Consider the following 56,959-nt stretch of genomic DNA (forward strand, 5'->3'; position numbering starts at 1 on the left):
ACCCTGATCAGCCATCGCTCCCAACACTGGGGCTAATAGCGCGATCACCAATCCTGAGGCTGCATTGGCGATACCAAGCCAGAAGGTGCTCTCATTAACGCTCAGATCACTGGCCCAGTACTGTTTGAAGAAAACAGGGAAAAACCCGGCCATCACTGTCGTGGTATATGCAGAGTTGGCCCAGTCGTAGAGCGCCCAGGAGTAGATGACTTTGCGGTTGCCTTTACCCATCTCTGCAATTTAGCATCCAATCAGCCGCTTTGGCGAGGAGGAATAGATGCGAGCCATTATTCAGCGCGTTAGCGGAGCAAGTCTTGTCACCGGTGAGCAATCCCCATGCGCTATTGGTCGGGGTATTGTTGCACTGGTCGGCATTGAGAAGGGAGATAGTGCAGCTTCGGTTAAACGCATGGCTGAACGGCTCACCGGCTACCGGATTTTCCCCGATTCTCAAGGACGCATGAATTTGAGTCTTTCTGATATCAATGGGGAGATTCTGCTGGTACCGAATTTCACTGTGGCTGCCGACACCAAAAAAGGGACCCGGGCAGGCTTTTCAACTGCAGCTGAACCTGTTGAGGGTAAAAGGCTTTTTCTGGCACTGGCTGAACGGCTCTCAAAATACCCGTTACGACTGAAAACAGGCCTCTTCGGCGCAGATATGCAGATCACACTGAGCAATGATGGCCCTGTCACCTTTATACTGGAGAGTTAAAGCCATATCACAGTCGATATTGGACAAAACAGAGCGATCATGAAACACTCATTGCCATCTGAATAACTCATGGGGAAGGAGTGAAATCATGTCTGACGATTTTTCCAAAAAGCCGGAATTTGATGAGCAAGCCGAGCATCGCTCTGACGAAGAAGCATTGAATGATACCACCGACGGTGAACTTCTCGGTGACCTGCTTGATGAGATTACCGAGCCTGATGAGAGCGCTGAGATAGAGCCTGTTATTGCTCCGGTGGATGAAGATGCTGTCGAAATCGAAGAGAAACCCTATGCATCAGACGATGGCCCTGAAGAGGAGCAGAAGAGCAGTATACTGCTGATCGGCATCATCGTTGCAGTACTGGTCGGTGGCATCGCCTACTTCACCACAAAATCTGATAGCCCTGAGCAGCAACCGGCAGTCACTGCCAGCAACCAGACAGCCAGCCCGGCTGCAACTGCGCAGCATAAACCGGCAACTCCCGATACCAAAAAAGCACTCTCTACTGCCAAGAAAGAGATGAAAAAAGAGGTTGAAAAAACTGTCGCCAGCTCCAAAAAAGCGGCAGTGGCTGAAAAACCGCTAGCCCTGAAACCACTGCTGAGTGAACCGGCAGCTATTGATGCAGCCGAAAAAGCAGCATCTGCTGTTTCTACTGCCCCTTCCGATATGGCCGCAACCTCTGTTGATACGGCAGCACTCTCATCTGCTGTTGCAGTTACGCTTGAAGTTGACCCTGTCACCCGCAAGGTAATTTCACCCACAGAGGGAAGAACCACCTTTGCCTGGGCAGTGAATCTCATATCACTCTCAACCCATGCCGCCGCTGATCGACTTATCACAAAACTCAAGGCCAACGGCACTGAAACCGAGCTGGTACAGATTAATATTGGTGAGAGCACTTTTTACCGTGTTCGCGTGCCTAACTTTTCCAGTGTAGAAGAGGCCGATACTGCACACGCGAAATTCAATGAAGACCCCATGTATAAAGGTTCATGGGTTAGCCGCTACCGTAAATAGAAGAGGATCTGCTCTATTGGCTTAATCGCCCAGTCTCTCTGGTCGATTAAGCTGTAGACTGAATTTGGCCTCCGCCCTAGCCTGCACGCATGTCCGATGCCTTCTCAAAAGATGATAAATTAAGCCTCGATGCCACACTGGAAGGTGCGGTACGCAGTTTGACCAGCAATTACCCCGACATCTCCGGCACACATCTGGATATCGGCAGCGGCACCGGCAACCTGATTCGCCGCATCCGTCAGGAGTATGATGTACAAAGCTGCGCCTGTGACTATACCGATGAGTTTATGGAGCTTGATGGTGTAACAGTTAATGTCGTTGATCTTAATGACGGGAAACTGCCCTATGCTGACCAGCAGTTTGATCTGGTCACCTTCACCGAAGTAGCCGAACATCTGGAAAATTATCGGGCTATTATCAGGGAAATTCATCGGGTCCTCAAACCGGGTGGCGTTGTCGTGATAACCACCCCCAATGTCCTGAACATGAAATCACGCATGCGTTTTCTCATCACCGGATTCTGGAGCATGTTCGGCCCACTGCATGTTGGCGAAACATCAATTGAGAGTGCCGGTGGCCATATTACCCCCATCCCCTACCCCTATCTGGCGCATGCGTTGATGGATTCGGGATTTGATCTGCCAGCTTTCTCAACCGACAAAATACAGTTTCACTCGCTCTACTGGTTTATCCTCTTCTATCTGCCCATCCAACTGCTTGCAGCCCTGTCATGGAAAAAAGAGCGCAATAAGTACCGCACACTGGATAAGCATAACGAACCGATCATCAAGCAGATCAACAGCACAGAGATGCTGCTTGGCCGTTGTATCGTGGTTTCGGCCCGCAAGCCGGATCCTGAGTGTTGCCAATAAACAGTAAAAACATAGCTCTTATCGCCGGCCCTGCAGTTGCAACGGCTTGCCTTATTCTGGTTGATATCCCAGGACATCCTACAGCGCCTGCCATGCTCGCCGTTGCCCTCTGGATGGCGATCTGGTGGATCACAGAGTGTGTACCACTGGGAGTCACCGCGCTACTGCCGCTCGTCGCCTTCCCGCTGCTCGGTATCGCAACAGGCTCAGAGACAGCACCCCGTTATTTCAACAGCATCATCTTTCTTTTTATCGGCGGTTTCCTGATCGCACAGGCGATGGAGAACTCCGGCCTGCACAAACGCATCGCCCTGAATATGTTGAGCCGACTGCATGCCAGCCCCCTGCAACTGGCCATGGGCTTTGCTGCAGCCACGGCCTTTCTCTCGATGTGGATCTCCAATACAGCTACCGCCATGCTGATGGTGACCATCGCCCTGCCACTACTTAAAAAACTACTGGAGGAGCATGATGCTGAGGAGGTAGGGCCGATGGCAGCCACCTTCCTGCTGATTATCGCCTACTCGGCCAACATCGGTGGCATGGGCACACCGGTCGGCTCACCACCCAATCTGGTCTTCCTTGAAAATATGCGCGTCAGCCTGCCTGATTCCGTCCCCTCATTCCTTGAGTGGATGATGATCGGTATTCCTATGGTGCTCGTCGGGCTGCTTGTTCTGTTTGTCGTACTCGGGCCTCAACTTGCGAAACTCCCGTGGAACAGATCCGATGGCAGCCAGCTGAAGCAGGCCCTGCAGGCACTGGGCAAAGCACGCCGGGAGGAGAAGTTTGTCGCCTGGGTACTGACCATTACCGCATTGCTCTGGATAACCAGATCCGGCATCCGGAGTGAAGGGCTGGATATTCCCGGCTGGTCCTCTCTGCTCCCCTACAAAGGGGTCGATGACGGTACTGTTGCTATCTTTATGGCTTCACTGCTATTCCTGTTGCGCGGTGAGGATGGGCGTCCTCTCCTCGGCCGCGAATCGTTTCCAAAACTACCCTGGGACATTGTACTGCTCTTTGGCGGCGGCTTCGCACTGGCCCACGGCATGCAGCAATCAGGCCTCTCATTCTGGATCGGCGGACAACTCGAGTTTCTCAGAAGTGTACCACTGCCACTGATGATGCTGGCCGTTGCCGTGGTGATTATCTTCCTGACTGAAATCACCAGCAATACTGCAACCACGCAGGTGATGTTACCGATTCTGGCTGCTGTCAGCCTTGCCAATGGACTGGATGCCATGTCGGTGATGCTGGTTGCAACCATCGGCGCCTCCTGCGCCTTTATGCTGCCGGTTGCCACACCACCCAATGCTATTGTTTTCGGTTCTGGTATGGTGCCGATGCATGCCATGGTCAAGGCTGGCATACGCCTGAATCTGATCATGATTATTGTTGTTACAACACTCATTTATCTGTTGCGTCCACTACTTCCAGCCATCTGATTTATTGATCAGCCTGATCAAATTTTATTGATTTACCAATCGATTCATTCGACTCAATAATTCGCCTGCGGCCTTACAAAACCGCCTTGATTTTCAGTGACATCATGTCAGGAGAGCAACACATATGGGTCATCACGCATTTGATTACTCAATCTGGGAGAAGGATCAAGTTCCACCCAAGCAGGATAAAATTAAACATAGCCATCGCATTGAACTAAAGCAGCTGGAGAAGAAGCGCCGCGATTATGATGACTGGGAAGAGTGGGACGATTAATCACCCCTGCCGGTGATTGAATCCCGACTCTGATCTTGCCATTTTAAGCCAAAAAAGAGCCTCTCTGATTACCTCAGAGGGGCTCTTTTATTATTGACGACTCTGGCTTATCGGCTGGCTAGTCGAGATTTAATCTCATCTTTGGTCGGAATGGCAACCTGAGAGAGCACCACATTGATATCAAAGTCGTGATTTCTATCCCATATCTCAGCAATGGCATCACCGCAGGAGATAAGCAGACGTTCATTCTCCAGATCATTACAGGCAAATTCGATAAGTGAATTCAGAGCCTTCTCGGAGTCGAAATGGCCGAGATAGACGGCAGCACTATTGCGGAGCTCCACTGCCTCTTCGCGATTGAGCAGTACTGCCAGTAGAAATTCAGCACGTTCGTGTTCGTCTTTGAACTCTTCACCCATGCATCACCTCCGAAGCCCCTGAAACAAGATCTAATAACGGCCCCTACTATTCAATCTAAAACAGCGTTGCCAAGGGGTAATTATTGCCTTAGCCCGGAGCCGATTTAGGGGGTTAATATCGTTCACCACCTGAAGAGCAGGAGAGTAACCACCCCACAAATAAGGATTTTTCCTACTTCCAGCTGGTATAACATCAGACTTGAAGAGGACCTTACATAACTGAAACAAACACAGTTCCGACAATATGATAAGAATCCTTTATATTAAAAACATTACCATTCGATGCTCAGCCCCTCTCGGGACAGTGCAATCTCCGGCACTTCAACGCTGAGACTGTTGCGGCTCTCCTTAAACAGAGCCTCAAGGGCATCATCGCTACGGGTCGGTTCGTGATGCGTTAGAAACAGCTGCTGCACTTCTGCCTTCTCAGCCATCTTCATGCAGGAGTGATAGGTGCCATGCCCCCACCCCTTCTTGGCCGGGTACTCAGCTTCGCTATAGGAGGCGTCGGCAATCAGCACATCCACACCACGTATCTGATCCATAAAGTGGGACTCTTTCTGATCGAGTAGCGACTGGTACATCTCAAACTCATCATCTTCCTGATCATAGATATTATAGGGGTTCTCATGGTCGCCGGTAAAAAAGAGTGATTTGCCACGGCAATCGATGCGATAACCAAAATTCACCACCGGATGATTCAGCAGCACCGGGGTGATAGTAACCTCACCAATGTTCACCTTCTCACCCTCTCTGAGTGAGACGTAATCGATTTTGGCATTGAGCTCGCATTCACGAATGGGAAAAAAACGGTACTGCAGCTGAACACTGAGAATCTCTTCAATGCTGTTCTGGGTGATCGGGTCGTAGGCACCATAAATCGTGGCACGATTATTCGGTACAAACAGCGGAATAAAGAAGGGAAGACCCTGGATATGATCCCAATGCGAATGGGTATTAAAAATATGGGCATGCAGCGGGAAATCACCGAACAGCGTATGTGAGAGTGGGAAGATGCCGGTTCCGGCATCGAGAATAATCAGCTGTCCATCATCGGTTCTGATCTCGATACAGGTGGTATTGCCACCATAACGCACCGTTTTCGGCCCCGGTGAAGGGATTGAGCCGCGTACGCCCCAGAATGTCAGCTTCATGAGCGAACCATATTAAGTAGTTTATCAACCTCTTCCTGCAGGCCATCCATCTGCGCCACCACATCTTCGAGGTTACAGTGCAAGCGGTTATGCATCACCTCTGAAAAATCACCCACATAGGGATCACCGTTATCACCCAGATGCATCGCTTTGACAACGGAACTGGCAGCAGCCACCGATAGCGCCAGATTGGATGAGCCCTCACTACAATTCACCTGCGTTCTGATGCAGTCCACCAGCGGCTCCGGCAGCTGCCAGCTTTCAGCCAGCATCGCACCCACCTCGGCACTGGAAACACCCAGTCGCTCCATCTCCACCAGTGCAAGCGGCAGATTTTTCTCTTTGGCTTCGGTAATAATCTTGCCGTAGGTGACGGGTTCAAACTGGATAAATACGGCTTTACCGAAATCGTGCAACAGACCGGCAACAAAATGATCAGAAGCATCGCGAATATTGAGTTGATTCCTGGCCAACCACTGGGCTACTGACGCTGTAGCCAGCGAGTGAGTCAAAAATTTTGACATACTAAGCTCAGGAATACTCTTCCTCGGCATCGTCTCGAGCGTAGCGATACTGACAGCCAGATTTTTAATCGTGTTCAGTCCGAGATAAACCAGCGCATGCTGAACCGATGAAACATGCCTCGACAAGGCAAAAAAGGCTGAATTTACCATCTTTAGAATCTTCATGGTCATCACCGGATCACGCTCAATCACCTTGACCAGATCTTTGGGCGAACAGTTGATATCACGGGTAATGGACATCACCTGATGCACGCTCTCAGGAAAGGCGGGCATGGAGTCCACCATATTGGTTAAACGCTGCTTCAGCTCTTCGCTGCTATCTATTTCTGTCATGCAGCCATACGAGCAAGAATAGTGCCGTATTGGCCGTCAGTTTTGTGTAATAAGGAGAGAGCAGCCAGACTTGCAAAAGTTTGACATTAACTTAACGTAGCACAAGGGCGTCGAAGCTGTCATTCCAGCTCTTTTGACAGTATCGATCAGGTGGGAGGAGTTCTGCATGAGTGATGATAAAAAACTACATCATAGGGAGCTCGACCCCTTTGCCGGTGAGTATGAGCCTGAGCCCTTTTTTGATGAGACTCCTGATGAGACCCCTGTTGCAGATGAACCCCTCATGCAAGCCGATGAAACCCCGACTCTTGAACCTGAAAACAGCGTAGACCCGATTGATGAGGAGCCTCTGTTTCCGGACGAATCACCGGAAGATTTCTCAGAAACTGGTGAGACCACTACCGACACCCCTATCTATTCGGCCCCACCAGAGCAGAAAAGCGGTATCAATATTGGCATGGTAGCAGCAGTGATTCTTGTTGCCGTTGCCGCCATTGGCTATCTCACGATTGCCGATAACGGCGAAAAACCAGTTCAGACGGCTCAGGTAAAAGAAGCACAACCTGCTGCGGTTGAGACTGCTGCGGTTGAGACTGCTGCGGTTGGGACTGCTGCGGTTGGGACTGCAAAGGTTGAGACTGCAAAGGTTGAGACTGCAAAGGTTGAAGCTGCAAAGGTTGAGGCTGCAAAGGTTGAGGCTACGAAGGTAGAGGCTGCAAAGGTAGAGACTGCAAAGATAGAGACTGCAAAGGTTGAAGCTGCGAAAGTTATAATGGAAAAAGAGACATCAAAGAATACAGCAGCGCCTTCAGCTACGCTGCCAGCAACAGATTCAGGCAATTGGATCATCTATCTTGCTTCGGTCCGCTCGGAAAAATCAGCGCAGCAGCTGGTAGCCCGAATCAAGGCCTCTAACATTGAGACCAAGGCAGTGCGGGCAAATGTTAAAGGTAAAATATTTCATCGCATTCAACTCCATCGCACCTTAAATAGAGAAGATGCGGAAGTAACACGTAGCTTCCTGGCCAAAAAACTGGGGTTAAAAGGGGCCTGGATTGAAGAGAAACAGCTCTGAAACAGCCCGAATTTAAAACCCGTAACATTGACACAAGCCCGCCCTCTTCCTAACGTCCCGTCACTTTTAGAAACAGACCCACAATAAGGATTATTCATGTCAATCACTACCCAGTCACAAAATGATTTCGAGCAGGCCTGCAAGCTGCTACCCGGCGGTGTTAATTCACCGGTTCGCGCTTTCAAATCGGTCGGCGGCACACCACGCTTTTTTGCCAAAGCCAGTGGAGCCTATGTCTGGGATGTTGATAACAATAAATACATCGATTATGTCGGCTCATGGGGCCCGATGATTCTCGGCCACACCCACCCTGATGTCGTTAAGGGTGTACAGGAGACTGCTGCACTCGGCATGAGCTTTGGCGCACCATGCGAACTGGAGATTGATCTGGCTCAGCTGGTGATCGATATGGTACCCTCCATTGATGTCATCCGCTTTGTCAATTCAGGCTCAGAAGCGACCATGAGTGCATTGCGTCTGGCACGCGGTTTTACCGGCCGCGATAAGTTCATTAAGTTTGATGGTGGTTATCATGGCCATGCCGACGGCTTCCTGGTTAAAGCCGGCTCCGGCGCTGCCACCTTTGGTGAGCCTGACTCTGCCGGTGTGCCTGCCGATTACGCCAAACTGACACTGACTGCCCCGTTCAATGATATCGATGCGGTGAAAAAACTCTTCGCCGACAACAAGGGTGAGATCGCCTGCATCTTTGTTGAGCCTGTACCGGGCAATACCGGAGTGATGCTGCTTAATGATAACGGTTTTCTACAGCAACTGCGCGACATCTGTGATGCAGAGGGTGCGCTACTGATCTTTGATGAGGTGATGTGCGGTTTCCGTGTTGCTGCCGGTGGTGCACAGGAGCGCTTCGGCATCATGCCTGATCTGACATGCCTGGGTAAAATTATCGGTGGTGGTCTGCCGGTCGGCGCTTATGGTGGCCGCGAAGAGATCATGCGCAAGATCTCTCCTGATGGCCCTGTCTATCAGGCAGGCACACTATCGGGTAACCCACTGGCTATGCGTGCGGGCATTGAGACACTCTCTCGCCTGCGTGCACCGGGTTTCTACGAAGAGCTGGAACGCAAAACCACGCGTCTGGTGGAAGGGCTGCTGGAAGGTTGTAAGGCTGCCGGTGTTCCCGCTGTTGCCAATCAGGTCGGTGCGATGTTCACCGTCTTCTTCACTGAACTTGATGCTGTCACCTGTTGTTCTGATGTAAGTAACCACTGTGATCTGGCTTTCTTCGGCAAATTCTTCAACGCCATGCTCGATGAAGGCATCTATCTCGCCCCATCACAATACGAAGCGGCATTTATGAGTGCAGCACATACAGATGCTGATGTAGAGAACACCATCGCAGCTGCCGGCCGTGCTCTCGCGAAGCTGACCGCATGATTTTCTCACCGCAGAGGACGCAAAGGGTCGCAAAGGAAAAACTATCTCCAAATGGAATAGGCGCATGATAACCCTGTTGAACCAGATTAAATTTAATGAAGCGGGACTTGTTCCTGCTATCGCACAGGACGCGACAACCGGTCGTGTGTTGATGATGGCCTGGATGAATGAAGAGGCCGTTGAGCAGACAGTGGCAACCGGTTTTGCCCACTACTACTCCCGCTCTCGCAGCAAGCAGTGGAAAAAAGGTGAATCCTCCGGCCATATTCAGAAGGTGATCGACATGTTTCTCGACTGTGATGGTGATACAATGCTGCTGATCATTGAGCAGACCGGACCTGCCTGCCACACCAACCGCAAATCCTGCTTTTATAAAAAGCGGCAGGATGATGAATGGGTAACCAACGAGGAGCCCCTGAAATGAGTAACGATATTCTGAAAGAGCTGGCCGCTATTCTTGAAGCGCGCAAGTCCGAAGCACCCGATGCATCCTATGTGGCTTCACTCTACGCCAAGCCGGACAAGATGCTGGAGAAGATCGGCGAAGAGGCAGTTGAAACCATCATCGCCGCCAAGAACGATGACAGTGAACAGATCATCTATGAAACAGCCGATCTCTGGTTCCACTCCATGGTGATGCTGGCCCAGAAAGGCTTAAGCCCTGACGATGTTCTCAATGAACTCGCCCGCCGCTTCGGCGTTTCAGGGCACGAAGAGAAGGCATCGCGTAATAAGTAGAAACTGAGGTTCCAATGGCAGACGACAAATACCTTTCAACATCAGCACTAGCTAAAGTGATCGGAATTCCAGCGAAGGAACTGTTTGCAAAATTCCTCTCTGATAGCTTGATTGAAAAGATCGATGAGCAATGGAACCTTACTCCTCTAGGCATGAAAATTGGCGGTAAATATTTGGAAAGTAAAAAATTTGGCCGTTATATTGCCTGGCCAGAATCAATGTCCACAGCTCCAACGATTGAAAAACAAGCTGAGACACGATTGACAGCCAGAGCTCTTGGAACCAAGTATGATCTATCTGCCAACAAAATTAATTTCATTCTTTCGGAACTGGGCTGGATTCAGAAAAGTATCAAAGGTTGGAAGCTTACTCTACAGGGAGAGAAGCTTGGCGGAATTCAGGATGAAGACAGAAAATCAGGCATCCCTTTTGTTCGGTGGCCTGAGAACATTATAACCAACCGGGCTCTTCTCGGCTCAATTCAGGATGTGAAAGGTGAGGCTGAGCTATCAATTGCCAAACAAGTTGATTTCAGAGAAAAATTTGAAGCAAAACACCGTGCTACAGATGGTCACTTTGTACGTTCAAAGGCTGAGATGCTCATTGATAACTGGTTGTACATGGCAGAAATCGTCCATGCTTATGAACGCAAACTTCCTGTTGAAGAAAATGTATATTGTGACTTCTATATCCCTACTGGAAAGGTATATATCGAATACTGGGGTTATGAAAATGATTCAAAATATCTCAATCGTAAAAAAGAAAAAATTTCAATCTATGAAAAATATGGTTTCAATCTTATTGAACTGAACGACAAAGATGTGCAAAACTTGGATGATATTTTACCTCGTCTGCTTCTTAAATATGGCGTTCAAGCCTACTAACAGATGACAAACAAAGGGATAGAGTTAAAGATATATAGCTAAGGAGAAAACATGGACAACATCTGTTCTAAAACCATACCTCCGAGACCTTTAGCGCACTGGCTGCCCAATTGTGCCTGATTGTATGCCACTGAACATTTCACGATAGATTATGGAACCAATACTCCTCTCGATTCATTACAGTGACCCGCTCTGGATAGCTGCCGCTTTCCTCTGCGGACTGGTGATCAGTCGAGTGGGGCTACCTCCAATGGTCGGCTTCCTGGCAGCAGGTTTTTTGCTCAATGCTCTGGGGGTAGAGGGCGGCGATTTCCTCAATGTCATGGCCGATCTTGGCATCACCCTGCTGCTATTCTCCATTGGTCTCAAGCTTAAGATAAAATCGTTAGTCAGGCCCGAAGTTTGGGGGGTGGCTACACTGCACATGGGGCTGATTACGATGCTGGTCGCCACCATCATCGTGGTGCTCTCCTATACCAGCCTGCCGCTGATTTCCGGCGTTGATATGGGTACAGCCCTGCTCATCGGTTTCGCTGTCTCTTTCTCGAGTACCGTATTCGCAGTAAAAATCCTCGACGAACTGGGGGCAACCAATGCCAGACATGGGCAGATCGCAATTGGTCTGTTGGTGGTGCAGGACATCGCGGCAGTCCTGTTTATTGCCGCCTCAATGGGCAAATTACCTACGCCATGGGCTCTGGCGTTGATTGGACTGATTCCCCTGCGCTTCCTGATTTACAGGATACTCGACAAAGTCGGTCATGGTGAACTCCTGATTCTCTTCGGCATTGCTCTGGCACTGGTCGGCGCGGATATCTTTGAACTGGTCGGTATCAAGGCAGATGTCGGAGCGCTGGTATTCGGGATGCTGCTTGCCAACCACACCAAGGCCGGCGAGCTGTCAAAAGCCCTGCTGGGGCTGAAGGAGCTGTTTCTGGTCGGTTTCTTCCTCAGCGTCGGCATGACCAGCCTGCCGGGTTGGAATGAACTGCTTATTGCATTGCTTTTCATTTTGATCCTGCCATTGAAAACAGCGATCTATTACGGGCTCTTTAACCTGTTTCGGCTTAGATCCAGCACCTCACTTCGTGCCTCATTCAACCTCGCAAACTACAGTGAGTTCGGCCTGATCGTCGGCGCTATCGCCATCTCATCGGGATGGTTGCCAAAAGAGTGGCTGGCAGTTTTTGCCGTGATGATGTCGATCTCTTTTATCGTTTCAGCACCATTGGTGAATGTCCGGGACAAGTTATATCAGAGATGGCGTCCACGGCTCAAGCGATCCGAACGCTCCGAGCGCCTTGCCGGTGAAGAGAATCTGGAACTTGCGGGCATAAAGGTGGTGGTATTCGGCATGGGGCGGATGGGTATTGCCGCCTACAACGCATTAGAGGCGGACTACGCAGGCAGTCTGGTCGGCGTGGAAATTGATCAGGAGAAGGCTAACAAACACTCTACAGCGGGGAGAAATGTCGTCAGTGGTGATGCGACCAACCCCGATTTCTGGACACGTGCGCCCCAGTTGCTCGACGAACTGGAGTGGGTATTGCTCACCCTGCCGTCACAAAAAGCCAACATGGATGCAGCATTGCGACTTAAGGAGATGGGGTATCATGGGCGTATCGCAGCCACGACAAAATTCCGGGATGAGGAAGATGCTTTGAAGGCTATTGGTGTCGACCACACTTTCAACATCTATACAGAAGCTGGCTTGGGGTTCGCCAATGAACTACAGACTTTCGTGGGTAAATAGCCAGAGTCTGTTAGACAATTTCAGCTTGTACATTACACTACACCCTCATGCTAAAAGCGTTCAGAATTATCAGTTTTATTGAAGGGCTATCTCTGATCGCCCTGTTCTTTATCGCCATGCCTGCCAAACACCTGTTTGATATGGATATGGTGGCCATAGCCGGGCCTGTTCACGGCGTGCTCTGGCTGGCTTTTTTGCCCATGCTTGAGATGGTCAGCCGTAAAGAAGCATGGTCCAAATCGACATGGAACTATGCCCTGATTACCTCCGTGCTGCCTTTCGGCTGTTTTTTCCTTGAAAACAGATTCAGGAATAACTCACTTCAGCCAAACGGCACTGCATAAACGCCCCTCTCTTTATCAAAGCCTTAATCTGTTTCTTGCGTAAATTAGTCAAAACCAAACCCCGTATGTAGGATTACCATCCCACGTAGTGAATCTGTTGACTCACGCATGCTGCGTATGTCGAAACCATCGACAGAGCAGGTATTCATGTCATCGCTACGCGTTCGCTACCAGACCCTCGAATTTGACAATGTCGATATTCATCTGCGCACCCTGCGTGATAATCAGGAATTCTCTGATGATAAAGGTGAAGCTGAAGCGCTCGGCATCTCATCAGCCACATGGCCGCTGTTTGGTATCGTCTGGCCATCCGGTGAGGTGCTCGCCCATCTGATGGCTGACTTCGATATTAAGGGAAAACGCATACTTGAGGTTGGTTGCGGCATCGCCCTCTCCAGCCATGTGCTCAATCAAAGGGATGCCGATATTACTGCCACCGACTACCACCCGGAAGCAGGTGCATTCCTTCAGGAAAACACAGCGCTAAACAATGCCAATGACATCCCCTATGTACGTACTGGCTGGGCGGATGAAACGACTGACCTGGGTAAGTTTGATCTGATTATCGGCAGTGACATTCTCTATGAGCAGGAACATGCCGAGCTGCTCTCAGTATTCATAAACCAACATGCCAAAGAGCAGTGTGAAGTGATCATTGTAGATCAGGGACGCGGCCATCACGCCAGCTTCAGTAAAAAAATGGTGAAGCTCGGTTTTTCACATAGCCAGAGCAGACCTGAAAACACCGACTACCTGGCCAAATCCCTACCCAAAGGACAAGTGCTTCGCTACCGGCGTTAGTCGCCAGACTTCAATTCAACAGTCCCTGCTTAAGCCTCTGAACAGAGCGATATGGCCACCATTTAATGGTAATTCTTCCATCCAAATATCGGGCACTATTACAACGGAACAATTGACTTCGGTTGCTTCAGACTCATGCTTCGCCACCATCAAAGCCATTGGCTGAACCCACAGGAAATAACAAGTTATGAGCATAGAAACAGAACTGCAGGCACGTAGCGAATCCAAATGTGAATTATGCGGAGCAAGCGACAATCTGGGCGTTTATGAAGTGCCTCCGACTTACGATGGAAGTGCCGATCAGTGCGTGCTGATCTGTGGAACATGCAGTGGTCAGATCGATAATCCTGATACCGTTGATGCCAACCACTGGCGTTGCCTGAATGACAGCATGTGGAGTCAGGTGCCTGCGGTGCAGGTTGTAGCATGGCGTATGCTCACCCGCTTGCGTGGTGAAGGCTGGCCGCAGGATCTGCTGGATATGATGTATCTGGAAGATGAGACACGTGCCTGGGCAGAAGCCGGTAGCAGTGATGATGAAGAGAAGGTGATTCATCGCGACAGCAACGGTGCAGTGCTTGAAGCGGGTGACACCGTTACCCTGATCAAGGATCTGGATGTAAAAGGCTCATCGATCACCGCCAAGCGTGGTACTGCAGTACGCAATATCCGTCTGGTACAGGATAATGCCGAACAGATAGAAGGTCGTGTTGATGGTCAGTTGATCGTTATTCTCACCAAGTTCGTTAAGAAATAGCTAATACTCACCACAAAGAGTACGAAGGACACAGAGAAAAACAATACAAACGGTTAAGAGTCACATACTTAGCTGGATAGCACTAAACAGCGTTATCAGTAGGTATTTACCCCACTCTATTCTTCCTTTGTTGTGAAAAATGATTATGGTATTGCTGCCAAAGCAAGGAGAGATCAAGATGAGTGACTGCCTGTTTTGTAAAATAGCTACCGGGGATATCCCCTCCAACAAGGTCTACGAGGATGACGATTTCTTCGCCTTTCACGACATTCACCCCAAAGCACCAACCCATGTACTGGTCATTCCTAAGTTTCATCTGGCTACTTTGGCTGATGCCACAGAAGAGGATGCAGCTTTTCTTGGTCAGATGATGGATCGCGTGCGCCATATTGCCGATGAACTGCTCAAGCTTGATGCCGGATACCGTGTGATTATTAATGTACGCGAAGGTGGTGGGCAGGTGGTATTCCATATTCACGTGCATATTCTGGGCGGCAAGACTCTGCCGTTTTGAACAGAGTGATAGATTGAGCTTTCGCCCCAGACGTCCCCGTTCCAAACTGACCGCCATCAATGGTGGCCTCTCCGAAATTCTCGGTGAGGAGTCTCTTGGTAAGCTGATGGGTATGGCGCGCCTGCGTCGTGCATGGCCCGATATTGTCGGACCGATGATGGCGCTGCGCACTGAGCCGATCCAGATCGAACCACTGCCTGATGATGGTGTCTGCCTATGGGTTGCCGTCGATCACCCGATCATGGGGCAGCAGATCCGCTTTCTGCGCGATGAGATTCGCAAGGCCTGTTTCAAGCACGCCAAAGTAACCAACCTGTATAAAATAAACACCCGTGTGCAACCTGGTGCAGGCATCAAAGCCAAAGCCCCCAAACCGGTTGGCAGAGCCTTGAGCTTCACTGAAAAACGCAGGGTTGCACGAGACGTCGCTGGCATTAAGGATCGCACCTTGCGCAAAGCAGCCTTTCAGGCTCATATTGCGCAAGTTGCATTTGCAAATGACGAGGAGAATAGATGAAAAAACTGATGACAATTATGATGATCGCCATCTTTGGTATCATGATTTCAGGCGTGGATTATGCTGATGCCAAACGCTTCGGCATGGGTTCAAGCTTCGGCAAACAGCGCATGAGCCAACCAAAATCAAACAGTTTCTCACAGCAGAAGGCAGCACCGCAGAAGCAGCCTGCTGCAGCGGGCCAGCGTGGTTCAGCCCGTACCGGCATGATGGGCATGCTCGGTGGCTTAGCCCTTGGCGGCCTGCTTGGTGCAATGTTCTTCGGCGGCGCATTTGAAGGCATTAACCTGTTCGATATCCTACTCATCGGTGGCGGCATCTTTCTGATCATGTATTTCCTGCGCAGACGAGCAGTGCCACAACAGCAATCATTTGCCGGACAAGGGTATAGCCATGAGCCTTCGGCAAACAGCTTCCCGGGTAGCCATGCAGAACCTGATGCTGTGCAGGAGGAGTTTGATTTCCAGGATCAGAACCGTGAACCGGTTGGCAGCGCTCTGCGTCCTGAGATCGATGACAAACATTTCATCCCGGCAGCCAAAGATATTTACGTGCGCATGCAGAAGGCGTGGGATTCGGGTGATATCGAAGATATCCGCCAGTTCTGCACCCCTGAAATTGCCGAGCGCATAGCCCGTGATATGTCTCCCAACAGTTCCAACCATACTGAGGTTGCTACGCTCAATGCTGAGATAGCCGATAGCTGGATTGAATCAGATCTGGAGTGGGTCGCGGTAAATTACACTGCCATGCTGCGTGAGCAGCAAACTGATCACACCGGCGCAACGGTTGAAGACCAGAGTACTGAAGTGAATGAGGTATGGATTTTCCAGCATGCCCCGAATTCAGATGATCCGACATGGTATCTGGCAGGTATTCAGCAAACCGGATAATATTTTACAGCGCATAAAAAACAAAAAGGCTGGCGGGGAAACCCGGCCAGCCTTTTTTTATTCTTACAGCTTACCTAACAGAGATCTTATTTAGACAACCAGTTTGCGACTTCGTCCGCTTCAGAGAGCGGCGCTTCAGCTTCAGACTTATCCTCTTCGTTCTCATCAAGTAACCCCAGCTTACGCAGGCGTTTCTCTTCATTCTTCTTCTGTTTGGCGATCTCTTTTTGTCGCTTCTCAAACTTGAAATTTGTCCTGGCCAATGGGGCACCTCCAATCATGTCATGTCCGATCCACGCAATCTGAATCGCTGCTGGTGCCTTAGAAACGGACAAGAGCGCAACTCTGCCTATATTTACGACTTCCGTCGCGCTAATAATATCTTGCCACTGGTTTTAAGGGTCTTTCCTGTACTATTTCACCTTCTCTTAACTGGATCAGAGGTGCTGAATAGGTTTATGACGACGCATATAGAGTACAGTTAAAGGGTGGTAGAGAGAGCCCTGAGAAGACCTTCGGCTTTGTGTTCGGTTTCGATCAGCTCATGTTCGGGATCGGAATCAGCAACAATCCCGGCACCGGCCGCCCAGCAGAGCTCGCCTTTATGGTGCCAGAAGGTGCGAATGAGGATATTCATATCGGCTGTGCCATCCCATGCCACATAACCCAGGCCGCCGGTATAGGGGCCACGGGCACGGTTCTCCAGCTCATGGATAATCTCCATGCAGTGAACCTTGGGACAGCCGGTAATGGTACCGCCGGGGAACATCGCTTTGAACAGATCAACGACATCCCTCCCCTGTTGCAGTTTTCCACGCACATTGGAGACGATATGCTGCACGGTGGCGTACTGCTCGATGACCATGCGTTCATTCACCTCAACACTGCCGGGAACACAGACGCGTCCGAGATCATTGCGCTCAAGATCAACGAGCATAATGTGCTCTGCACGCTCTTTCTCCGACAGCAGCAGTTCTGCCCTTAGTGACTCGTCCTTATCGCCTTCAGCACGCCTTCTGGTGCCTGCAATGGGCCTTGTATCCACCTCACCATCAGGATGCATGCGAAACAACCGCTCCGGTGAAGAGGAGATCAGCGTCAATTGCTCTCTGCCACTGCCTATCGATACAAAAGAGGAGAATGGTGCCGGATTCACCCGGCGCAACTGATTATAGAGGCCAGCCAGATCAGTGCGATCAAACGACATCGACCAGAAACGGGCGATATTGGCCTGAAAGATATCACCTGCGCTGATATATGACTTCACCTGCTCAACAGCCTGTTTATAGGCGTTGGCAGAGGTGACTGCAGGTGTGGCCAGCAGTTGCAGAGATGTGTCTGGAACCAGTGACTCCCCCACTTCATCGAGCAGCATCAGCACCGTCTGCACTGCTGATTCATCCCTGGCCGCCAGATAGATCGATTCGTTATCAAAACAGAGGGAGAATGTAGGGTAGAGCGTCCACAGCACCGGACCGGCAAGGGCTGTTTTGGAGGGTGGCAGATTCTCGATCAGGGAGGCCGCTTCATAGGCGGCATAAAACAGACAGCGAATGGCTGGCGAATTTGAATTGTCAGAGGCAACAGCAGATTTCCAGCTGTTGAAAAAGAGCGCCACATGCTCATCTGTTGCATCCTGCTGTAGAGAGACCGATTGCCCGTGTTGTGAAACAATGAACTGGCGGCCGACACCGGATGGATCCTCCAGAATAGCGGAGAACTGATGCGGAAAAGCAGAAAAAAGGCCGTAAGCGGAAAGCTTACGGCCCTGATTCGATATGACGCGGAATATCACGTCAAATGACTCGCCAGTTAATCGAACTTGCGAACGATGACTGTTGCGTTGGTACCACCAAATCCGAATGAGTTGGATACAGCCACCTTGATGTTAGCGTCTCTTGCTTCATGTGGCACATAATCGAGATCACATTCAGGATCAGGATTGTCCAGATTAATCGTTGGAGGAACCACACCGTTAAACACGGCCAGTACCGAGAACGCAGCCTCAATGCCACCGGCGGCTCCGAGCAGATGACCGGTCATCGATTTCGATGATGAGACCATCAGCTTTTTGGCGTGATCACCGAATACCGATTTGATACCCTGAGTTTCAGCCACATCACCCGCAGGTGTGGATGTACCGTGAGCATTGATATAATCCACATCTTCAGGATTGATACCGGCACGGTTCATCGCAGCCTTCATACAGCGACCACCACCTTCGCCACCCGGAGATGGAGAGGTCATATGATAAGCATCGCCGCTCATGCCATAACCGATCACTTCAGCAAGGATCACAGCACCGCGTGCTTTGGCTGACTCTAGCTCTTCAAGTACCAGTACACCTGCACCTTCACCCATCACGAAACCATCACGATCAACATCCCATGGACGGGATGCGGCCTGAGGATCGTCATTGCGTGTGGAGAGTGCACGGGCAGCTGAGAAGCCACCAATTGCCAACTCACAGACTACCGCTTCGGTACCACCAGCTACCATCGCATCGGCATCACCGCGTGCAATGATCTCAAAGGCATCACCGACAGCATGTGTACCTGTGGCACAGGCAGTTACCGCTGCAGTATTCGGACCCTTAGCACCGGTTAGCATCGATACCCAGCCGGATGTCATATTAATGATCGTCTGCGGGATAAAGAATGGTGAGATTTTACGGGCACCACCGGCTTCATAAGCACGCATGGTATTCTCAATGCTCACCAGACCACCCATACCGGCGCCGACAGCGACACCGACACGTTCAGCATTGGATTCATCAATGGTCAGGCCCGACTGCTCAAGTGCCATCATCGAAGCAGCTACACCGAACTGGATAAATTTATCCATTTTGCGCGCATCTTTGCGATTGATGAAATCTTCAACATTGAAGTCAGGCACCTCACCGGCGATGGTACAGGCCATACCCGTCGCCTCAGCATCAAAGTGGCTGATGCGACGGATACCTGATCTGCCTGCGGTCAGGTTTTCCCATGTTACATTAGTACCGGTGCCGAGCGGAGTAACCAGCCCAACACCAGTGACGACTACGCGTCTGGTCATAGGAGATTATTCAGCTTTAGCAGCGATGTAGTCGATAGCGTTCTGTACGCTCTGGATGCCTTCAGCATCTTCGTCTGGAATTTCAACACCGAACTCTTCTTCAAAAGCCATGACCAGCTCAACAGTATCCAGTGAATCTGCGCCCAGATCATCTACGAAAGATGAATCAGGATTGATCTCTTCCTCATCAACATTGAGCTGATCGGAAACGATTTTAATGATTTTAGCTTCGATTTCTGCAGACATAAAGTCCTCCCGAAAAAAATAGATGCGGCTTCTATCATAAGGTTCATAGCCGCACAAGTCTGAACCTTCACCTAGCTTCTGCTAATGCAGAAGATAGTGAAATTGTTACCAATTAGATAGCACTCCATGTGCTCTCTAATTTACGCAAAAGCAAAAACGTGGTTTTGCCTTTGCTCACAATTTCAAGCAGTTCCCAGCTTGAAATTGGCAGCACATCCATGTGCTGCAGCAACCCCTCTGAAATTCATCAGAGACATTACTATTACATATACATGCCACCATTTACATGCAGCACCTGACCGGTGATATAACCGGCGGCATCGCTGGCCAAAAATGTTACTGCAGCAGCGATATCTTCAGGCTGGCCAAGGCGACCGAGTGGGATCTGGCCAGTCAGTTTTGCATGCGCATCTTCACCCAGATCGGCAGTCATGTCAGTAGCAATAAAACCCGGTGCCACAGCATTAATAGTAATGCCGCGCGAGCCCACTTCACGCGCCAGTGAACGGGTCATCGCTTCCACGCCGCCTTTGCTGGCGCAGTAGTTGAGCTGTCCGGGATTACCCATACCAGCCACAACTGATGAGATATTAATAATACGACCACCACGCGCACGCATCATCGGCTTAAGCGCCGCCTGCATGGCATGAAATACAGAGGAGAGATTGGTATCGATCACCGCACTCCACTCATCCGGCTTCATACGCATCGAGAGATTGTCGCGGGTGATGCCGGCATTATTGACCAGCACATCGAGACGGCCGAAATGTTTGGCGGCCTCCTGAACAAAACTCTGCATCTGATCGCGATCGGAAACATCTACAGCCCTGGCCAGAACTTCTACGCCGTGCGCTTCTCGAATGGCTTCAGCTGCCTTATCAATTGTGCCCTGCGTTGTACCGCAAATAGCCAGATTGAAACCTGCTGCTGCAAGCTGCCCCGCAACCACATTGCCAATACCACGGCTTGCGCCAGTTACCAGTGCTGTTTTTCTATCGCTCATGTTTCCCCTCACTCGCCTGCCATCAGATTGATACTGCTTTCAAGCTGATCCGGCGTAACACTCACCCCAACAATCATACCACGTTCGATGCGTTTGACGAGTCCGGAAAGAACCTTGCCCGGCCCCATCTCAACACCCCTGCTCACACCTGTTGCAGCAAGTTTCTGAATCGTTTCAGTCCAGCGTACCGGTGAGATCAACTGTGCGACCAGTGCCTCCCGGATCTTCTCCACATCCTGTTCAGTCGTAGCAGAAGCATTGCCCCATACCGGACAGTTCGGTGCACTGAATGTAATATCCTGAAGACGCAGTGCCATGGCATCAGCAGCTGGCTGCATCAGAGGCGTATGGGATGGTGCACTTACTGCCAGGGGCAGTGCGCGCTTGGCACCGGCCTCTTTGGCCGAGACCATTAGACGATCCACGGCAGCGGCATGCCCTGCCACCACCAACTGCCCAGGACAGTTGTAGTTGGCAGCCCACACCTTGTCGCTATCATCGGAAGCGTTTACGCAAAGCTCTTCAAGTACATCATCAGCAAGGCCAAGAATAGCAGCCATGCTGCCAATACCTGCAGGCACAGCCTGAGTCATGACCTGCCCGCGGAATGCAACCAGCTGAACTGCATCAGAGAAATCGATCACACCAGCTGCAACCAGTGCTGAGTACTCACCGAGCGAGTGGCCTGCAACCTGAGTTGGCTCAGCACCACCCTTCTCGCGCCACAGACGCATTAAAGCGGTGGAAGCGGTTAAGAGAGCCGGCTGGGTAAACTCAGTCTGGCCAAGCTTATCCTCGGCATCATCACGAATCAGTGCAGCCATATCGTAACCCAGCGCATCAGATGCCTCTTCAAGGGTACGGGTTACTACATCAATGCCATCAAACGCATCGAGCATACCTTTGGATTGAGATCCCTGACCGGGAAAAAGAAGTACAAAATCACTCACGGTATTATTCCTTATTTAAACCACGAAGTTCACGAAGCTCACGAAGAAACAGAAATAATGGAAACAGAGTCAAACAACTCTACATTATTGATCTTCGTGGCCTTCGTGTTCTTCGTGGTGAACATAATAATTTTATTTTGACCAGCGGAGCAGATTAGCGCCCCAGGCAAATCCGCCTGCAAATGCCTCAAGTAGAATCAACTGCCCCTTTTCAAGACGTCCTGAGGTATAGAGATCATTCAACGCCATAGGCACACTGGCCGATGATGTGTTGCCGTGTTTCTCAACAGTGAGCGCCACACGATCCAGATCCATCTTCAACTTCTTCGCTGTCGCCTGAATAATGCGAATATTGGCCTGATGCGGAACCAGCCAGTCGATATCGGAATCCTGCAACTCATACTTGGCCAGGATCTCATTGACCACACCGCCAAGCTTGGAGACCGCCACGCGGAATACTTCGTTGCCTTTCATCTCAACGGCGGCAGCACCGGCTGAATCAATACGGAAGTCGACAGGCTCATGATGCATTTCAGGTGTCATCGGAGCATGCGGGTGATGCGCTTTCAAGAGATCGCGGTAGGCACCATCGGCATGCAGTACTGAACCTATCAAACCATTGGCATCATCGGCTGCACCCGCTTCAAGGATAACCGCACCGGCACCATCACCAAACAGCACGCAGGTATTACGATCCGTCCAGTCGACAATACGACTCATTGATTCGGCACCAATAAGCAGTACACGCTTGAACATACCGCCGCGCATCATGCCTTCGGCCTGGGCCAACCCGTAAACAAAACCTGAACAGACCGCCTGAATATCCCAGGCCGGGAAATCCTTGCCGCCCAGCTTGGACTGCACCACGGTAGCAGTAGATGGAAAAATCATATCGGGTGTGGTGGTGGCTACAATCAGTGCATCAATATCATCAATAGTGATACCGGCATCAGCCAGAGCAACCTTGGCCGCCTCTACAGCAAGATCTGATGTCATCTGATCGGCTGCAATAATATGACGCTGACGAATGCCTGTACGATCGGCGATCCACTCATCCGTGGTATCTACCAGTTTCTCAAGATCGGCATTGGTCATGATGCGTTCAGGCAGATAACCACCGATTCCTGTAATATGAACAGAAGGGTAACTCATGCCTCTACCATCTCCTGTACAGACTGGGTAATACGGTCGGTAAGATTTGCATCAACCTCTTTGCAGGCTACGGCAACCGCACTGACAAAGGCCTCGGCATCGGCCCCACCGTGGCTCTTCACAACAATGCCATTAAGCCCCAACAGTGGTGCGCCGTTATACTTGCCCGGATTGACACGATCTTTGAAGCGATTCAAGGCCTTGCGCGACAGTAGCGCACCGGCTTTAGCCACAAGGCCACTGGTCAGCTCTTTTCTCATACTACTGGCCAGAAAACGGGCCGTGCCTTCCATCGTTTTGAGCGCCACATTACCCACAAAACCGTCACAAACTACAACATCAACATCGTTACCGAACAAGTCGGTACCTTCGACATTACCGATATAGTTCAAATCGGTTTCAGCAAGCTTGGTTGAGGTGAGTTTAATGACATCGGTACCCTTGATATCTTCACTACCGATATTAAGCAGTCCGACACGCGGTGTTTGCAGGCCTTCGGTCGCCTGCATGTAGCAGGAGCCCATAATGGCAAACTGGATAAGATGATCTGAGGTACATTCAGAGTTGGCACCGGCATCAAGCATTAGTGTGCAGCCATCATCCACAGCAGGAATCATCGATGCGATAGCCGGACGATCAATGCCCGGCAGTGTTTTAAGAATCACCTTGGAGATCGCCATCAGCGCACCGGTATTACCGGCAGAGACCAGCGCATCCCAGAAACCGTCGCGCACCATGCGTGCACCGACATGAATCGAGGACTCTTTTTTACGGCGCAGCGCATGCGATGGTGAATCACTCATGCCGATCACGTCTGTAGAGGGAACCAGAGAGACCTGCGCTTCAATACCGCGTTCACGCAGCAGTGGCCGCAGAAGCTCCTCCTGCCCGACAACACCAAAGGTCAACGAACCGGAAAACTGTGCTGCGAACTTTGCCGTGAGCACCATCTCCAGTGCATCAAGCACCATGTCAGGGGCGGCGTCTCCACCATGCGCATCGACCAGGATACGAATATCCCGGCCGTTATCGCTGTTCGTGTAAGCAGGGTCAGGCAATGGAATTGCTTAGTCTGCTGATCGCTGACAAAAGACTATTTTAGTCTTCGCTGGAAGAGGTTACTTCACGGCCTTTGTAGGTGCCGCAATGTGGACATGCATGGTGTGGACGCATTGTTTCGCCGCACTCGGGGCATTCACTCATGCCAGCCGGTACAATACGATCATGTGAGCGACGCATATTGCGCTTGGACGCGCTTGTTTTTCTCTTTGGAACTGCCATTTCTTACTCTCCTTTCACCAGTGGTGAAAAATTAACCATCAAGCTTCAAATTACGTAGTGCAGCAAATGGATGATCACTCTCATCCCGCTCGCACTTGCAGGCGCTTGTATTAAGATTGTTGCCACAACCCTGACACAAGCCTCTGCAGGTTTCACTGCAAATCACATCAGCCTTCCACGCCAGCCAGATATCCTCGCGTAGCACATCAACCAAATTCACTTCGCCGGGCGCTGCAACAAACTCACAGAGGCTATCACTCTCGTCATCAGCCGACTCCAGGCCAAGCTGAAACTGTCGTTCAGTCTGCCCTGTCACCTGCCAGTTGAATGCCGCATTACAACGCGAACAGTGACGCGGCATCTCTGCCTGCCACTGGCCAGTCATGTGAAACAGATTGGCCTGACGTTCAAGCAACATACTCCAGTGCACATCAGCGCACAGACCGGAAACCACATCAACTTCACCGAACTCACTGTCCTGCAACAGTTTTTTCGGCACGTCGACATCCCATGCCCTGCCTGCCGCCGGAAGATTCTGCAAAATCACGAACCACTGCCGCTGCATGCTCACCTCCAGACGATTTAAAGCAGGCGCGCATTATCAATAATGGTGGTAGCCGGTCAAGCACCACTTTCAGGATATAATTGAATGATTCCCTTACTTTTTCAGAGTTATCAAGTAATCAAGGGCACGATGGGACAGGGATAAAACCAATATCCCCTCCAGCTCCCATTACTTTCAACTGCCCACAATCACATCATGACATTATTATTTGCTTATATTGTAATACCATGTATTATGCCGTCGAAATAGTTTTGCTAAACTGGAGGAATCATGCCCAACTGGACATTCACAAACATCAATACATCGCTAAAGGTACTATTCACCAGCTATCTAATCGTAGTCGGCATCGGATATATGATGGCATTCACTCAGATTCTATTCACCCACGGCATGGCAGATGGCAAGGTCGGCCTGTCGGTAGATGACATCGTCTACAGCTACTACGGCAACCGCAACGGCTCCCTGATCGAGAATAAACTTAACGGCTCCATGAAAGAGAATGCTTCCGATGAAGAACGCTTCAAGATTATCAAATGGGTACGTGAAGGTGCAGATGAGACGCAGTTTAAGACCACCATTAAACCGATCTTTGAAAACAGCTGCCTGATGTGCCATAACGCAGACTCAGGCCTGCCTGATTTCAGTACATTTGAATCGGTCAAACATGTTTCAGAGACCGACAGCGGCGCAAGTTTCGCTTCGCTAACCCGCGTTTCTCATATCCACCTCTTCGGGATCGCCTTTATCTTTATGTTCGTCGGCCTGATCTTCTCCTTCGCGACAGGCATACCTACATGGTTGAAGGCCTCTGCCATTGCCATGCCCTATATTTCACAGGTACTGGATATTGCATCGTGGTGGTTAACTAAATTCGACCCCGCCTTTGCCTGGCTGGTGATGTTCGGTGGTGCAGGCATGGCCGTCGCATTCGCATTTATGTGGGTGGTATCGATCTACGAGATGTGGCTCAAGAAGAGCTAAGCCACCTGTAACCTCTGCGCCACCTCTCCCCCCCCCTTGGCGCAGAGTAGAAGGCCGGCTGAAAAGTCGGCCTTTGTTTTGCGCGGTTAAAACTGTGACCCACCTCATTGGATCAGCAGCCGACAAAGCCAAGCCTCCGGCCCATGAATCACATCTCTCCATCCATGCCCGATCAGCTTGCCCCTGCAATAGCCACCACTCCTGCCCCGTCCCCTGATTTTAAATACCGCCGGATCAGGCAGGTCCTGTTTGCACTACTGTTCATGGTTATCGGCTGGCACCTCTGGATCTTCTCGCAACTGCTAGAAATGCGCGGTTCAAATCCGGAGATGAGTGCATTCATGCAGCAGGCATCGGAGAACAACCCCAAGGTCAGATTAAGGCAGCAGTGGGTGAACTACAGCCGCATCTCCTCGCATCTCAAACGTGCGGTCATTGCCGCTGAAGATGCAGCCTTTGTGAATCACAGCGGTTTCGACTGGCAAGGCATCCAGCTGGCACTGGAGAAGAATATGGAGCAAGGCCGCATTGCTGCAGGCGGCTCAACCATTTCACAGCAACTGGCCAAGAATCTATTTTTATCCGGTGAACGCTCCTTCATACGCAAAGCAGAAGAGACACTGATTACAATCATGATGGAGACCACCCTCTCCAAACAGCGCATTCTTGAGCTCTATCTTAACTATGCCGAATGGGGCCATGGCATCTACGGTGCCGAAGCTGCTGCACGCCATCACTACGGTGTCTCCGCTGCCAGACTCACCTCATGGCAGGCGGCAAGGCTAGCCTCAATCCTGCCCAACCCCCGCTACTACGATGGTAATCGCACCGACTGGATGTATGAAAAAACAGATATCATCCTCAACCGCATGCCAAAAGTCCGCATTCCCCGCTGATAGTTGCGAGGCATTTTATAGACGTGGCTCTAATATTGATAAAGCAACCGGCTCGAGCTAGAGCAGCTCTTCCACCATATCAACAACACCTGTAGCGGCGTGCTTATCGCCAAGAATGCGGCGTAGTTCGGAGAATTCATCACGTTGATTCTGCGCTGCAGCTTCGTTGCGCAGCAGTGGCATAAGCTCGCTCATGATATGATCGAGTGTGCACTGTTCCTGAATCAACTCAGGCATTACAGGGCGATCACCAAGGATGATGTTGGCCAGACCTGCACATGTCAGATTGACCAGTCTTCTGGCCAGAAAAATCGTCACCGGTGAGGATCTATAGACCAGTACTGTCGGTGTATTCCACAGTGCCAACTCAAGCGTAGCTGTACCTGAAACAGCTACAGCGGCATCGGCGCGCATGGCATAGCCATTGGCAGTTCGATCAATCTGTTTTGCTCCCTGCTGCCAGAGCGGCTCAAGGAGCTCTCTATCCACACCGGGGGCCACCGGCACCACACAGCTCAGATCGGGGATTTCAAGACGAATATGCTGCAGCAGTTCCGTCAGAATTGGCACATGCATACGCAGCTCCTGTGGCCGACTGCCCGGCAGCAGGGCGAGAAGCTTCTTCTCCTCCCCGATTTCAAGCTTTGCCTTAAGCTCGGCCATCGTCCAGCCACCTGCACAACCTACTGCACTGGGGTTACCGACATAACGAACATCTTTAATGCCACGTTTTGCAAACCACTCCGGCTCAAAGGGCAGAATACAAGCCAGCCTGTCCTGCGACTTTCTCAGTTTCCTGACCCGCCAGCTGCCCCACGCCCACAGTTTGGGCGCAACAAAATGAACAACAGGAATTCCGAGTGCACGGAGTTTACGGCCAAGGCGCATATGGAAACTGGAGAAATCGACGAGAATAGCGACATCAGGCTTTTGTGTGCCGCACCAACCGATAACGGAGGCTTCGACATCTTTGATTCTGGATAGTGAACGCAATACATCGCCAAGCCCCATCACATTAAGCTCACTCATATGACGCACGGGCTCACACCCCTGGACGACCATCTGAGTACCGGCAATACCGTGGATGGGTGCATCGGGAAAACGGGTTTTGAGTGCTTTTACAACGGTAGCAGCGTGCAGGTCACCCGAAGTCTCTCCAGCACTGATAAAAAAGCGGGTCACAGGATTATACCCACGACGAAACGGGGATGATCAATCCTCTGCATATCCATAGACGGAAATCCCGTACTGCCCGGCCAGTTCGATAAAACGCTGCCGTTCGATCATCAGGGTTTTCCCAGCCTCAACCACCAGCAGATTACAGCCCGAAGCTTTCATGGTCTCCAGTGTATCCGGGCCAACAGCAGGCACATCGAAACGCAGATCCTGATTGGGCTTGGCCACCTTGATCACCGCTGCTTCACCACTGCCCAGAGAGCCTCCGCGTTTGATCGACTCATCAGTTCCTTCAATCGCTTCAACCGCCAGTACCGCCTGCTTCTGCACTACAACGGTCTGACCAATATCCAGCCCGGCAACGCCTTTGGCCTGCGAGAATCCAAACGCCATATCCGGCACTCTTTTTTTAGCAGCTGGTCCTGCCAGATGCCCCTCACCGGCCAGCATCTCACCGGCATAGCGCGTCTGATCAATCAGCGTCAATCCACCCTCATGCAGAAGATCGGCAATGGTATTTAAAATCGAGTCATCTCGTTTGTCTTTGAGGCGCAACAGCCCTTTCATGGCAGTGAGATCGGGTCTGAAATTACGGAACAGGTGAAGCTTGCGCACCTTGCCGGCCATCACTACTTCGCTGACACCGGCACGTTTGAATGCTTTGATCATACCGCCAATCTGGCCGACATGCAGCCAGCAGGTAGAGGCGGTTATTTTTTCAATTTCGGGATATGTCTCTTCACGTGCAGCAACGGTGTGTACTTCATAACCAGCCTGATGCAGTGACCGGGCAAGCTCTAAAGGAAAGTGACCATATCCGGCGATCAGACCGATTTTCTTCATAATTTATGACACGTTATTCTGAGTCGCGACCGTGGGTCATCAGCCCACGCTTGGCACCACGAACAAACTCAATGATCTCACGAGCCACATCATCACCATCCTGCAGCAGAGCTTCAGCTTCAAGCAGACGCACATCACGTTTACCACTCTCCAGAAGTAGAATGCGATAGATCTCTTTCAAGCGGGTAATCTGGGTCGTATTAAACCCTTTGCGTTTCAGACCGATCAGATTCAGCCCCGAGAGACCGGCACGATAACCGCCTGCCAGCAGGCAGTAAGGCGCAACATCCTTGGTTACACCGCTCATACCACCAATCATCGCCAGCTTGCCGATGCGAACAAACTGCTGAATTGCGGAGAGGCCACCGATAATAGCCTGATCATCCACTTCAACATGTCCAGCCAGCGTGGCGCAATTGGCCAGTACGATACCGTTACCAAGAATGCAGTCGTGGGCTACGTGGGTATAGGCCATCAGCATATTGTTATTGCCGATACGGGTGACCATACCACCACCTTCAGTACCGGCGTTGATGGTCACATTTTCACGAATCTGGTTATTGTCACCAATAATGACTTCAGATGGTTCACCGTGAAATTTTAGATCCTGGGGAATCTGGCCGATGGAGCTGAATGGAAAAATTCTATTGCCCGAGCCCATGGTCGTGTTACCGGTAATCACGGTATGGCTCAGTAACTCACAGTTATCACCAATCTTAACATTCGGCCCGACAACGGAGTAAGGCCCGACGCTTACGCCCTCACCAAGTTCCGCACCTGTATCAATAATTGCGGTTGGGTGAATCACGGGACTCATGCGCTCTCTTGCGGCACCAGTGTTGCCGTCAGGTCACCTTCACAGACCAGTTTGCCATCCACAAAAGCTTCTCCACGCAGCTTCCAGAGGAAACCGCGACGCCTCAGGCAGGTCAGTTCAAAGATCACCTGGTCTCCCGGCCGCACAGGTTTACGGAAACGAACACCATCAATACCTGTGAAATAGACAAGATATTCGCGGTCATCTTCAACTGACTGAAATGCCAGCATACCACCAGCCTGCGCCATCGCTTCGATAAGCAAGACACCCGGCATCACCGGATGGTTAGGGAAATGACCGGTAAACTGCGGCTCATTGATCGTCACATTTTTCAGCGCACGAATGGTCTTTTCCTTCTCGAAGTCGAGGATGCGATCAATCAGCAGAAATGGATAACGATGCGGCAGATGCTGCATGATCTCTTCAATATTTAATTCAGGCATACCACTCTCCATGGGTATATGATTATTCAACGGGTGAAGCGATGGCTTACTTCTGCTGCGCCTTTATGATCTCCGGCAGCTTCATCATCAATGCCGATACCTTCAGCCACATACGGTGCGGCATGGCAGGTGAACCGGCATAGACGCCACCTGCTTCAAGGTCGCCAAGCACGCCGCTTTTACCTGCCAGTTTACAGCCATCACCAATGACCAGATGTCCGGCAGCACCGCTCTGGCCGCCAAACTGACAACCCTTACCAATGGTCGTCGATCCGGATATCCCAACCTGACTGGCCATCACCGAGTAGGCTCCAACACGAACGTTATGGGCAATTTGAACCAGATTATCGAGTTTGACGCCGCGCTCAAGCACAGTGTCACCAATGGCACCACGATCAACCGATGCATTGGCACCCACTTCAACATCATCCTCAAGAATAACACGACCAGCCTGTGGAATTTTGAGAAACTTGCCACCATCCCAGGCATAACCAAAGCCATCTGCACCGATGGTGGCTCCAGGTTGCAGGATTACTTCATCACCAAGTATACAGTCATAGGCAACCACACTATTGGCATTAAGAATACAGCGTTCACCAATCTGCACATTCTCACCAACCACACAGCCAGGCCCGATAATCGTTCCGGTACCGATAGTGGTATGTGCTCCGATCACCGCGTTAGGACCTACATCCACATTCTCAGCAAGCGTAGCACTCTCATCAATCACAGCCGAAACGTGCTGTTGACCTGTTCCTGATGGCAGCGGATAAAAGTGACGCTGAAGCCTGGCAAATGCGAGATAGGGATCATCGACGCGAATAACGCCCATAGTTTCAGGCGCACTCTGGTTAGCAGTGAGAAACACAGCGGCAGCGCCGGTTGTCTCAAGCTGCCCCTTATAACGTTTATTCGCTAAAAATGAGAGCTCACTACTGCCCGCATCGGCAAGAGAATTGACGCCGCTGATCAGATGATCGGGCGTATCCATAACCGGGCCAGCAAGTTCACCGCCGACAATGTCAGCAGCTTCAGCTATCGTAATTGAGTTCAAAAGAGGCTCTTACTTTTTAGCATCCAGAAGTTTGGTGATATCACCAGTAATATCAAGTTTCGGATCGATATAGAGAAACATCGGCCTTGGCATGATCATATCAAAACCACCTTTTTTGCCATAAGCGGTTACCACAGCCTGGAATTTCCCACCAACAGCCATATCCAGACGATTCTTTTCAGCTGAAAGGGCTTCCTGTGCATCCTGCTGCTTACGCTGGAACTCAGTCCGCATAGACTTAAGATCCTGCTGTTTCTGTGCCAGACGATCAGGGGACATCGCCATAGACTGGCCCAGAAGATCTTTCTCCTGCTTACTGATCTGAGCACCGAGTGCCTGCAGCTCTTTCACCTTCTGATCCTGCATGCCTTTCAATCGCTTCATGCCTCTCTGGTAATCAGCAGTATTGTCGATAGCACTTTTCATATCGACATAACCAACTTTCAGACCTTCAGCCTGTGCTACAGAAAAACCGAACACAAATACGGCTCCCACTGTTAGCAGCAATGATCGAACACCTATCTTCTTTAACATTGAAATCTCCTTTACTATTATTAAAAACTCTAAAATGTTCCGCCCATCATAAACTCAAAACTTCTTAACCGGTCATTAGGTAACTTGTGAATCGGCAGCGCCCAGACTATACCAATAGGCCCTACCGGTGATAACCACTCAAGTCCGAAACCCGCTGAAGAGCGAATTCTACCTAACGATAACTTTGTTGGCTCAACCGATCCGGGAGTATAACCCCAGACTGAACCCGCATCACCAAACACAAAACCTCTGATACCGGCAGTCTGCATATATGGTATGGGAAAGAAAAGGTTCATGGAGATCACCATCTTCTTATCACCACCCAGCGCATCGTTGGTTGCAGCATCATGCATGGTAATTCCCAAGGTATCGAAACCTCTCACAGAGCCAATGCCACCGAGAGAGTATCGACGATACAGTGGAATCGTTTTATTGGAGTAACCTCTAATCCATCCAAGCGAAAACAGAGGATTCAAGACAAACTGATCATCCTCACCAAAACCGTAGTAATATTTACTGGAGAGCGCAGTTTCATAAAACTTGTTTGCTCCACCAAGGCCTGCAACGGAAACCCGGAACTGCTCGATATGCCCTTCGGATGCAGCCGCGAACCTGTTGCGACTGTCCCAGGTCAGTGTCTGACTAAATTCACCAGTAGTCTGGCGGCCCAGCTGAGAAGCTAACAGTGCGGATATTGTGGTCAGACCATTTACCTGCAGGTTAGTTCTCTCATACCTATAATTCAGACCGTAACTGATGTGGTCGGTTACAGGAAAACCAAAGCCAACACCTCCGCCAATAGAGTCACTGCTGTAATTAGTGATGTCCAACTGATCTGACTGGGTCTTAAACAGATTTACAGAGGCACTCATATTTTCCCCCAGGAAGAAGGGGTCAGTCAAACCAACATTGTAATTCTTGGTAAGAGCGCCCAAAGAAGCTTCCAGATGCGCCTGATAACCCTTACCAAAGGCATTATCCTCTTTAACTGAACCTGTAAGGGTTAATTTCTCAAGGGCTGAATAACCTACACCGGCGGTGAATGAGCCAGTTTTCTTCTCGGTCACATCGATCTTCATATTGACCTTATCGGCAGCACTGCCTTTTGGAAAGGAGACGCGAACATCTTCTGTATAGACGGCGCGTCCAATTTCCTCCTTACTTCTCTTTACCTGAGTTCCTGAATAGCGAGAACCCTCTGTCTGCAAGACAATACGGCGAACAACTTCATCATCGGTCTTACTGTTACCGGTGATTTCAACACGTTCAACGTAGACCTCTTCCCCCTTCTCAATATCAAAGACAACAGCAACGGTATCCTCCTCAATATTGCGGGTCAGGAGCGGGGTGATTGATGCAAAAGCGTAACCTTCATCACCGACACGTGCAGTGATCTCATCAATGGTCTCCCTGAGATCATTAAGTTCGTAGATACGCCCCTCTTCAAGTTTAATCAGCTCCAGCAGTGTCTCCTTATCCGGAACAATATCACCCTGAATACCAACAGATGAAATCCGATACTGATCACCCTCGCTTAGGCTAAAGGTCAGGTTAAAACTTCTTTTATCAGGGGCCATAACCAACTGTCTGGATTCAATACGAATATCGAGATAGCCGTGGTTGAGGTAAAACTGTTCGATAAGCTGCGTATCAGCACCCAGTCGTTTCTGATCAAACACATCTTTGTTGCTAAACCAGCTGATAATGGATGATTCTCTGGAAGCGATCTCATCCCTCAGCTCACCATCACTGAAAGCGTCATTACCGATAAAACCGATGCGTCTAATAGTGGTGATCTCACCCTCAATAATCTCCACCAGCACATCAACACGGCCATCCTCTCGGGGTGTGGCAGTAAACTTCACATCAACCTGATAATAACCATCCTTCAGATAACCTTTGCGAATCATATTAAGATCTGATCTCTGATTGAATGGGTTGAAAATACGCCCTGGACGAACCTTCATCTGCAGCTGCAGATCCTTGGTTGGATGCTCCTCATTGCCTACAAGCTCAACCTTGGCAATCAGCGGATACTCTTTGACCTGACAGACCAGATGAATACCCTGCCCGGTTCGAGTGCCACTAAAACGCACATCGGAGAAAAAACCGGACTTATGAATGGCCAGCACATCGCGGCTTAGCTGTTTTCGGTTTAGAAGCTGCCCCACCTTGGTTCCCATCTTGGCAAGAACCATCTCATTTTCCACATAGCGATTGCCCTGAACATCAATAGAGAGGATTTTTGCGGCAGATGACTGCCCGTCTATCTCAGCCAGAGCAATACCTGCAACTGAACACAGAGACAGTAGCAGACCAAAACCAAACACCAATTGCCTTAAGCCAAACATATTATCCCCTGAATAGACGCGAAAGATCATTATAAAACGCAAACACCATCAATGTGATAATCAGCGCCAGCCCTACCACCTGCGTCATCTCCAGAAAACGTGGTGATAGTGGTTTTCCTCTCAACTTCTCCAACCCCAGATAAACCAGAAGACCACCATCCAGAATGGGAATTGGCAATAAATTTAATACCCCGAGGTTCACTGAGATCAATGCCAGGAAACTCACAAAATAGACCAGCCCCAACTCAGCAGTTTTTCCTGCCAATTGGGCAATGGCTATCGGGCCGCCGAGGTTATCGGGTGATATCGCTGATGTCACCATCTTGGCAAACACGCCAAGGGTCAGAGCCGTCATCTCCCAGGTTCTGACAAAACCGTACTGCACCCCTTCAAAAATACCCATGCGATAGAGTTCAGTACCATGCAGTGACTGGGATGCCAGACGCACACCCAGACGACCCTTCTGATCACTATCGGCCACAGGTATCACAGTAAGGCTCAGCATAGTTCTATCGCGTTTAACCACCAGCGTTACATCTTCTCCAGCACGCTGCTGCACCTGAGTGATAAACTGATTGACATTACCAATGGCAATCCCGTTGATCTGCTTGATCACATCACCCTTCTGCAAACCGGCTCGCTGCGCAGCAGATGAATCCATAATCTCTTCAATGGAGACAACCAGTCCGGGATTAAAACCGAGCACCTGATCTGCCACATCAATCAGCAGTGCGTCCTTCTCCTGAGCTGGTAACTGCATGTGCAGAGAGATATCTCTCTCATCCCGATTCACGTTCACTGTGGCGGAATCACCAACATAACCCTTAAGCCGCTCTTCCATCTGCTGCCACGAATGCACGTCGCGACCCTCGACTTTCAGAATCCGGTCTCCCGATTGCAATCCGGCCTGCTCAGCAATCGATGCCGGTGCCACGTAACCCACGGTCGGTGGAAGTACGGATTGCCCAAGCCAGGCCACAAGCATGTAGGCAAAAATAGCAAAAATAAAGTTGTATGCAGGCCCTGCAGCAGCAACTGCAGCCCGCTTCCAGACTGGCTGAAGATTAAATGCCCTTGCTCTATCTGCTTCGGAGAGGGTTTGCTGAGAATCTTCGCCCTGCTGATCCGGATTCTCACCCAGCATCTTCACATAGCCACCCAGCGGAATGGCGGCAATCACATAGAGCACCTCTCCATCACGGCTGCGCCATGAAAGCAGTGCCGGACCAAAACCGATGGAGAACTTCTCCACTTTGATGCCAAGCCGGCGGGCAACAGAAAAATGACCATATTCGTGCACCGCTATCAGCAGTGCTATTGCTACAACAAAAGCAAATGTTGTATGCAGAATTTCCAGCATCAGGATATCACCTCATTGGCCAATCTTCTGGCATGTTCGTCATGCAACCACACATCGTTGAGCAGAGCCACGGGTATATTTTCCACCCGGGCAAGCACCTTTTCGACTGTTGTCACGATATCTGTAAAAGCGATACGCCGCTCCCTGAACGCGGCATTGGCCACTTCATTGGCAGCATTGAGTGCAATGGAGAGTGAATCCTCTCCCTGCAAGACATCATTAACCAGGCGCATAGCCGGAAAGCGTTGTTCATCGATCTGCTGAAAGTGAAGCGTCCCGGTTTTAGCCAGATCCAGCCACGGGATACCTGTTGATAATCTTGGCTCCGCCTGCATTGCATAAGCGATAGGCATACGCATATCGGGCATGGCAAGCTGGGCCAGTACAGAGCCGTCCTGATACTCCACCATAGCGTGAATAATGCTCTCAGGATGGATGATCGCCGACAATTTCTCAGCTGGCAGATCAAACAACCAGCGCGCCTCAATCAACTCCAGCGCTTTATTCATCATGGTTGCCGAATCCACGCTTATCTTTGCCCCCATATCCCAGTTGGGATGGGCAATAGCCTCTTCAGGTGTCACATGCTGCAGCGTTGCCGGATCACGATCCCTGAACGGGCCACCTGAAGCAGTCAGAACCACCCGTGACACTGATCCCTTATCATGGCCATGCAGGCACTGATGCACTGCGGCATGTTCTGAATCGACAGGCACAACCTCAGCACCGGAGTGGCGCGCCGCATCCATAAAGATGCGACCGGCCGTTACCAGACACTCTTTGTTGGCAAGGCCAACCCGTTTACCGGCTTTTACAGCGGCCAGTGTTGCAGGCAGACCTGCTGAGCCAACCATCGCAGCCATCACCATCTCGGTCTCAGAAGCTGCTGCCAGCTCAGTGGCCGCATCCATACCCACTTCAAGCCGCACTCCGGCAGGTAGTCGGCCTTTAAGCCGATCTGCTGCAGCCACATCGGTCATCACCACCCATTGGGGTTTCAACTGTTCGGCCAGCTGTAGCATTTTATCATCATTGCGATGACCAACCAGAGCAAAAGCGGAAAATTTATCAGGATGTTGCAGCATCACATCAGCCGTACTGCATCCGATGGAACCTGTCGCTCCCAGCACAGTCAGCTTCACGAGATCATCCCCCATAGCAGCCAGGTGACCGGTATAGCCATGATTATCGCATCAATACGATCAAGGATGCCTCCATGACCCGGTAGCCAGCGACCACTATCCTTTACGCCAGTCAGGCGTTTGACCGCTGATTCTGAGAGATCTCCCAACACACCTGCAAAAACGGTTACAATGGCCAGAAGAATTGCCGGAATCAAAGCCAGCACATCCCACGTCAGCCAGCAGATCACAGCTAAAGGCACAGAGAAAACAACACCGCCAATCAACCCCTCAACAGATTTTCCAGGGCTGATTGCAGGGCACAACTTATGTTTACCGATAGCACGACCAACAAAATAGGCAGCAATATCCGATAGCCAGACAGCAAGGCAGGCTCCGATAATCAAACCCTGACCAAGCTCTGAAGTATGGGTTTGAGCAATCGCCAAAGTGAAGAGATAGAGCCAGCAAAAGAGCCAGATAAAGGCAAAGAAATGGCTGAAGGAAGCCTCCTGATTGCGTGAAATCACAACAAAAGCAGCGAACCAGAAGAGTGTAGCAAACAATAGCCACTCAACTTGCGGGGAATTTAGAAATGCCAACCACAACAACAGTGATGAGACCATATAGACCATTGAACCGCGCAGCTTCACCATCAGAATCAACTCACAGGTTGCACCCCAGCCAATCAGAGCCAGCACTGTTTCAAACCATGGCGATGGCAGATTGAAGTACCAGGCCCAGACCAGAACAACCAGAACCAGTGCGGTAATGATACGTTTACTTAACTCACTCATCGACACACCTGTTCACTGGTTTTACCAAAGCGTCGCTCGCGTGCTGCATAATCCTCGACAGCTATCTGCAGATCATTTTCAGTGAAATCGGGCCAGAAGAGATCACTGAAATAGAGCTCAGCATAGGCTGCATCCCAAAGATGGAAATTGGAGATTCGACACTCACCACCTGTTCGAATCAACAGATCGACAGGTGCCATATCATGGCGCCAGAGCATAGAACGGAATGTTTCAGGGGTTAATTCGGCCAATGCCTTTTCAGAATCCGACTGAGACTCAAGCCACTTAACGGTCTGTTGAACGCCGGCAACGATCTCCTGCTGACCGCCATAATTAAGGCATAGAATCAGGTCGATAGCACTGTTATCACAGGTTTCAGCACAGGCCTGTTCAACTGCTTTGCGAGCTTTTGCAGGCAGTGGTGAAATATCACCCAAAACGCGAAATCGAACACCATTCTCTTTCATTTCAGGCAGTGTTTTCGGCAACATCATGGCCAGCAAGCCCATTAAAGCGCGCACTTCCAACTTGGGGCGGTCCCAGTTTTCTGTAGAAAAAGCGTAAAGAGAGATATGTCTGATGCCAAGTTTCTGAGCCCAGCGAACCACCTGTCGGGCAACATCAGCACCTTTTTTATGCCCCTCAAGGCGCACCTTGCCCTGAGATTTAGCCCAGCGACCATTACCGTCCATGACAATGCCGACATGATTTGGAATCCCAGGCTTGGTCGCCTGCTTGGATGAAGACATCAGACGGTCAGGATTTCAGCTTCTTTATGTTCAATAATTTGGTCGATTTCGGCGATAAATTTGTCGGTGACTTTCTGAACCCGGTCCTGCATACGTTTACTCTCATCTTCAGGGAGTCCGTCATCCTTTACCTGATGTTTGACACTGTCGTTGGCATCACGACGGATACTGCGAATGGATACTTTAGCTTTTTCACCGACAGCTTTAACCTGCTTCACCAGATCCCGACGACGATCTTCTGTTAACTCAGGCAACATGATACGAACCACTTCACCATCACTGGTTGGTGTCAGGCCAAGGTCCGATTTCATGATCGCCTTCTCAATCACTGCAATCTGGGTTTTATCCCATGGCGTGATCATCAGCATACGCGGCTCAGGCACGGAGAGGTTGCCCACCTGATTCATCGGCACTTCAGAGCCATAGTAGGAGACCCTTACATGATCGAGCAGCGCAGCATTGGCGCGGCCTGTGCGAATCGATGCCAATTCAGTCTTCAACGCACCAATCGATTTCTGCATTCTGTTATCAAGATCTTCGAGCATATTCACCCCTCCTGAACCAGTGTGCCAACAGGCTCACCGGAGACTGCTCTAAGCATCTGACCCGGTGTTGTCACATCAAACACCACAATCGGCATATGATTATCGCGACAGAGTGACATCGCAGTCGCATCCATCACACCCAGACGTTTGGTCAGAGCTTCGGTAAATGTAAGTGTATCATAACGTGTGGCATCAGGATTTTTAGCCGGATCGGATGTATAAACACCATCCACCTTAGTTCCCTTCACCACAGCATCAGCCTGAATCTCCATAGCACGGAGACTGGCGGCAGTATCAGTTGTAAAATACGGATTACCAGTGCCTGCTGCAAAAATAAGAATACGTCCCTTCTCAAGATGACGCACTGCACGACGGCGAATATAGGGCTCCGCGATCTCCCTGATATGCAGTGCGGAGATAACACGCACCGTTGCACCGTTGCGCTCAATTGCATCCTGCAGGGCGATAGAGTTCATTACTGTTGCCAGCATGCCCATATAGTCTGCACTGGCACGATCCATGCCCGAAGCAGTACCACTCATGCCACGGAAGATGTTGCCGCCACCGATCACGATAGCCAGCTCAATACCTGCCTGCTGAACTTCGATAATCTCTCTGGCCAGTCGGTTAATAGTGTCAGGATCAACGCCGAATGCCGTCTCCCCCATAAGTACTTCGCCGGAAAGCTTGAGCATCACCCGTTTATAAGGGCGATCCTCACTGCTTTCGCGACGAATACCGGACATCTGCAATCAGCCTGCCATCTGTGCCGCAACTTCTGCAGCAAAATCTTCTTCTTTCTTCTCGATACCTTCACCAAGTGCAAAACGGGCCATAGCAACTACAGTTGCGCCAGCCAGTGCTTTGCCAACCTTCTGGTCGGTATCCATGACAAAATCCTGCTCCAGCAGGCAGATGTCGGAGTAGAATTTATTCAGCTGACCGGTGACGATCTTATCAACAATCGCTTCAGGTTTGCCACTTGCGATAGCACGCTCAGAGAGAACCGCACGCTCACGTGCCACGGTATCAGCATCCACATCATCACGAGAGATAAACAGCGGGTTAGCCGCTGCCACATGCATCGCAATGCTACGAGTCAGATCCGCTGCAGCATCACCGTCAACACCGATCAACACACCGATCTTACCAACACCGTGCACATAAGAGGCTACGCCAGCAGCCTCAATGCGCTCGAAGCGGCGAATACTCATGTTCTCGCCAATGGTAGCGATCAGCTGAGAGAGTGCCTGCTCAACATTATGTTCACCATCAAAATCCATCGCCTTGAGTGCTTCCACATCAGCAGGATTATTATCGAGGATCAGCTGTGCAACAGCATTCACGAAACCGACAAACTGATCATTCTTGCTTACGAAGTCAGTCTCAGAGTTCACTTCCAGAACAACACCTACATTGCCTTTGGAAATGGAGACAACCAGACCTTCAGCAGCGATACGGCCAGCTTTTTTGGATGCAGCACCCAGACCTTTCTTACGCAGGAAATCAACTGCAGCATCAACATCACCATCAGTTTCAGTCAATGCTTTCTTGCAATCCATCATGCCAGCGCCACTCAAGTCACGCAGTTTTTTTACATCTGCAGCAGTAATAGCCATTCTAAATTACCCTCGTATCCTTTTAATTAATTACGCGTCAGCCGCTGTCTCTTCAGCAGCGACAGTCATAGCTTCAACAACATCCGCATCATCTTCAGCATTTTCCAGAGTCCAAGCTTCAGCACCTTCAAGCAGGGCATCCGCAACCTTGCTGCAGAACAGACGCACAGCACGAATCGCATCGTCGTTACCTGGAACAACATAATCGATACCTGTTGGGTTGCAGTTGGTATCTACAACAGCAACAACCGGGATACCCAGCTTCTGAGCCTCTTTCACAGCCAGCTCTTCCTTACGCACGTCAACTACGAACAGGCAGTCAGGCAGCTCAACCATATCCTTGATACCACCGAGTGAACGCTCCAGTTTATCCAGTGAACGCTGCAGGCCCAGGGCCTCTTTCTTGGTCAGCAGTTCAAACACGCCCTCTTCCTTCTGACGCTGCAGATCTTTCATCTTACGAACAGACTGCTGAACGGTTGCGAAGTTGGTCAGGGTACCACCGAGCCAGCGGTGATTAACATAGAACTGACCGGCACGCAGTGACTCTTCTTTGACTGCATCACGAGCCTGACGCTTGGTGCCAACGTAGAGTACGCGGCCACCGGCTGCTGCCAGTGCATTCATGAATGAGTAGGCCTCGTTGGCCAGACGCAGAGTTTTCTGCAGATCGATAATGTGGATGCCATTACGCTGACCGAAAATATACGGTGCCATTTTTGGATTCCAGCGACGGGTCTGATGACCAAAGTGTACGCCTGCTTCAAGCAGTTGCTTCATAGTAAACTGAGACATTTAAGTTCTCCAATTGTTATTTTCTTCCACCATCCCTCACCCTTTCGGGCACAATAGTTGGGTCGGTGTGCGAATTCGCCCTTTTGAGCGGGCGCGCTTTCTAGCTAAAAGAAGACGAAAAAGCAAGCAGGCATCCACTGCTTTCTACTCTGCATTACCAGATCTACCTGCGGCTGTTTTTTAAAATTCATTTGCTTATAAAGCAATTTTACTGAATGCTGGCTACTTGGAATGCGTGGAAAAACAGATAAAAGGGGACAAGCTCGAACATGTAACAGGGGGAAATATGAATACAAAAGATTTAGCAACCGTAGTCGGATACACATCACTATGGCACTCTGAAAACAACAATGTATCCATTGAACTGGCTCTGCTCGGTGGTGGGCGAAAACCGTTAGGTACGATGGATTGTGAACAGGCCAACATGATCATCGGCATGCTCACCAAAAATGGTAAAAAATCAGTCTCTTATAAAGATAATGAGTACCTTCAGGTCAGCGAATTCTACCAGTTCAAATAGAAACGTCGTCTCAGCAGTAGTGATACCCTCTACTCTTCAAGGGCAGCAGCCTGTTTTCAATCAGGATTTAATTGTCGAGATAAGCAATATCACCGGTAATGAAAGCCCGCTTCAGCGCCCGTCTGGATACCTGAGTGCCTGTACGGTTGGCTTTGGTCAGGTTGGCCCGTTTCAGACTGGCACCACGCATATCTGCATTCATCAGGTTTGAACAGGCGAGGTTGGTCTCATAAAGTACAGCACCGCGCAGATCCGCTCCCTCCAGATTACAGCCCTGCATATTGGCATAGGTAATTTTAGCGTAGCGAAGATTCTCACCAGCCAGATCCATGCCTGAGATATCAACACCATCAAGCGTCCAGCCACTGCGAACACGGGAGATCAGGCGATCACGGTCAATCCGCAGACCTGTCTGCTTCACATTAATCATCTCACTGCCATCGAGATTCGCACCGCTGATATCGGAACCACTCATATCAGAACCACCAAAATTACAGTGACCGAGATTGGCTCCTGTGAAATTCACATTGTGCAGCTTTGCACCATTGAATTTGCTTCCGTGCAGGTCAGCGCCGGAGAAATCAGCACCGGAGAGATCCTGATTAGAAAAATTGAGGTTGGTAAATTCACCGCCAGCCAGGCTTTTTCCCTCTTTAATCTGTGCGATCACATCTGCAACGCTCATAGTCCCCTCCTATTGTGCGGGCTGTTATGGTAGAAAAACCGAGCCAAATCGCAAGCTATAATCTTCCGTCGCCGGATCAGTTCAACTTGCAATAAGCAACGGGTATTGGAAACGCGGACGATTCTGTCGCTGTTTGATCTTCCTCACCGCAGCAAGTGAGATGGTGCGATCACCATATTTTCTGTTGATGTGATTCACCGTCAGCATCAAATCCATCTGACGGTCATCCTCATGCATCAGGCCGAACAGATCGGGGGTGGCTGATGCAGCGCGACTAATATGGGTCGCCACAATGCCGCAGCCGCGATAGCTCTCCTCTGCTCTGAACAGCTTCATAAAACCCTCTTTCACCGCTGCTGTGATCCGCTTCAGACTACTACTTGGAAGATCAAGCCGGATATCAGCACCCCGCTTCTCAAATGTAGCAAGGGTGAGAAAAACATGGATACGGCGGGTAAACAGCTGTTTGGCGACCAGGTCTGAGACCAGCCGCATGGTGTGATAACTCAAATGTGCAGCCACAAGCTGAGACGAGGTAGTCACCTCTCCCATCGAGGCAGTGCGGGCGATACTTTTCGCCAGCGGCGGATCGGTCTCCAGCCCCATCACAGAGATGCCGGACAACTCCTGTTTGAGAATCATACCGTGACGCCCCAGCAATCGCTGCATGAGACCATCCTCAATGTGGGCAAACTGCAGGGCCGTATAAATATTACATTTATGCAGCAGCGCGGCACGGTTCCTGCCGATACCCGGAATATCAGAGACTGCAATATCAGCCAGAAAACGCTCGACCCGTTTACCCGGAATCACCGTGCTACCATTGGGTTTGTTCGATTCCGATGCCAGCTTGGCCAGTATGCGCGTCACACTGATACCGACGGAAACGGTAATACCTGTTTCACGTTCAACACTCTGGCGAATCTCATCTGCAAGCTGCCGAAAGGGTTTACGCCACAAGGTTCGGATGCCATTCATATCCATAAATCCCTCATCAATGGAGTAGATCTCAATATCGGGACTGTAACGTCTGAGAATGGAGAAGAGCTTATGCGATAGCTGGCCATAATAACGAAAGTCAGCGGCAAGAAAGACCGCCTGCGGGGCAAGCTTTTTCGCCTCCCAGACCGGCATGCCTGTGGTGATACCGAGCGCCTTGGCATCGTAGGATTTGGCGACAACAATGGCATTCTGACTCGATAACACACAGATCGGCCTGCCCTTCAGATCAGGCCTGCGCGCCGCCTCGCACGATGCATAAAAGGCATCGCAATCAATGTGCGCAATCGCATTGGGCCAGTTGCTCGTTGTTTTCACCTGATTAATTCACCACGAAGAACACAGAGATCACAAAGAAGAAAGACAGAATAATGCGCCAGAACCTCTGAAACACGGCTCATTGCCAGCTGCATATTCCATATCTACTCCTTGATATGCTTTTCTTCGTGCTCTTCGTGTTCTCTGTGGTAAAAATAGTTTTAGAATTTTCGGAACTGACCGACCACTTCACCGTAGATATCCAGTGACATTTCAGGATAGATATCCGGGAAGTCCTCATTGGCCGGCTCGAGGTACATCCCCTCTTTGCCGCTGCGCAGATATTTGATGGTGAAATCGCCATCGACAATAGCCACAACGATCTTGCCAATGGAAGGGTTCCTGTTGCGCTCAACAATCAGAAAATCGCCATCGTTAATACCGGCATTGATCATCGATTCACCCGTAACTTCAACCAGCACCGTCTGCGAAGGATGCTCAACCAGATAATCGTCGATAGTGATCGCATCACCAAGCAGTTCTGTAGCCGGAGAGGCGAAACCTGCAGGTGCGACGCCAACATGTGGGCGGGCAAAGAACATATTGGCAGGGCTTAAACGTCCGCCCGGCCCTTTGCTGATGTAACCGGCAAAGATCATGCGATCGATAAATTTAACAGCCCCCTGTTTACTCACACCAACAAGGGCAGCGATCTCCGCATAGGAGGGAATCAACCTGTGCAGCGCATAATAATCCTGCAGTCGTCCGAGGTAAAAGGGGTCTTTATTAATCATAGGGCAGAGTATGGTGTACGTTCGTACACCGTACAAGAAAATATTTTTAACATCACAATATCAGTCAATAATTGAACGGATATCTTCACCTAACTCTTCGGGATAAAAAGGCTTATTAAGAAGATAGTAGTTTTCAAAAGCTCCTATCCGTTTTGAGGTCTCATATGCATCAAGGTCTGTAACAAACAATACCGGTATGTTTTTATCGATGCGGCGAACCGCATTGACTGCTCTTTCACCGACATGCAAACACGACATCACTTCACTCACCACAAGGTCAATCTCACTGCAACATGCAGTGAATAGCTGAACTGCCTGCTCGCCACCGTTAGCCTTTAATATCCTGAAACCATCCAGACTCAGTATCTCAGCAATACGCTCCAGAATCTCGCTACAATCATCAATCAAAAGAACCGTCTGCTGGCTCACAGGGAGATCCACCCCATACCAACCCCTACCCCGACAAAGGCCAGTACCGAGGCTCCTATTCTGGCCATCTGCTGCTGCCTGCCTCTGAGTTGTGAACGTATCTCACCACCTGCTTTTCCCAGACCGTAACCGAAGACAAGCTGGGGGATGATGATCGCACCTGCACCAAAGGAGAGGCCAAGAAGCAATCCGTAAGCACCTGAGCCAGTTGCTGCAGATGCTGCCATGACACCGGCCAGCGGCGCACATGGCCTCAAACCCATAGCGAAACCGATCCCGAACAGCCCTGCCCTGATCTGCTTCTGCTTGTGGCTGGCACACCCCGCCACTCTCCCCTTGCGCCACAACAGCACGGCAGAGCCGAGCAGCATGGCGGCAAAGATATAGTTGGCATGACTCATATCGAGCAGGCCGACCAGTGAAGCACCAACCAGACCCGAAACGGCAGCAAGCAGTGCATAAGCCGCCATGCGACCGAGATTAAAACGCAGTGTCTGCAGTGAGGTCTCTCTGGCTCCGATATCCTGCGCCAGCAGCATCACACCGAGTGTCGGAATACAGGTAAACATACATGCACCGGCCCCGAATGAGAGGCCGATGATGAATGTTGTCAGCATAGCGGAGAATAGAACCTCCACGTTTAATCCTTTTTAACACGGCGAGATGGCTTCTGCTTGCCCTCCCACCTCTTCTGCGCCTTGTTGCGTTCTTTAAAATACGCGGGATCAGAGACCTTAATCGGAATCACCGCATACTTCAGTGCCATCACACCCTTATCCGGGCAGAACTCCACACAGCGCCCACACAGGGTGCAGTCGGGCATAAGAATATCCTTCTCTTTGGATGTATGAATCTCACGGATATCCATCGGGCATGCTTTGGCGCAGAGGCCGCACTTATCGCAGCGTGGCGTGTAGTTCTTCACAAGCTTAACCAGGCCAACCTTCTTAAACAGCGCATGCATCGCCAGCAGCGGGCAGATGCGGCAGAAGGGCTGACGCATGGTCAGTGAGAGCACAAGAATCAGACCAAACAACAGATCGGCAATAATCGAGAGGATCATATAACCGGTTGATGAGGTATCGATATAGAGCTGGTTAAGCTGCCCTGCAAAGAGTGAGGTCAGTATCCGGCTCGGACAGATCTGGCAGAAGGGATCGCCCAGTTCATGGCCGACAAAACCGAGACCCGAAGCCAGTGGCAAGAGAATCACCAACAGCCCCAGCATCAGCCATTTGGCAGGCCTGATGCGATCCACCAGATTATCATCCAGCGACTCAGTGCGATTCAGCCGCAGCTTCTGACCGATCATACCCAGCACCTCCTGGAAGAAGCCCAGCGGGCAGAGCCAGCCACAGAAAGCCTTATTCAACAAGATGAAAAGAAGAAGGAAGGTTCCCAGGGTTGTCAGGATAGGCAGAAGCAGACTGAGTGTGAATTTTCCGGCCGCAATCGCTGGCCCTAAACCATGTCCGAGCTGATGCTGCAGTGGAATCAACACACAGTAGTCTGCTGTTTTGGCATCATAAGCACAGGAGAGCACCGGAAATGCACCCGACAACTTATCGGCAGAGTAGAAGCCTACAAAGACTGAGCCATAGACAAGAAACAGAAAGGCCAGCAGCTGAACAAATTTGCGGATGACCGATAAATTTTTCCAGATAGGCATTACTTTTTCTCCCTGCGACGACGCTTTCTCAAGGTAATAAAACCACCGATGAACATGCCGCCACCAATGACCGCCAGACCGAGCTCTGTGGACTGCCAGTGCTCAGGATTGATGTGATAGCCATATGAAAAGGTGGTAATATGTCTCTCTGTGCCGACATGATGCTCAGCGGTTAATACAAATTCAGACGGTGGATTTGCCATGCGGCCGGGTTTCTCGTAGGTAAAATCCTCAGGCAGCGGGATAGTCACCAGACCTTCGGTATTGGCTGCAAATTCAGCACTGCTACCATTGCCTGTCTGCATGTGCACCTTCGCTCCGGCAAGCGGCTCACCCTGAAAACGTACGATGAACTGTGCATCTGTATTGGAGTAGTAACGCCAGTGCTCTCGCGCCAATGGAGCTGGTTCTATCTCCAGTGCCGATTTCTCGTGCCCTATCAATAGTGATGGTGACACGCCGGATGGTTTGCCGTTCATATAGATATAACGAACAGCTGACTCATGCAGATCACCCACGCTACGTTTAGCTACCAGCGCATGATAATTGCCGGTGCCCATCGCTTTCACACTGACCCTGCCATGCTCCAGTGTTAATGGTTGAACAACCTTGCTCGGGCTCATCAGTTGGACCTCTGCACCTTCACCAGCATGCAACAGGAACGGTTTGCCTGCATGGCGATCATGGCCACCGTGTCCACCATGACCATGACTCTTCTCTTTCGGAACCGGGGACCAGTGCATCGCTGCCTCTGCGTTGATACTGAAAAGAGCCACGGCAAGCGTGGCCCCTATCCATATTTCCCGCTTCACTTCTTAGCACCCATGGCTTTTTTGCCTGCATAGAGCCTGGATTTCTGCTCATCAGTGAGCAGGCGTGAAGCTTTTACCGAGGCCATCAGGTTGGCTTCGTATTTGGCTGCACGCAGCTCACCCATGCGTTGGCTATAGGCTTTGATATCACTATCTTTCAAGTTGCCGCCGTGCAGTTTGCCACGGAATTCAGCCACTTCGATCTGAGCTTCGGCATGGGCTCTGGCAGCACCGGTTTCGGCCGCCACCAGCAGTTCACCGATCTGTTTGCGCTGCTTATCACTCAAAGCGATGGCATCACCCTTCTTGAGAATCTTGCGAATATAGTCAGGGCTGTTGCCCGGAATGTTATGGTGCCCCGATTTCTTATAACCCGATCCTTTGGCATCACCTTGCACACACTTTTCTGCCTTGGCTCCCTTAAAATCGCAGCTTTCGGACGCACACGGTTTACCACCACAGGCCAGCGCCGGGCTTGAGAGCAGCAGTGCAGTCGCTGCCGCGATAATCAGCTGTTTCATCTGTTTGTTCATATCTTCTCCCTCGGTATGGTTTGATTAAAAGGTTGCTGTAATGCCGGCGGTATAACGACGGCCCGGATTGACCACGATAGAGAGGTCTTCAGCGTTGTAGGTGAAATCGCCATTGCTGTCGTAATAACCGCGTGCGGTGTTGTAAACGGTGCGATCCAGCACGTTATCCATGCGTCCAAACAGTGCCCACTTCACACCGTTATTGGCTCCTGTTGTGAAATCATAGTTGGCCACCAGATCAAACAGAGCATGACCTCCAATCTTCTCCTGATTAATCTCATCGGCAAAATAGGAGGATTGCGCATTCATCTCACCGGTCAGTGTGAATCCTGCAAAGGGCTTAACGCGAGCGGCCAGAAAGACTTTATGCTTGGGGGCACGCGGCACTGTTTTACCGCTATTATTGTAGGTCACGATTCTGCTTGCACCTGGTGCGGGGCTGAAGCGGTTGCCAAGCAGCAGGTTGTAGTTGTCATAGCGGGTAAATTTCGCATCCAGCAGTGTGTAGGCAAGATCCATCGAGAAGAGCTGTTGCTGATCACTTTTCACTGCCAGCTCAACACCGCGATTGCGCATGCCACCGATATTCTGATACTGATCGGTCACACCGGTTGCCGGATTGGCATACTGACCGGCCACATTGAGGATAAAATCCTTACGATCAATCTGGAAGGCAGCGACATCCCACTCCAGCCCGCCGACAATATCGAGCCTGCCGCGCAGACCCACCTCATAGTTGATCGCCCGTTCTGTTTTAAGGTTCGGGTTGGCCGCCACGTTACCGGTCAGACCCGCTGAGCCGGCAAACAGCTGCTGCACAGTCGGTGCCCGGAAACCGGTTGAGACATTAGAGTAGAGCGACACTGAGTCGCTGAAGTCATAGTTGATGCCACCACGGTATGAGCCGACATTAAAGTGTTTGGCCAGCTGCGGGCCGGCGGCCGGAAGATAGGAGTCATAGGTCAGCTTCACATGGTCATAGCGACCATTCATGGTCATGGTCATATCTTTAGTCAGACGGTATTTCAGCTCACCATAACCGGCATACATGCGCTCTTTTGTTTTGTCATCGGTAATCACCGTACCTGCAGTAACACCGGAGAAGGGGCTTGGACTGGCGCGATGGCTCTGCAGAATTGTCACTTTGTTCTTGTAGCTGTTATCGCGCAGATCAACGGCACCCATCCAGCCCAGGCTCTCGCTGCTGCCTCGCCATTCGCCCTTGATGCCACGCTGAACCTGTTTGTAGTCATTACCATTGGCATAGGCATTCACATCGGTCACAACTGCACCTGTTGTGCTGTAACGAATAGGAGAGGACCAGAATTTAGTGTGATCACCAAACTGGTAGATATTGAGCATCAGGTTGCTGGTTTCAGAGATATCGTTGGCATAGGTGAGATAGAACTTACCCAGATCAACATTATAGTGACGGGCAAAATCGCGACCATTTACACTGGTCGGATCAACTGCAGCCTGTGTCACACCGGTCACCGTACCGTGACTATCCTTAAAGCGTTTGGCCACCTCCCAGCCGAAGGTGAGATCGCTGGAATCTGAGAGGTAACCCTGCAGTTTTCCGTTGAGATAATCGGCTTTGTACTGCCCCTGAAAGTAGTAGCTGTCAGCCTCACGACGACTTACCTGCAGATGACCTGAAACCTTATCGGTAGCAAATCCGGCACGTGCCAGACCACGTTTGGAGCCGAAACTTCCCCCCTCTGCCGAGATTTGACCACCAGCCAGTTTGGCACCGCGTTTGGTGGTAATGATCACCGCACCGGCCAGAGCATCATCACCGAAGAGATAGGAGGCACCACCCTTGACCACCTTGATCGATTCGATGTCATCCATATTGATATTCACGCGCCCTGTGCGCTCAAATACCGGCACACCATCAATCACCACGGCCACGCCCGGCTTCTCACCCATAAAGCGCTGATTCTCCACACCACGGATATGAATTTTCAGTGAGTCCTGACTCTGTAATTCAGCCGTCACACCCGGAATAGCATCAAGGATCTGTTTGATATTCTCGGCATGCGCCTTCTCCACCTTGTTACCGCTGATCACTGAGATATTGGATGGTTCACCGCGTTTGGACTCAAAGCGATCATCAATGGTAGTGGAATCCACCCGCATCAAACCCATATCTTCGGCAACGGCCATATTTGGTAGCAGCAGCATGGCAAATAGTGAGGCTGCCACGTGTGTTTTTATCTTCGGATTCATCATCTCTCCCTTGGTTATATAAAAAACTTAAAATCAGGACGCATTGAGGTTAAACGCCATGCGAAACTCACACTCAAGCGGGCAGTGAATTTTTGCCGGTGGCGTTGGCATCGGTATCGCCTTCTCCACAGCCTGCCTTGCTGCAGCCACCAGCAGGGACGGGCCATTTTCCACGATCAGGTGCTGAGCGGTGCCATCGGGAAACAGCGTGAAGCGGACATGCACCTCCCCCTCAATGCCACGGCGTCTGGCTGCCTTCGGATACCATTTATGCTGCTCGATATGTGCCATCACCTCGGTGAGGTAGCGTTCGGTTTCGCGCTTGATCAGCCCCTCATCAATCTGTGGTGTAGCTACCGCGGCTGCGGCCATTGGTTGTGCAACGGCTACCGGTTGCGGTTCACTGACCTGCTCTTGAACCACCTCTTTCACTGGCTCAGCAACCTTTTTACGCACCTTTTTTTTCACCACTTTTTTCACCGGTTCCGGTGTCGGTTCCACAATCTTCTTCTCAGGTTTGATCTCGGGAACAACTTCCGGAGTCAGAACAGGTTCAACAGCTGGTGTTAAAAAGCTAAGGCGTGTGATCGATGGGTTTGGCGGCTGCACCACCCCTGCCGGTGCGCCTCCGAAATTTGCAAACAGTGCCCCGTGCAGCAGCAGTGAGAGGCCGATTGCGCCATAACGAACGGCTCTGCCTGAGGGGGTCACCACAGCAAGACTCATATTAAGGTCGATCCGGCTGCTCAGTGACAATATCGACACCCGCCGCACCAGCTAAGCGCGCTGCATCAATCACCTTCACCGAGTCACCAAAACCGGCATCTTTGTCACCACGAATAAGTACGCGTTTCTCTACTTTTTCGGCAAGCAGTGGTCGCAAATATTCCTGCAGCGAGTCAATCGTAATCTGTTGATCTGCAACCATGATCTGGCCTGTGCCGGTCAGCTTGATCTCAAGCGGTGTCTGATCTTCGAGTGATAGCGCACTTTCCGCTTCCGGTAGCTCAATCGGCAGCCCCTGATCCTTGACGAAGTGGGCAGTGAGCATAAAAAAGACCAGCAGCAGAAAAACAATATCGATCAGCGGTGTCAGGTTCGGGGCCTGACCACTTCTGCGTGCTCCCTCAAATTGCATGGGCCAGAGAGTCCCTGTGTTTAACCTGATCGTTTTCACTGTTGAGAGAGACATGTGGCAGCTGCTCAATCACCATCGAAGCGACCCGCTGCATCGACTTGGCACGTTTATCGACCAACCCTTCAAGAAAGTGCAGCAGAAACAGCACAGGAATCGCTACGGCCAGCCCTGCCCCTGTGGTGACCATCGCTTCCCAGATGCCACCAGCAAGTACCATCGCATCCACCTTGCCACCGGCAGCCTCAATCACCTGAAAGGCTTTGATCATACCTGTGATGGTGCCAAACAGACCTAATAGCGGTGCTGTATTACCCAGCCAGGCCAGCGTACGCAGGCCAGACTCCATGCGGGCCAGTTGGTCTGATCCTATTCGTGAAGCCACACGCACCAGATCTTTCACACCTTCGGCAGCAGCCTGTTGCACACCCATGGCAATTGCCGCTTCAGGTGCAATACGTTTACCCGTGCTCTGATAGAGGGAGTCCAGATCACCACTGACTTTGGGCAACAGGTTGAGATGAATAAGCCGCTCTACCACAATAGCAACAGCCACCACGGAGTAACCGAGCAGCACCCACATCACAGGCCCGCCCTTATCAATCAGCGTAGTAATTTCCATGGCATCCCCTCCCATCCGAAAAACTGGAGGCGAAGCTTATGCTCAGCTGAAAAAGTGAAAATTAGGCAAATTGTCGCGCGGCAGATTGTCGCAGGCAGCTGCGGCTATTAGCTCATAATGGTCTGAACAACCAACTCACTGAAAATGCGCATTTCTCATATGTGATCTACTCTATGGTAGATAACATGATCAACATTATTAAATTACAAATCAATGGGGTCAGACTCGATTGATTTACTGACTTATGGCTGTTCTGAACTCCAGCCGCCACCAAGTGCTTTATAGAGTTGAGAGAGGCTTGAAAGAAGGTAGACCTCGCTATTGATGATATCAGTCTGTGTTGTGATTAGTGATCGCTCTGCATCAAGGATGACCATGAAATCCTCTTCACCAGCCTCAAAGCGCAGCTTGGCAATCTCAAAGGCCTGCTGCCGTGACTTTTCTGCCAGACGCAACTGTTTGAGCCTCTGCCAGCCATGCGCATATCGCATGAGTGCATTTTCAGAATCTTCCAGTGCCAGAAGCAGACTCTGCTCATAACGGGCAAGAGCGATCTTCTCATCGGCTTTGGCCACATCAACAGCAGCATGCAATGCCCCTCCGGCAAACAGTGGCCAGTTAAGAAGACCTGCTAAAGAGCGGGTCAGGGTGGCAGGTGTAAACAGATCACTGAACCGACGTGCACCTGAACCGACAGAACCTGTTAAAGAGAAGCTGGGAAACAGATCAGCTTGAGCAATGCCAATGCCGGCGGTTGCTGCTGCCAGCTCTCTCTCAGCCTGATAGACATCAGGGCGCCGCTTCAGCACCTCGGAACGCAGGCCAACTGGCACAGAGTCACGAATGAGAGGCAGCGCTTTTTGCTCTGATAACTTCGCGACATAAAACTCCGGAGCTTGCCCTGTCAGTACCGAGATGCGATAGATGCGAGCCATCATATCTGCTTTCAGATTAGGGATGTTTGCCTGCATACTTTCACGCTCGCCACGCGCACGCAGCAGATCCAACTCACTGGTTACACCCTGCTCAAACTGGGCTCTGACAATATCTTCAACCTCAGCAAGCAGTGCAATACTGCGCCTGCTCATGGCCAATTGGCGTTGAACACCTCGAAGTTCGAAATAGTTACCAGCCACTTCGGCAACGACAGAGAGTTTCACCCCGTGGCGAGCTGCCTCAACGGCCCCGATCATCGCCTCATCCGCCTCAATAGCACGACGCGTGCGACCAAACAGGTCCAGCTCCCAGCTGGCATCCAGTGAAGCAGAAAAACTGTTGCGAATTCTGCTATTGGTCGCAAAAGCTGTCTGGCTGCTATAGCGATTGCGACTGGCTGTGCCGCCAGCATCCAGTGTTGGGAACAGGCCAGACCGGGAGCTGCGTCTGGATGCCCTGGCACGCTCGATATTGGCAAAGGCAACTGCCAGATCACGGTTATGCTGCAGACTATGGGTGATCAACTCAGTGAGCAGCGGATCTTCAAACTGCTCCCACCACTGTTCGGATGTCGGACTGTGAAGATTTTGATCGTCGATGCTTTTGCCCTGCCACTGGTCGTTATAGCTAAACTCCGGCTTTTGATAATCCGGCCCCACGACACAGGCAGAGATAAGCATGCTAATCAGACAGAGAAGTAGCGGTTTCATATCTTCTTCTCACATTGATCCAGCTCTTGCTCAAGCCGCTGCCCGGTAGCTTTGGGAGAAGCTGTGCCCTGTGCCCATAATCTGTAGATCATCGGCACAACAAACAGGGTGAACAGTGTAGTTACCAGTACACCGGCCAGGATCACGGTGCCAATCACCAACCGAGTTTCCGCACCCGCACCCGATGAAAAAATAAGAGGCAGTGCTCCGAAAGCGGTGGTGAGTGCCGTCATCAAGATCGGGCGAAAACGTTTACCGGTTGCCTCAATAATCGCCTGCTGGAACTCCACGCCCTCATCGCGCAGCTGATTAATGAACTCAACAATCAATATGCCGTTCTTGGCAGCAATACCAATCAGGATAATCAGCCCGATCTGGCTGTAGATATTCAGACTCATACCAAAGACCCAGAGTGCAGCCAGTGCGCCGGTAATTGCCAGTGGTACAGTCAGCATGATGGTCAAAGGATGAACCAGGCTCTCGAACTGCCCCGCCAGAACCAGAAAGGCCACCATCAGTGCCAGTACAAACACCAGATAGATGGATGATTCACTGTCGATAAAGTCAAGTGACGGGCCTTTATAATCTATTGTGGCACCTGCAGGCAACTCAGTACGCACGATCTCCTCAAGATAGTTCAACGCCTCCCCGAGAGGATAATTGCCAACCAGATTAGCCTCCAGCGTAATGGCACGCTGGCGGTTATAGCGATTGAGCGTTGCACTATCGGCAAACTCCTGAATCTCAACCAGATTGGAGAGAGGAATCAGCTTGCCACTGCGTTCGGATCGTACCCGGCTATTGAGGATATCTGAGGGCTGCTGCTTCAGAGACTTCTCGCTCTCCAGTAACACATCATACTCTTTTCCACGATCAATATAGGTTGTCACCCGGCGAGAACCCATCAAGGTTTCCAGCGTGCGATTGATCTCTACCACAGAAACACCAAGTGCATCCGCCCGATCACGCAGAACACGGACACCGATCTGCGGTTTGGTTTCCTTATAATCGTGATCCAGGTCGATCAGGCCAGAATTAGAGCCTGCTTTGCGCAACACCTTATCGCGCCAGCCAGCCAGCTCATCGTAGGTCGGGCCAGCCAGTACAAACTGTACAGGTTTACCCTCACCGCGGCCGAATGCCTGACGCACCATACTAAATACAACCACACCCGGAATATCCGCTGTAAGCTTTTGCACCTGAGCGATGTAATAGCCAATCGGTTTGCGCTTGCTCCAGTGATTAAGTACGACAATAGCGCGTGCATTACTGTAGTCAGATGTGGCGCCAAAACTACCTGGTGCACGTAGTAACAGACGCTGAATCTCTCCTGTCTCAGTAAATGGCATCAAACGCCTTTCAACTTCATCCATATGTTCACGGATATATGCGTAAGACGCCCCTTCCGGCCCTTTGATCATGACAAAAAACACACCACGATCCTCTTTTGGCGAATACTCCTGTGGAATCTCACGCAGCAACAACATCGATGCTGCCAGCATCAGGGCAATCACGATCAAGGCCAGCCATGGGCGTTCCAGCATAGAGATCAGTCTTGCCAGATAACGATCCCGAAGCCTGTTGAAAAAATGATCAAGTCGCTGACTCAGAGCTCCGCGCTGGCTACCCTTGCCAAGCAGCTTGGAAGCAATCACCGGAGCAATGGTCAGGGCTGCAAAACTTGAGAAAATCACCGCCGCAGTAATAGCGATAGCAAACTCACTAAACAGGCGTCCGACATCACCCTGCATAAAAGTGATGGGTACAAATACAGCAGCCAGGACAGCGGTGGTGGCAAGCACGGCAAAACCGACCTGACGGGTACCGCGAAAAGCTGCCACCAGCCTGCTCTCCCCCATCTCCATACGTCGATGAATATTCTCAACTACAACAATTGCATCATCGACCACCAGTCCGATTGCCAACACCAGAGCCAGCAGTGTTAATAGATTGATCGAATATCCAAACAGATCGAGCACGGCAAAAGTGGCAATCAGAGAGATCGGCACGGTAACAGCCGGCACCAGCATGGCTCGCGCATTGCCCAAAAATATATAAATCACTGCCACCACCATCAGAATGGCAAATAGCAGGGTCTTGAATACCTCATCAATGGCATTATCAACAAACAGACTGGAGTCATAACTCTGCTCCATATGCATATGCGCTGGCAGCACCTTATTGACCTGTGCCATCTCCTCTTTTGCCAGCCGGGCAACTGTCAGCGTATTGGCCTTGGACTGCTTGACGATGCCAACACCTACCATCGGTATGCTGTTGCCGCGCAATATGCTGCGCTGCTCAGTAACACCGGTCTCTACACGCGCCACATCAGCAAGGCGAACCAGATAGTTATTGCTACCGGCTTTGAGCACCAGCCCCCGAAAATCATCGATATTACTGTATCTTCGTTGCATACGAACAGTAAAATCACGTCGGTTCGACTCCAGCACACCAGCGGGAAGCTCCACATTCTCCTGACGCAGAACCCGCTCCACATCGATAACCGTCAGTCCAAAAGCGGCCAGCCTGTTACGATCCAGCCAGATGCGCAGAGCCTGCTCCTTACCGCCACCGATACGTACACGAGCCACACCATCAAGCGAAGAAAATCTATCCTCGATATAACGCCGTGCATAATCGGTGACCTGCATCGTGGTCATGCCTTTGCCGGTCAGGTGAACCCACATGATGACCCGTTCGTCTGCATCGGTTTTGCGGATTTCCGGGGCATTCGCACCATCGGGAAGATCATCCATAATACGTGATACTCGATCACGAATATCATTAGCTGCGGCATCGATATCACGATTAATGGAGAAGCGGATCGAGATATCCGAACGTCCATCCCGACTTTTCGAAGTGATAGAGCGTATGCCCTCAATACCGGCAATACGTCCCTCAATCACTTCGGTGATACGCGTCTCCACCACATTGGCTGCAGCTCCGAGATAACTGGTTGTAATGGAGACAATTGGCGGATCAATGTCCGGATATTCGCGTAGCGGCAGACTGGAAAAGGAGAGAATGCCAAACACAATCAGCAGCAGATTCATAACCAGAGCCAGTACCGGACGGCGAACACTGGTATCAGATAACCACATAGAAACCTGCTTCCGTATTTTTCAAGATTGGGTTACAGCTACAGCTCATAAAAGGCTATTGAGCATGAGCGCTGGAGGCATGCCTGTCATCAATCGATGTCCAGATTTGCTTGATCGTGACAAGCTGACCAGATCTGACAAAACCCATACCGCGCACAACCACTTGCTCACCTGCAGTCAGACCCCGGCGAATCTCTACCAGTCCATCTTCACGCAGACCAATTTCAATTACCCTGAGCTCAACTTTGTTGTTCTCATCCACCAGCGTCAGGAAATGCTTCCCCTGCCTCTGGGTAATACTCTCTTCCGGAACCACCAGCGCTTCCCGCGATGCACTCTTTAGCACGACCCGCATCAGCATGCCGGGAATCAATCTGCCCGTTTGATTGTCGATTTCAGCACGCAACAATAACGAACGTGTCAATGGATCGATACGTGAATCCACACTGGTTAACCTGCCGATGAATTGCTCTCTAGGCAGTGCTGTGGTGCTCGCTTCAACTATTGCACCGACAGCTATGCCACTAAGCTCTGTAGAGGGGATGGTAAAGTCGAGTTTGATCTTTTCCGTTGCATCCAGCGTGGTGATCATCGTGCCCGGCTGAATCATCGCCCCCGGACTGACCCGACGGATGCCTAACTTGCCATCAAAGGGTGCGATCAGTGTTAACTCATCAATTTTTGCCTTGATCTCCTTAACCCTGCTTGCAGTTACTGCAAGCAACGTTTTGCGTTCATCGACTGTACGACTG

Annotated in this window: 64 protein-coding genes (2 of these 64 cut by a window edge); 20 read left to right on the top strand and 44 right to left on the bottom strand. The window is 50.8% G+C overall.

Annotated features, from left to right (window positions below):
• On the bottom strand, positions 1–231 hold the 5' end (the start) of the coding sequence (locus tag F3F96_RS05795; RefSeq protein ID WP_176962310.1) for an MFS transporter. It extends 1,032 nt beyond the left edge of the window; only the first 231 of its 1,263 coding nucleotides appear in the window; the start codon lies at positions 229–231; its stop codon lies off the left edge, out of view.
• A gap of 46 nt (positions 232–277) precedes the next feature.
• On the opposite strand from F3F96_RS05795, the gene dtd reads away from it, so the two are divergent.
• The 5 genes from dtd to F3F96_RS05820 all read left to right on the top strand — a co-directional run bounded on the left by dtd (position 278) and on the right by F3F96_RS05820 (position 4,330).
• Positions 278–715: a D-aminoacyl-tRNA deacylase gene (gene dtd, locus F3F96_RS05800; protein WP_176962311.1), complete on the top strand. Its 438-nt coding sequence runs from the start codon at positions 278–280 to the stop codon at positions 713–715.
• An 88-nt stretch (positions 716–803) separates the two neighbouring features.
• A complete protein-coding gene (locus F3F96_RS05805) occupies positions 804–1,736 on the top strand; it encodes an SPOR domain-containing protein (RefSeq protein ID WP_176962312.1) in 933 nt (310 codons plus the stop codon).
• Between the two features lie 89 nt (positions 1,737–1,825).
• Complete coding sequence (locus F3F96_RS05810; protein WP_176962313.1) at positions 1,826–2,608, top strand: bifunctional 2-polyprenyl-6-hydroxyphenol methylase/3-demethylubiquinol 3-O-methyltransferase UbiG; 783 nt, start codon at positions 1,826–1,828, stop codon at positions 2,606–2,608.
• On the top strand, positions 2,599–4,056 hold the full coding sequence (locus tag F3F96_RS05815) for a DASS family sodium-coupled anion symporter (protein WP_176962314.1): 1,458 nt from the start codon (positions 2,599–2,601) through the stop codon (positions 4,054–4,056). The genes F3F96_RS05810 and F3F96_RS05815 overlap by 10 nt, the downstream gene beginning before the upstream one ends.
• Positions 4,057–4,180: 124 nt before the next feature.
• A complete protein-coding gene (locus F3F96_RS05820; protein ID WP_176959361.1) occupies positions 4,181–4,330 on the top strand; it encodes a hypothetical protein in 150 nt (49 codons plus the stop codon).
• 107 nt (positions 4,331–4,437) lie between these two features.
• Here the strand turns inward: F3F96_RS05820 and F3F96_RS05825 are convergent, their stop codons facing one another.
• The 3 genes from F3F96_RS05825 to F3F96_RS05835 form a co-directional block, all read right to left on the bottom strand.
• Complete coding sequence (locus F3F96_RS05825) at positions 4,438–4,749, bottom strand: hypothetical protein (protein WP_176962315.1); 312 nt, start codon at positions 4,747–4,749, stop codon at positions 4,438–4,440.
• 272 nt (positions 4,750–5,021) lie between these two features.
• The gene (locus tag F3F96_RS05830) at positions 5,022–5,903 is read right to left on the bottom strand and encodes an MBL fold metallo-hydrolase (RefSeq protein WP_176962316.1); all 882 of its coding nucleotides are present in this window, start codon (positions 5,901–5,903) and stop codon (positions 5,022–5,024) included.
• Positions 5,900–6,760, bottom strand: a complete 861-nt coding sequence (locus F3F96_RS05835; RefSeq protein WP_176962317.1) for an HDOD domain-containing protein — start codon at positions 6,758–6,760, stop codon at positions 5,900–5,902. The genes F3F96_RS05830 and F3F96_RS05835 overlap by 4 nt, the downstream gene beginning before the upstream one ends.
• A gap of 166 nt (positions 6,761–6,926) precedes the next feature.
• On the opposite strand from F3F96_RS05835, the gene F3F96_RS05840 reads away from it, so the two are divergent.
• From F3F96_RS05840 to F3F96_RS05895, 12 genes are all read left to right on the top strand, one after another.
• Positions 6,927–7,835 (top strand): SPOR domain-containing protein, encoded by a 909-nt coding sequence (locus F3F96_RS05840; protein ID WP_176962318.1) that lies wholly within the window; start codon positions 6,927–6,929, stop codon positions 7,833–7,835.
• A 96-nt stretch (positions 7,836–7,931) separates the two neighbouring features.
• Positions 7,932–9,233: a glutamate-1-semialdehyde 2,1-aminomutase gene (gene hemL / locus F3F96_RS05845; RefSeq protein ID WP_176962319.1), complete on the top strand. Its 1,302-nt coding sequence runs from the start codon at positions 7,932–7,934 to the stop codon at positions 9,231–9,233.
• 64 nt (positions 9,234–9,297) lie between these two features.
• The gene (gene hisI / locus F3F96_RS05850; RefSeq protein WP_176962320.1) at positions 9,298–9,657 is read left to right on the top strand and encodes a phosphoribosyl-AMP cyclohydrolase; all 360 of its coding nucleotides are present in this window, start codon (positions 9,298–9,300) and stop codon (positions 9,655–9,657) included.
• Positions 9,654–9,971: a phosphoribosyl-ATP diphosphatase gene (locus F3F96_RS05855; RefSeq protein WP_176962321.1), complete on the top strand. Its 318-nt coding sequence runs from the start codon at positions 9,654–9,656 to the stop codon at positions 9,969–9,971. Before hisI ends, F3F96_RS05855 begins: the two co-directional genes overlap by 4 nt.
• A gap of 14 nt (positions 9,972–9,985) precedes the next feature.
• Complete coding sequence (locus F3F96_RS05860; RefSeq protein ID WP_176962322.1) at positions 9,986–10,855, top strand: glycerol kinase; 870 nt, start codon at positions 9,986–9,988, stop codon at positions 10,853–10,855.
• A gap of 151 nt (positions 10,856–11,006) precedes the next feature.
• A complete protein-coding gene (locus tag F3F96_RS05865) occupies positions 11,007–12,608 on the top strand; it encodes a cation:proton antiporter family protein (protein WP_176962323.1) in 1,602 nt (533 codons plus the stop codon).
• 47 nt (positions 12,609–12,655) lie between these two features.
• Entirely contained in the window at positions 12,656–12,952 is a 297-nt protein-coding gene (locus F3F96_RS05870) for a DUF3817 domain-containing protein (protein WP_176962324.1), read from the top strand.
• A gap of 147 nt (positions 12,953–13,099) precedes the next feature.
• The gene (locus tag F3F96_RS05875; protein WP_176962325.1) at positions 13,100–13,753 is read left to right on the top strand and encodes a methyltransferase; all 654 of its coding nucleotides are present in this window, start codon (positions 13,100–13,102) and stop codon (positions 13,751–13,753) included.
• 187 nt (positions 13,754–13,940) lie between these two features.
• Entirely contained in the window at positions 13,941–14,510 is a 570-nt protein-coding gene (locus F3F96_RS05880) for an alkylphosphonate utilization protein (protein ID WP_176962326.1), read from the top strand.
• Positions 14,511–14,688: 178 nt separating this feature from the next.
• A complete protein-coding gene (locus tag F3F96_RS05885; protein WP_176962327.1) occupies positions 14,689–15,024 on the top strand; it encodes a histidine triad nucleotide-binding protein in 336 nt (111 codons plus the stop codon).
• Positions 15,025–15,037: 13 nt separating this feature from the next.
• Positions 15,038–15,541 carry a DUF721 domain-containing protein gene (locus F3F96_RS05890; RefSeq protein ID WP_176962328.1) on the top strand — a complete coding sequence of 168 codons (504 nt, stop codon included), beginning with the start codon at positions 15,038–15,040 and terminating at the stop codon, positions 15,539–15,541.
• A complete protein-coding gene (locus tag F3F96_RS05895) occupies positions 15,538–16,434 on the top strand; it encodes a Tim44 domain-containing protein (protein ID WP_176962329.1) in 897 nt (298 codons plus the stop codon). Before F3F96_RS05890 ends, F3F96_RS05895 begins: the two co-directional genes overlap by 4 nt.
• An 86-nt stretch (positions 16,435–16,520) precedes the next feature.
• Here the strand turns inward: F3F96_RS05895 and F3F96_RS05900 are convergent, their stop codons facing one another.
• From F3F96_RS05900 to F3F96_RS05945, 10 genes are all read right to left on the bottom strand, one after another.
• Positions 16,521–16,697, bottom strand: a complete 177-nt coding sequence (locus F3F96_RS05900; protein WP_176962330.1) for a hypothetical protein — start codon at positions 16,695–16,697, stop codon at positions 16,521–16,523.
• Between the two features lie 218 nt (positions 16,698–16,915).
• Complete coding sequence (locus F3F96_RS05905) at positions 16,916–18,229, bottom strand: chorismate-binding protein (RefSeq protein ID WP_176962331.1); 1,314 nt, start codon at positions 18,227–18,229, stop codon at positions 16,916–16,918.
• Between the two features lie 17 nt (positions 18,230–18,246).
• The gene (fabF, locus tag F3F96_RS05910) at positions 18,247–19,491 is read right to left on the bottom strand and encodes a beta-ketoacyl-ACP synthase II (protein WP_176962332.1); all 1,245 of its coding nucleotides are present in this window, start codon (positions 19,489–19,491) and stop codon (positions 18,247–18,249) included.
• Positions 19,492–19,497: 6 nt separating this feature from the next.
• Positions 19,498–19,737: an acyl carrier protein gene (gene acpP, locus F3F96_RS05915; protein ID WP_100265686.1), complete on the bottom strand. Its 240-nt coding sequence runs from the start codon at positions 19,735–19,737 to the stop codon at positions 19,498–19,500.
• Positions 19,738–19,999: 262 nt separating this feature from the next.
• On the bottom strand, positions 20,000–20,740 hold the full coding sequence (fabG, locus tag F3F96_RS05920) for a 3-oxoacyl-ACP reductase FabG (RefSeq protein WP_176962333.1): 741 nt from the start codon (positions 20,738–20,740) through the stop codon (positions 20,000–20,002).
• 8 nt (positions 20,741–20,748) lie between these two features.
• On the bottom strand, positions 20,749–21,690 hold the full coding sequence (gene fabD / locus F3F96_RS05925; protein ID WP_176962334.1) for an ACP S-malonyltransferase: 942 nt from the start codon (positions 21,688–21,690) through the stop codon (positions 20,749–20,751).
• A 132-nt stretch (positions 21,691–21,822) separates the two neighbouring features.
• Complete coding sequence (locus F3F96_RS05930) at positions 21,823–22,842, bottom strand: beta-ketoacyl-ACP synthase III (protein ID WP_176962335.1); 1,020 nt, start codon at positions 22,840–22,842, stop codon at positions 21,823–21,825.
• Positions 22,839–23,900 carry a phosphate acyltransferase PlsX gene (plsX, locus tag F3F96_RS05935; RefSeq protein ID WP_241697682.1) on the bottom strand — a complete coding sequence of 354 codons (1,062 nt, stop codon included), beginning with the start codon at positions 23,898–23,900 and terminating at the stop codon, positions 22,839–22,841. The genes F3F96_RS05930 and plsX overlap by 4 nt, the downstream gene beginning before the upstream one ends.
• 40 nt (positions 23,901–23,940) lie before the next feature.
• A complete protein-coding gene (rpmF, locus tag F3F96_RS05940; protein WP_176962336.1) occupies positions 23,941–24,123 on the bottom strand; it encodes a 50S ribosomal protein L32 in 183 nt (60 codons plus the stop codon).
• A 31-nt stretch (positions 24,124–24,154) separates the two neighbouring features.
• Positions 24,155–24,688 carry a DUF177 domain-containing protein gene (locus tag F3F96_RS05945; RefSeq protein ID WP_176962337.1) on the bottom strand — a complete coding sequence of 178 codons (534 nt, stop codon included), beginning with the start codon at positions 24,686–24,688 and terminating at the stop codon, positions 24,155–24,157.
• A 270-nt stretch (positions 24,689–24,958) separates the two neighbouring features.
• Here F3F96_RS05945 and F3F96_RS05950 point away from each other — a divergent pair, with 270 nt between their 5' ends.
• Positions 24,959–25,669, top strand: coding sequence for an elongation factor-1 alpha (locus F3F96_RS05950; protein ID WP_176962338.1), 711 nt, complete (start codon positions 24,959–24,961; stop codon positions 25,667–25,669).
• A gap of 152 nt (positions 25,670–25,821) precedes the next feature.
• A complete protein-coding gene (gene mtgA / locus F3F96_RS05955; RefSeq protein WP_370465511.1) occupies positions 25,822–26,565 on the top strand; it encodes a monofunctional biosynthetic peptidoglycan transglycosylase in 744 nt (247 codons plus the stop codon).
• Between the two features lie 57 nt (positions 26,566–26,622).
• On the opposite strand, the gene lpxB is transcribed toward mtgA, so the two are convergent.
• The 15 genes from lpxB to rpsB are packed head-to-tail and all read right to left on the bottom strand — an operon-like array spanning position 26,623 to position 40,769.
• Positions 26,623–27,747: a lipid-A-disaccharide synthase gene (lpxB, locus tag F3F96_RS05960; protein WP_176962339.1), complete on the bottom strand. Its 1,125-nt coding sequence runs from the start codon at positions 27,745–27,747 to the stop codon at positions 26,623–26,625.
• A gap of 30 nt (positions 27,748–27,777) precedes the next feature.
• Positions 27,778–28,584: an LpxI family protein gene (locus F3F96_RS05965; RefSeq protein WP_176962340.1), complete on the bottom strand. Its 807-nt coding sequence runs from the start codon at positions 28,582–28,584 to the stop codon at positions 27,778–27,780.
• 13 nt (positions 28,585–28,597) lie between these two features.
• Complete coding sequence (gene lpxA / locus F3F96_RS05970) at positions 28,598–29,401, bottom strand: acyl-ACP--UDP-N-acetylglucosamine O-acyltransferase (RefSeq protein ID WP_176962341.1); 804 nt, start codon at positions 29,399–29,401, stop codon at positions 28,598–28,600.
• Positions 29,398–29,844, bottom strand: coding sequence for a 3-hydroxyacyl-ACP dehydratase FabZ (gene fabZ, locus F3F96_RS05975; protein WP_176962342.1), 447 nt, complete (start codon positions 29,842–29,844; stop codon positions 29,398–29,400). Before fabZ ends, lpxA begins: the two co-directional genes overlap by 4 nt.
• Before the next feature lie 46 nt (positions 29,845–29,890).
• Positions 29,891–30,898, bottom strand: a complete 1,008-nt coding sequence (gene lpxD, locus F3F96_RS05980; protein WP_176962343.1) for a UDP-3-O-(3-hydroxymyristoyl)glucosamine N-acyltransferase — start codon at positions 30,896–30,898, stop codon at positions 29,891–29,893.
• Between the two features lie 9 nt (positions 30,899–30,907).
• On the bottom strand, positions 30,908–31,432 hold the full coding sequence (locus tag F3F96_RS05985; RefSeq protein ID WP_176962344.1) for an OmpH family outer membrane protein: 525 nt from the start codon (positions 31,430–31,432) through the stop codon (positions 30,908–30,910).
• Positions 31,433–31,461: 29 nt separating this feature from the next.
• Entirely contained in the window at positions 31,462–33,783 is a 2,322-nt protein-coding gene (gene bamA, locus F3F96_RS05990) for an outer membrane protein assembly factor BamA (RefSeq protein WP_176962345.1), read from the bottom strand.
• Position 33,784: 1 nt separating this feature from the next.
• Entirely contained in the window at positions 33,785–35,143 is a 1,359-nt protein-coding gene (rseP, locus tag F3F96_RS05995; RefSeq protein ID WP_176962346.1) for an RIP metalloprotease RseP, read from the bottom strand.
• Positions 35,143–36,300, bottom strand: a complete 1,158-nt coding sequence (gene dxr / locus F3F96_RS06000) for a 1-deoxy-D-xylulose-5-phosphate reductoisomerase (protein ID WP_176962347.1) — start codon at positions 36,298–36,300, stop codon at positions 35,143–35,145. Before dxr ends, rseP begins: the two co-directional genes overlap by 1 nt.
• A complete protein-coding gene (locus F3F96_RS06005; RefSeq protein WP_176962348.1) occupies positions 36,282–37,061 on the bottom strand; it encodes a phosphatidate cytidylyltransferase in 780 nt (259 codons plus the stop codon). The genes dxr and F3F96_RS06005 overlap by 19 nt, the downstream gene beginning before the upstream one ends.
• On the bottom strand, positions 37,058–37,810 hold the full coding sequence (uppS, locus tag F3F96_RS06010) for a polyprenyl diphosphate synthase (protein ID WP_176962349.1): 753 nt from the start codon (positions 37,808–37,810) through the stop codon (positions 37,058–37,060). Before uppS ends, F3F96_RS06005 begins: the two co-directional genes overlap by 4 nt.
• Positions 37,810–38,355, bottom strand: coding sequence for a ribosome recycling factor (gene frr / locus F3F96_RS06015; protein ID WP_176962350.1), 546 nt, complete (start codon positions 38,353–38,355; stop codon positions 37,810–37,812). The genes uppS and frr overlap by 1 nt, the downstream gene beginning before the upstream one ends.
• Positions 38,356–38,357: 2 nt before the next feature.
• Positions 38,358–39,101, bottom strand: a complete 744-nt coding sequence (gene pyrH, locus F3F96_RS06020) for a UMP kinase (protein WP_176962351.1) — start codon at positions 39,099–39,101, stop codon at positions 38,358–38,360.
• 6 nt (positions 39,102–39,107) lie between these two features.
• Entirely contained in the window at positions 39,108–39,974 is an 867-nt protein-coding gene (tsf, locus tag F3F96_RS06025) for a translation elongation factor Ts (RefSeq protein ID WP_176962352.1), read from the bottom strand.
• Between the two features lie 30 nt (positions 39,975–40,004).
• Complete coding sequence (rpsB, locus tag F3F96_RS06030) at positions 40,005–40,769, bottom strand: 30S ribosomal protein S2 (RefSeq protein ID WP_176962353.1); 765 nt, start codon at positions 40,767–40,769, stop codon at positions 40,005–40,007.
• A 286-nt stretch (positions 40,770–41,055) separates the two neighbouring features.
• Between rpsB and F3F96_RS06035 the strand changes: the two genes are divergently transcribed.
• Positions 41,056–41,289: a hypothetical protein gene (locus F3F96_RS06035; RefSeq protein ID WP_176962354.1), complete on the top strand. Its 234-nt coding sequence runs from the start codon at positions 41,056–41,058 to the stop codon at positions 41,287–41,289.
• Between the two features lie 67 nt (positions 41,290–41,356).
• On the opposite strand, the gene F3F96_RS06040 is transcribed toward F3F96_RS06035, so the two are convergent.
• From F3F96_RS06040 to F3F96_RS06110, 15 genes are all read right to left on the bottom strand, one after another.
• Positions 41,357–41,974, bottom strand: coding sequence for a pentapeptide repeat-containing protein (locus F3F96_RS06040; RefSeq protein WP_176962355.1), 618 nt, complete (start codon positions 41,972–41,974; stop codon positions 41,357–41,359).
• A gap of 81 nt (positions 41,975–42,055) precedes the next feature.
• A complete protein-coding gene (locus tag F3F96_RS12700; RefSeq protein WP_176962356.1) occupies positions 42,056–43,291 on the bottom strand; it encodes a DNA polymerase IV in 1,236 nt (411 codons plus the stop codon).
• Between the two features lie 161 nt (positions 43,292–43,452).
• The gene (locus F3F96_RS06050) at positions 43,453–44,025 is read right to left on the bottom strand and encodes a LexA family transcriptional regulator (RefSeq protein WP_176962357.1); all 573 of its coding nucleotides are present in this window, start codon (positions 44,023–44,025) and stop codon (positions 43,453–43,455) included.
• A gap of 60 nt (positions 44,026–44,085) precedes the next feature.
• Positions 44,086–44,454 carry a response regulator gene (locus F3F96_RS06055; RefSeq protein WP_176962358.1) on the bottom strand — a complete coding sequence of 123 codons (369 nt, stop codon included), beginning with the start codon at positions 44,452–44,454 and terminating at the stop codon, positions 44,086–44,088.
• A complete protein-coding gene (locus tag F3F96_RS06060; RefSeq protein ID WP_176962359.1) occupies positions 44,451–45,071 on the bottom strand; it encodes a sulfite exporter TauE/SafE family protein in 621 nt (206 codons plus the stop codon). Before F3F96_RS06060 ends, F3F96_RS06055 begins: the two co-directional genes overlap by 4 nt.
• Before the next feature lie 23 nt (positions 45,072–45,094).
• Positions 45,095–46,123: a 4Fe-4S binding protein gene (locus F3F96_RS06065; protein ID WP_186338911.1), complete on the bottom strand. Its 1,029-nt coding sequence runs from the start codon at positions 46,121–46,123 to the stop codon at positions 45,095–45,097.
• Positions 46,123–46,899: a hypothetical protein gene (locus F3F96_RS06070; RefSeq protein ID WP_176962360.1), complete on the bottom strand. Its 777-nt coding sequence runs from the start codon at positions 46,897–46,899 to the stop codon at positions 46,123–46,125. Before F3F96_RS06070 ends, F3F96_RS06065 begins: the two co-directional genes overlap by 1 nt.
• Positions 46,900–46,931: 32 nt before the next feature.
• On the bottom strand, positions 46,932–47,468 hold the full coding sequence (locus F3F96_RS06075) for a Spy/CpxP family protein refolding chaperone (protein ID WP_176962361.1): 537 nt from the start codon (positions 47,466–47,468) through the stop codon (positions 46,932–46,934).
• 24 nt (positions 47,469–47,492) lie between these two features.
• The gene (locus F3F96_RS06080; protein ID WP_206675282.1) at positions 47,493–49,700 is read right to left on the bottom strand and encodes a TonB-dependent receptor; all 2,208 of its coding nucleotides are present in this window, start codon (positions 49,698–49,700) and stop codon (positions 47,493–47,495) included.
• A 33-nt stretch (positions 49,701–49,733) separates the two neighbouring features.
• Positions 49,734–50,456, bottom strand: coding sequence for a TonB family protein (locus F3F96_RS06085; RefSeq protein ID WP_176962363.1), 723 nt, complete (start codon positions 50,454–50,456; stop codon positions 49,734–49,736).
• Positions 50,428–50,838 (bottom strand): biopolymer transporter ExbD, encoded by a 411-nt coding sequence (locus tag F3F96_RS06090; RefSeq protein WP_176962364.1) that lies wholly within the window; start codon positions 50,836–50,838, stop codon positions 50,428–50,430. The genes F3F96_RS06085 and F3F96_RS06090 overlap by 29 nt, the downstream gene beginning before the upstream one ends.
• Positions 50,828–51,457, bottom strand: coding sequence for a MotA/TolQ/ExbB proton channel family protein (locus F3F96_RS06095; RefSeq protein WP_176962365.1), 630 nt, complete (start codon positions 51,455–51,457; stop codon positions 50,828–50,830). The genes F3F96_RS06090 and F3F96_RS06095 overlap by 11 nt, the downstream gene beginning before the upstream one ends.
• 242 nt (positions 51,458–51,699) lie before the next feature.
• Entirely contained in the window at positions 51,700–53,103 is a 1,404-nt protein-coding gene (locus F3F96_RS06100) for an efflux transporter outer membrane subunit (protein ID WP_176962366.1), read from the bottom strand.
• Complete coding sequence (locus tag F3F96_RS06105) at positions 53,100–56,207, bottom strand: efflux RND transporter permease subunit (RefSeq protein WP_176962367.1); 3,108 nt, start codon at positions 56,205–56,207, stop codon at positions 53,100–53,102. The genes F3F96_RS06100 and F3F96_RS06105 overlap by 4 nt, the downstream gene beginning before the upstream one ends.
• Positions 56,208–56,262: 55 nt before the next feature.
• Positions 56,263–56,959: the 3' portion of an efflux RND transporter periplasmic adaptor subunit gene (locus tag F3F96_RS06110; RefSeq protein ID WP_370465509.1), read on the bottom strand. 488 nt of this gene lie beyond the right edge of the window; the window shows 697 of its 1,185 coding nt (coding positions 489–1,185); its start codon lies beyond the right edge, outside the window; its stop codon occupies positions 56,263–56,265.

It is taken from the genome of Mariprofundus sp. NF (assembly GCF_013387455.1).
In the GTDB taxonomy this organism is placed as follows: Bacteria; Pseudomonadota; Zetaproteobacteria; order Mariprofundales; family Mariprofundaceae; genus Mariprofundus.

What these genes read in the sequence shown, in the direction of transcription:
- dtd (WP_176962311.1), top strand. Translation starts at nt 278, where the DNA reads ATGCGAGCCATTATTCAGCGCGTTAGCGGAGCAAGTCTTGTCACCGGT.
- F3F96_RS05805 (WP_176962312.1), top strand. Translation starts at nt 804, where the DNA reads ATGTCTGACGATTTTTCCAAAAAGCCGGAATTTGATGAGCAAGCCGAG.
- F3F96_RS05810 (WP_176962313.1), top strand. Translation starts at nt 1,826, where the DNA reads ATGTCCGATGCCTTCTCAAAAGATGATAAATTAAGCCTCGATGCCACA.
- F3F96_RS05820 (WP_176959361.1), top strand. Translation starts at nt 4,181, where the DNA reads ATGGGTCATCACGCATTTGATTACTCAATCTGGGAGAAGGATCAAGTT.
- F3F96_RS05825 (WP_176962315.1), bottom strand. Translation starts at nt 4,749, where the DNA reads ATGGGTGAAGAGTTCAAAGACGAACACGAACGTGCTGAATTTCTACTG.
- F3F96_RS05830 (WP_176962316.1), bottom strand. Translation starts at nt 5,903, where the DNA reads ATGAAGCTGACATTCTGGGGCGTACGCGGCTCAATCCCTTCACCGGGG.
- F3F96_RS05835 (WP_176962317.1), bottom strand. Translation starts at nt 6,760, where the DNA reads ATGACAGAAATAGATAGCAGCGAAGAGCTGAAGCAGCGTTTAACCAAT.
- F3F96_RS05840 (WP_176962318.1), top strand. Translation starts at nt 6,927, where the DNA reads ATGAGTGATGATAAAAAACTACATCATAGGGAGCTCGACCCCTTTGCC.
- hemL (WP_176962319.1), top strand. Translation starts at nt 7,932, where the DNA reads ATGTCAATCACTACCCAGTCACAAAATGATTTCGAGCAGGCCTGCAAG.
- hisI (WP_176962320.1), top strand. Translation starts at nt 9,298, where the DNA reads ATGATAACCCTGTTGAACCAGATTAAATTTAATGAAGCGGGACTTGTT.
- F3F96_RS05855 (WP_176962321.1), top strand. Translation starts at nt 9,654, where the DNA reads ATGAGTAACGATATTCTGAAAGAGCTGGCCGCTATTCTTGAAGCGCGC.
- F3F96_RS05860 (WP_176962322.1), top strand. Translation starts at nt 9,986, where the DNA reads ATGGCAGACGACAAATACCTTTCAACATCAGCACTAGCTAAAGTGATC.
- F3F96_RS05865 (WP_176962323.1), top strand. Translation starts at nt 11,007, where the DNA reads ATGGAACCAATACTCCTCTCGATTCATTACAGTGACCCGCTCTGGATA.
- F3F96_RS05870 (WP_176962324.1), top strand. Translation starts at nt 12,656, where the DNA reads ATGCTAAAAGCGTTCAGAATTATCAGTTTTATTGAAGGGCTATCTCTG.
- F3F96_RS05875 (WP_176962325.1), top strand. Translation starts at nt 13,100, where the DNA reads ATGTCATCGCTACGCGTTCGCTACCAGACCCTCGAATTTGACAATGTC.
- F3F96_RS05880 (WP_176962326.1), top strand. Translation starts at nt 13,941, where the DNA reads ATGAGCATAGAAACAGAACTGCAGGCACGTAGCGAATCCAAATGTGAA.
- F3F96_RS05885 (WP_176962327.1), top strand. Translation starts at nt 14,689, where the DNA reads ATGAGTGACTGCCTGTTTTGTAAAATAGCTACCGGGGATATCCCCTCC.
- F3F96_RS05895 (WP_176962329.1), top strand. Translation starts at nt 15,538, where the DNA reads ATGAAAAAACTGATGACAATTATGATGATCGCCATCTTTGGTATCATG.
- fabF (WP_176962332.1), bottom strand. Translation starts at nt 19,491, where the DNA reads ATGACCAGACGCGTAGTCGTCACTGGTGTTGGGCTGGTTACTCCGCTC.
- acpP (WP_100265686.1), bottom strand. Translation starts at nt 19,737, where the DNA reads ATGTCTGCAGAAATCGAAGCTAAAATCATTAAAATCGTTTCCGATCAG.
- fabG (WP_176962333.1), bottom strand. Translation starts at nt 20,740, where the DNA reads ATGAGCGATAGAAAAACAGCACTGGTAACTGGCGCAAGCCGTGGTATT.
- F3F96_RS05930 (WP_176962335.1), bottom strand. Translation starts at nt 22,842, where the DNA reads ATGAGTTACCCTTCTGTTCATATTACAGGAATCGGTGGTTATCTGCCT.
- rpmF (WP_176962336.1), bottom strand. Translation starts at nt 24,123, where the DNA reads ATGGCAGTTCCAAAGAGAAAAACAAGCGCGTCCAAGCGCAATATGCGT.
- F3F96_RS05945 (WP_176962337.1), bottom strand. Translation starts at nt 24,688, where the DNA reads ATGCAGCGGCAGTGGTTCGTGATTTTGCAGAATCTTCCGGCGGCAGGC.
- F3F96_RS05950 (WP_176962338.1), top strand. Translation starts at nt 24,959, where the DNA reads ATGCCCAACTGGACATTCACAAACATCAATACATCGCTAAAGGTACTA.
- F3F96_RS05965 (WP_176962340.1), bottom strand. Translation starts at nt 28,584, where the DNA reads ATGAAGAAAATCGGTCTGATCGCCGGATATGGTCACTTTCCTTTAGAG.
- lpxA (WP_176962341.1), bottom strand. Translation starts at nt 29,401, where the DNA reads ATGAGTCCCGTGATTCACCCAACCGCAATTATTGATACAGGTGCGGAA.
- fabZ (WP_176962342.1), bottom strand. Translation starts at nt 29,844, where the DNA reads ATGCCTGAATTAAATATTGAAGAGATCATGCAGCATCTGCCGCATCGT.
- F3F96_RS05985 (WP_176962344.1), bottom strand. Translation starts at nt 31,432, where the DNA reads ATGTTAAAGAAGATAGGTGTTCGATCATTGCTGCTAACAGTGGGAGCC.
- bamA (WP_176962345.1), bottom strand. Translation starts at nt 33,783, where the DNA reads ATGTTTGGCTTAAGGCAATTGGTGTTTGGTTTTGGTCTGCTACTGTCT.
- rseP (WP_176962346.1), bottom strand. Translation starts at nt 35,143, where the DNA reads ATGCTGGAAATTCTGCATACAACATTTGCTTTTGTTGTAGCAATAGCA.
- dxr (WP_176962347.1), bottom strand. Translation starts at nt 36,300, where the DNA reads ATGGGGGATGATCTCGTGAAGCTGACTGTGCTGGGAGCGACAGGTTCC.
- F3F96_RS06005 (WP_176962348.1), bottom strand. Translation starts at nt 37,061, where the DNA reads ATGAGTGAGTTAAGTAAACGTATCATTACCGCACTGGTTCTGGTTGTT.
- uppS (WP_176962349.1), bottom strand. Translation starts at nt 37,810, where the DNA reads ATGTCTTCATCCAAGCAGGCGACCAAGCCTGGGATTCCAAATCATGTC.
- frr (WP_176962350.1), bottom strand. Translation starts at nt 38,355, where the DNA reads ATGCTCGAAGATCTTGATAACAGAATGCAGAAATCGATTGGTGCGTTG.
- pyrH (WP_176962351.1), bottom strand. Translation starts at nt 39,101, where the DNA reads ATGTCCGGTATTCGTCGCGAAAGCAGTGAGGATCGCCCTTATAAACGG.
- tsf (WP_176962352.1), bottom strand. Translation starts at nt 39,974, where the DNA reads ATGGCTATTACTGCTGCAGATGTAAAAAAACTGCGTGACTTGAGTGGC.
- rpsB (WP_176962353.1), bottom strand. Translation starts at nt 40,769, where the DNA reads ATGTCTCAGTTTACTATGAAGCAACTGCTTGAAGCAGGCGTACACTTT.
- F3F96_RS06035 (WP_176962354.1), top strand. Translation starts at nt 41,056, where the DNA reads ATGAATACAAAAGATTTAGCAACCGTAGTCGGATACACATCACTATGG.
- F3F96_RS06040 (WP_176962355.1), bottom strand. Translation starts at nt 41,974, where the DNA reads ATGAGCGTTGCAGATGTGATCGCACAGATTAAAGAGGGAAAAAGCCTG.
- F3F96_RS06050 (WP_176962357.1), bottom strand. Translation starts at nt 44,025, where the DNA reads ATGATTAATAAAGACCCCTTTTACCTCGGACGACTGCAGGATTATTAT.
- F3F96_RS06060 (WP_176962359.1), bottom strand. Translation starts at nt 45,071, where the DNA reads ATGCTGACAACATTCATCATCGGCCTCTCATTCGGGGCCGGTGCATGT.
- F3F96_RS06065 (WP_186338911.1), bottom strand. Translation starts at nt 46,123, where the DNA reads ATGCCTATCTGGAAAAATTTATCGGTCATCCGCAAATTTGTTCAGCTG.
- F3F96_RS06075 (WP_176962361.1), bottom strand. Translation starts at nt 47,468, where the DNA reads ATGAACAAACAGATGAAACAGCTGATTATCGCGGCAGCGACTGCACTG.
- F3F96_RS06080 (WP_206675282.1), bottom strand. Translation starts at nt 49,700, where the DNA reads ATGAATCCGAAGATAAAAACACACGTGGCAGCCTCACTATTTGCCATG.
- F3F96_RS06090 (WP_176962364.1), bottom strand. Translation starts at nt 50,838, where the DNA reads ATGCAATTTGAGGGAGCACGCAGAAGTGGTCAGGCCCCGAACCTGACA.
- F3F96_RS06095 (WP_176962365.1), bottom strand. Translation starts at nt 51,457, where the DNA reads ATGGAAATTACTACGCTGATTGATAAGGGCGGGCCTGTGATGTGGGTG.
- F3F96_RS06100 (WP_176962366.1), bottom strand. Translation starts at nt 53,103, where the DNA reads ATGAAACCGCTACTTCTCTGTCTGATTAGCATGCTTATCTCTGCCTGT.
- F3F96_RS06105 (WP_176962367.1), bottom strand. Translation starts at nt 56,207, where the DNA reads ATGTGGTTATCTGATACCAGTGTTCGCCGTCCGGTACTGGCTCTGGTT.